The organism is Vibrio sp. TRT 17S01, from assembly GCF_050113695.1.
Taxonomy (GTDB): domain Bacteria; phylum Pseudomonadota; class Gammaproteobacteria; order Enterobacterales; family Vibrionaceae; genus Vibrio.
The window spans coordinates 115,344-166,251 of record NZ_JBNJOG010000011.1; the positions used below are offsets into that span (position 1 = coordinate 115,344).

At 45.0% G+C, this 50,908-nt stretch carries 43 protein-coding genes, 1 tRNA gene, 1 rRNA gene and 1 other RNA gene (1 of these 46 running past the window's edge); 17 read left to right on the top strand and 29 right to left on the bottom strand.

Translation table 11 applies throughout. From position 1 onward, the window contains the following. Both rsmC and ACQEXS_RS16575 read left to right on the top strand, forming a co-directional pair. Positions 1-220, top strand: the 3' end of a protein-coding gene (gene rsmC, locus ACQEXS_RS16570) for a 16S rRNA (guanine(1207)-N(2))-methyltransferase RsmC (RefSeq protein ID WP_427014559.1). The gene continues 803 nt to the left of window position 1, outside the view; 220 of the gene's 1,023 nt are visible here — the last part of the coding sequence; its start codon lies off the left edge, out of view; it ends in the stop codon at positions 218-220. A gap of 193 nt (positions 221-413) precedes the next feature. Further along, complete coding sequence (locus ACQEXS_RS16575) at positions 414-3,800, top strand: response regulator (protein WP_427014560.1); 3,387 nt, start codon at positions 414-416, stop codon at positions 3,798-3,800. A 105-nt stretch (positions 3,801-3,905) separates the two neighbouring features. Here ACQEXS_RS16575 and ACQEXS_RS16580 read toward each other — a convergent pair whose 3' ends face one another. From ACQEXS_RS16580 to erpA, 3 genes are all read right to left on the bottom strand, one after another. Continuing rightward, entirely contained in the window at positions 3,906-7,031 is a 3,126-nt protein-coding gene (locus tag ACQEXS_RS16580) for an efflux RND transporter permease subunit (RefSeq protein WP_427014561.1), read from the bottom strand. Positions 7,032-7,039: 8 nt separating this feature from the next. Further along, entirely contained in the window at positions 7,040-8,122 is a 1,083-nt protein-coding gene (locus ACQEXS_RS16585; protein ID WP_427014562.1) for an efflux RND transporter periplasmic adaptor subunit, read from the bottom strand. Positions 8,123-8,314: 192 nt separating this feature from the next. Then, positions 8,315-8,656: an iron-sulfur cluster insertion protein ErpA gene (gene erpA / locus ACQEXS_RS16590; RefSeq protein ID WP_367988181.1), complete on the bottom strand. Its 342-nt coding sequence runs from the start codon at positions 8,654-8,656 to the stop codon at positions 8,315-8,317. Between the two features lie 275 nt (positions 8,657-8,931). On the opposite strand from erpA, the gene hemL reads away from it, so the two are divergent. Then, positions 8,932-10,224: a glutamate-1-semialdehyde 2,1-aminomutase gene (hemL, locus tag ACQEXS_RS16595; protein ID WP_427014563.1), complete on the top strand. Its 1,293-nt coding sequence runs from the start codon at positions 8,932-8,934 to the stop codon at positions 10,222-10,224. A gap of 22 nt (positions 10,225-10,246) precedes the next feature. Here hemL and acpS read toward each other — a convergent pair whose 3' ends face one another. The 11 genes from acpS to rpoE form a co-directional block, all read right to left on the bottom strand. Beyond that, positions 10,247-10,627, bottom strand: coding sequence for a holo-ACP synthase (gene acpS, locus ACQEXS_RS16600; protein ID WP_367988179.1), 381 nt, complete (start codon positions 10,625-10,627; stop codon positions 10,247-10,249). A 2-nt stretch (positions 10,628-10,629) separates the two neighbouring features. Continuing rightward, positions 10,630-11,361 carry a pyridoxine 5'-phosphate synthase gene (pdxJ, locus tag ACQEXS_RS16605; RefSeq protein WP_427014564.1) on the bottom strand — a complete coding sequence of 244 codons (732 nt, stop codon included), beginning with the start codon at positions 11,359-11,361 and terminating at the stop codon, positions 10,630-10,632. Beyond that, entirely contained in the window at positions 11,358-12,089 is a 732-nt protein-coding gene (recO, locus tag ACQEXS_RS16610) for a DNA repair protein RecO (RefSeq protein WP_367988177.1), read from the bottom strand. The genes pdxJ and recO overlap by 4 nt, the downstream gene beginning before the upstream one ends. Positions 12,090-12,189: 100 nt before the next feature. Further along, positions 12,190-13,152 carry a GTPase Era gene (era, locus tag ACQEXS_RS16615; protein ID WP_427014565.1) on the bottom strand — a complete coding sequence of 321 codons (963 nt, stop codon included), beginning with the start codon at positions 13,150-13,152 and terminating at the stop codon, positions 12,190-12,192. Beyond that, positions 13,145-13,822 (bottom strand): ribonuclease III, encoded by a 678-nt coding sequence (gene rnc / locus ACQEXS_RS16620; RefSeq protein ID WP_367988175.1) that lies wholly within the window; start codon positions 13,820-13,822, stop codon positions 13,145-13,147. Before rnc ends, era begins: the two co-directional genes overlap by 8 nt. A gap of 70 nt (positions 13,823-13,892) precedes the next feature. After that, positions 13,893-14,789, bottom strand: a complete 897-nt coding sequence (gene lepB / locus ACQEXS_RS16625) for a signal peptidase I (protein ID WP_427014566.1) — start codon at positions 14,787-14,789, stop codon at positions 13,893-13,895. A gap of 105 nt (positions 14,790-14,894) precedes the next feature. Beyond that, positions 14,895-16,688: a translation elongation factor 4 gene (gene lepA, locus ACQEXS_RS16630; RefSeq protein WP_367988173.1), complete on the bottom strand. Its 1,794-nt coding sequence runs from the start codon at positions 16,686-16,688 to the stop codon at positions 14,895-14,897. Positions 16,689-16,792: 104 nt separating this feature from the next. Next, entirely contained in the window at positions 16,793-17,263 is a 471-nt protein-coding gene (locus ACQEXS_RS16635; RefSeq protein WP_427014567.1) for a SoxR reducing system RseC family protein, read from the bottom strand. Further along, complete coding sequence (rseB, locus tag ACQEXS_RS16640; protein WP_367988171.1) at positions 17,260-18,225, bottom strand: sigma-E factor regulatory protein RseB; 966 nt, start codon at positions 18,223-18,225, stop codon at positions 17,260-17,262. The genes ACQEXS_RS16635 and rseB overlap by 4 nt, the downstream gene beginning before the upstream one ends. Next, a complete protein-coding gene (locus tag ACQEXS_RS16645; protein WP_427014568.1) occupies positions 18,222-18,842 on the bottom strand; it encodes an RseA family anti-sigma factor in 621 nt (206 codons plus the stop codon). Before ACQEXS_RS16645 ends, rseB begins: the two co-directional genes overlap by 4 nt. 26 nt (positions 18,843-18,868) lie before the next feature. Continuing rightward, positions 18,869-19,447 (bottom strand): RNA polymerase sigma factor RpoE, encoded by a 579-nt coding sequence (rpoE, locus tag ACQEXS_RS16650; RefSeq protein ID WP_367988169.1) that lies wholly within the window; start codon positions 19,445-19,447, stop codon positions 18,869-18,871. Between the two features lie 325 nt (positions 19,448-19,772). Between rpoE and nadB the strand changes: the two genes are divergently transcribed. Continuing rightward, positions 19,773-21,380 carry an L-aspartate oxidase gene (nadB, locus tag ACQEXS_RS16655; protein WP_367988168.1) on the top strand — a complete coding sequence of 536 codons (1,608 nt, stop codon included), beginning with the start codon at positions 19,773-19,775 and terminating at the stop codon, positions 21,378-21,380. A 376-nt stretch (positions 21,381-21,756) separates the two neighbouring features. Here nadB and ACQEXS_RS16660 read toward each other — a convergent pair whose 3' ends face one another. Continuing rightward, positions 21,757-22,017, bottom strand: coding sequence for a succinate dehydrogenase assembly factor 2 (locus ACQEXS_RS16660; protein ID WP_427014569.1), 261 nt, complete (start codon positions 22,015-22,017; stop codon positions 21,757-21,759). 178 nt (positions 22,018-22,195) lie between these two features. Between ACQEXS_RS16660 and ygfZ the strand changes: the two genes are divergently transcribed. From ygfZ to ACQEXS_RS16675, 3 genes are all read left to right on the top strand, one after another. After that, complete coding sequence (gene ygfZ, locus ACQEXS_RS16665; RefSeq protein ID WP_427014570.1) at positions 22,196-23,161, top strand: tRNA-modifying protein YgfZ; 966 nt, start codon at positions 22,196-22,198, stop codon at positions 23,159-23,161. Next, a complete protein-coding gene (locus ACQEXS_RS16670) occupies positions 23,154-23,627 on the top strand; it encodes an aminoacyl-tRNA deacylase (RefSeq protein WP_427014571.1) in 474 nt (157 codons plus the stop codon). The genes ygfZ and ACQEXS_RS16670 overlap by 8 nt, the downstream gene beginning before the upstream one ends. Positions 23,628-24,241: 614 nt before the next feature. Continuing rightward, positions 24,242-24,448, top strand: coding sequence for a DUF1107 domain-containing protein (locus ACQEXS_RS16675; RefSeq protein ID WP_367988164.1), 207 nt, complete (start codon positions 24,242-24,244; stop codon positions 24,446-24,448). A gap of 43 nt (positions 24,449-24,491) precedes the next feature. Here ACQEXS_RS16675 and ACQEXS_RS16680 read toward each other — a convergent pair whose 3' ends face one another. From ACQEXS_RS16680 to ACQEXS_RS16690, 3 genes are read right to left on the bottom strand one after another with little or no spacing between them, the layout of a single operon-like run. Further along, on the bottom strand, positions 24,492-25,721 hold the full coding sequence (locus ACQEXS_RS16680; protein ID WP_427014572.1) for an FAD-dependent 2-octaprenylphenol hydroxylase: 1,230 nt from the start codon (positions 25,719-25,721) through the stop codon (positions 24,492-24,494). 22 nt (positions 25,722-25,743) lie between these two features. Next, positions 25,744-26,922, bottom strand: a complete 1,179-nt coding sequence (gene ubiH / locus ACQEXS_RS16685; RefSeq protein WP_427014573.1) for a 2-octaprenyl-6-methoxyphenyl hydroxylase — start codon at positions 26,920-26,922, stop codon at positions 25,744-25,746. A 9-nt stretch (positions 26,923-26,931) separates the two neighbouring features. Beyond that, positions 26,932-27,510: a YecA family protein gene (locus ACQEXS_RS16690; RefSeq protein ID WP_427014574.1), complete on the bottom strand. Its 579-nt coding sequence runs from the start codon at positions 27,508-27,510 to the stop codon at positions 26,932-26,934. Between the two features lie 235 nt (positions 27,511-27,745). Here ACQEXS_RS16690 and ACQEXS_RS16695 point away from each other — a divergent pair, with 235 nt between their 5' ends. From ACQEXS_RS16695 to serA, 5 genes are all read left to right on the top strand, one after another. Beyond that, positions 27,746-28,054: a cell division protein ZapA gene (locus ACQEXS_RS16695; RefSeq protein WP_367988158.1), complete on the top strand. Its 309-nt coding sequence runs from the start codon at positions 27,746-27,748 to the stop codon at positions 28,052-28,054. Positions 28,055-28,073: 19 nt separating this feature from the next. Further along, positions 28,074-28,257: non-coding RNA, 6S RNA (gene ssrS / locus ACQEXS_RS16700), on the top strand. A gap of 34 nt (positions 28,258-28,291) precedes the next feature. Next, positions 28,292-28,882, top strand: coding sequence for a 5-formyltetrahydrofolate cyclo-ligase (locus tag ACQEXS_RS16705; protein ID WP_427014575.1), 591 nt, complete (start codon positions 28,292-28,294; stop codon positions 28,880-28,882). Between the two features lie 63 nt (positions 28,883-28,945). Further along, positions 28,946-29,602 carry a ribose-5-phosphate isomerase RpiA gene (gene rpiA, locus ACQEXS_RS16710; protein WP_367988157.1) on the top strand — a complete coding sequence of 219 codons (657 nt, stop codon included), beginning with the start codon at positions 28,946-28,948 and terminating at the stop codon, positions 29,600-29,602. Between the two features lie 264 nt (positions 29,603-29,866). Then, positions 29,867-31,096, top strand: coding sequence for a phosphoglycerate dehydrogenase (gene serA, locus ACQEXS_RS16715; RefSeq protein WP_367988156.1), 1,230 nt, complete (start codon positions 29,867-29,869; stop codon positions 31,094-31,096). 69 nt (positions 31,097-31,165) lie between these two features. Here the strand turns inward: serA and ilvN are convergent, their stop codons facing one another. From ilvN to ACQEXS_RS16760, 9 genes are all read right to left on the bottom strand, one after another. Next, positions 31,166-31,660, bottom strand: coding sequence for an acetolactate synthase small subunit (gene ilvN, locus ACQEXS_RS16720; protein WP_367988155.1), 495 nt, complete (start codon positions 31,658-31,660; stop codon positions 31,166-31,168). 1 nt (position 31,661) lies between these two features. Beyond that, on the bottom strand, positions 31,662-33,386 hold the full coding sequence (locus ACQEXS_RS16725; protein WP_427011403.1) for an acetolactate synthase 3 large subunit: 1,725 nt from the start codon (positions 33,384-33,386) through the stop codon (positions 31,662-31,664). Between the two features lie 438 nt (positions 33,387-33,824). Further along, complete coding sequence (locus ACQEXS_RS16730; protein WP_427014576.1) at positions 33,825-35,630, bottom strand: AMP-dependent synthetase/ligase; 1,806 nt, start codon at positions 35,628-35,630, stop codon at positions 33,825-33,827. Positions 35,631-35,799: 169 nt separating this feature from the next. After that, on the bottom strand, positions 35,800-36,759 hold the full coding sequence (leuO, locus tag ACQEXS_RS16735) for a transcriptional regulator LeuO (RefSeq protein WP_427014577.1): 960 nt from the start codon (positions 36,757-36,759) through the stop codon (positions 35,800-35,802). A 390-nt stretch (positions 36,760-37,149) separates the two neighbouring features. Then, positions 37,150-38,196: an MJ1255/VC2487 family glycosyltransferase gene (locus tag ACQEXS_RS16740; protein WP_427014578.1), complete on the bottom strand. Its 1,047-nt coding sequence runs from the start codon at positions 38,194-38,196 to the stop codon at positions 37,150-37,152. Positions 38,197-38,200: 4 nt separating this feature from the next. Beyond that, the gene (locus tag ACQEXS_RS16745) at positions 38,201-38,728 is read right to left on the bottom strand and encodes a phosphatase PAP2 family protein (RefSeq protein ID WP_427014579.1); all 528 of its coding nucleotides are present in this window, start codon (positions 38,726-38,728) and stop codon (positions 38,201-38,203) included. A gap of 130 nt (positions 38,729-38,858) precedes the next feature. Then, positions 38,859-41,966: an efflux RND transporter permease subunit gene (locus ACQEXS_RS16750; RefSeq protein WP_427014580.1), complete on the bottom strand. Its 3,108-nt coding sequence runs from the start codon at positions 41,964-41,966 to the stop codon at positions 38,859-38,861. Beyond that, the gene (locus ACQEXS_RS16755; protein ID WP_427014581.1) at positions 41,963-43,279 is read right to left on the bottom strand and encodes an efflux RND transporter periplasmic adaptor subunit; all 1,317 of its coding nucleotides are present in this window, start codon (positions 43,277-43,279) and stop codon (positions 41,963-41,965) included. The genes ACQEXS_RS16750 and ACQEXS_RS16755 overlap by 4 nt, the downstream gene beginning before the upstream one ends. After that, positions 43,269-43,934, bottom strand: coding sequence for a TetR/AcrR family transcriptional regulator (locus ACQEXS_RS16760; RefSeq protein WP_427014582.1), 666 nt, complete (start codon positions 43,932-43,934; stop codon positions 43,269-43,271). Before ACQEXS_RS16760 ends, ACQEXS_RS16755 begins: the two co-directional genes overlap by 11 nt. A gap of 439 nt (positions 43,935-44,373) precedes the next feature. On the opposite strand from ACQEXS_RS16760, the gene leuA reads away from it, so the two are divergent. The 5 genes from leuA (at position 44,374) to ACQEXS_RS16785 (ending at position 50,192) form a co-directional block, all read left to right on the top strand. Then, positions 44,374-45,921 carry a 2-isopropylmalate synthase gene (gene leuA, locus ACQEXS_RS16765; RefSeq protein ID WP_427014583.1) on the top strand — a complete coding sequence of 516 codons (1,548 nt, stop codon included), beginning with the start codon at positions 44,374-44,376 and terminating at the stop codon, positions 45,919-45,921. A gap of 63 nt (positions 45,922-45,984) precedes the next feature. After that, positions 45,985-47,076 (top strand): 3-isopropylmalate dehydrogenase, encoded by a 1,092-nt coding sequence (gene leuB / locus ACQEXS_RS16770; RefSeq protein WP_427014584.1) that lies wholly within the window; start codon positions 45,985-45,987, stop codon positions 47,074-47,076. A 185-nt stretch (positions 47,077-47,261) separates the two neighbouring features. Next, a complete protein-coding gene (leuC, locus tag ACQEXS_RS16775) occupies positions 47,262-48,662 on the top strand; it encodes a 3-isopropylmalate dehydratase large subunit (protein ID WP_427014585.1) in 1,401 nt (466 codons plus the stop codon). 11 nt (positions 48,663-48,673) lie between these two features. After that, the gene (gene leuD / locus ACQEXS_RS16780; protein ID WP_427014586.1) at positions 48,674-49,276 is read left to right on the top strand and encodes a 3-isopropylmalate dehydratase small subunit; all 603 of its coding nucleotides are present in this window, start codon (positions 48,674-48,676) and stop codon (positions 49,274-49,276) included. Between the two features lie 133 nt (positions 49,277-49,409). Continuing rightward, a complete protein-coding gene (locus ACQEXS_RS16785; protein WP_427014587.1) occupies positions 49,410-50,192 on the top strand; it encodes a DUF547 domain-containing protein in 783 nt (260 codons plus the stop codon). Positions 50,193-50,489: 297 nt separating this feature from the next. Here ACQEXS_RS16785 and rrf read toward each other — a convergent pair. Then, positions 50,490-50,606 (bottom strand): 5S ribosomal RNA (gene rrf, locus ACQEXS_RS16790). A gap of 56 nt (positions 50,607-50,662) precedes the next feature. After that, a tRNA-Thr gene (locus ACQEXS_RS16795) sits at positions 50,663-50,738 on the bottom strand. Between the last annotated feature and the right edge of the window lie 170 nt (positions 50,739-50,908).

The following is a 50,908-nucleotide window of genomic DNA, read 5'->3' on the forward strand; positions in this document are numbered from 1 at the left end:
TATCATCAGTAATCCTCCTTTTCATTCAGGGCTTGATACCAGCTACAGCGCCACCGAGTCACTACTCGCCAATGCACCGAAACATCAAAGTGCTGCTGGCCAGTTATTTATTGTGGCAAATAGCTTCCTCAAATACCCACCTATCATCAATCAAGCGTTTGGTAATTGTGCGACGTTAAATAAGACCAACAAGTTCGCTATCTACCACGCTCAAAAATAGACCTCTTGCCCGATAATGCTTCGATTATTGGGCAAATTTACCAAATCACACAAAAAGTTTGCGCTACTTCACACGCTTTACCGTCTACTTACTTGTCAAAGTAAAAAAACTCGTTAATTTTGTCACTTTAGGATTACTCCATTTTATTTTGACGCGTTTTAACGTCGTTTCTCACGGAAAGTTAGACTGAATCATGTTCAAGTTGTATAGAAAACAAAGATTTAAACGTTTGCAGAACACCCTAATGCTGGCGTTTTTAGTTTTGAGCATAACCCCACTGACTGTCATTGCTCTGTTCTTTTTGCAGTCACACAGTAAAGATCTGCAAGAACAAAGTACCTCCCACCTTGTTTCGGTTCGCGATAGCAAAAAACAACAAGTCGTTGACTATCTATTTTCAAAAGAGTCAGAGGTGATGGGATTTGTGCGCTCTGAGCTTGCAACCGCAAGTGGTGGGCATTTTTATGGCTTAGTCAATGCATTCAGAAACTTAGGACTTACCATTGAAGAAGCTCGTCAATACGCACAAAAACGTTATATTCCCGGCTCTGGCGATAAAATTAAAACGTCAATTTTGCCTCAGTCAACAGAGTACAATGCCTCAGAGCGGTATCGTCTGCTGCACAAACGTTATCATTGGGCCTATTTGGAGCTATTAAAGCGCTCTGATTTTGACGACATCTTGCTAGTTGACCGTGACGGCAACGTGACCTACTCCATTTATAAATACGATAACTACGGTACTAACCTGCTTAATGGTAAATATAAAGATGCCAACTTAGGTAAAACTTTCCAAAAGCTCAAAGATCAAGTTGCAGAGAAACGCAGAAGTAATGAAGACTACACGCCAGTGGTGATTTCAGACTTCTCTCCAGAACAAGGCAAAATGGTTGCTTGGCTTGGTGCCCCAATCATTCAACAAGGCTACCTACACAGTTACGCAATGTTCCGTTTGCCAAATAACGCCATCACTAAGCTGATCGCAGACAGTAGTCAAACATCGCAAATGCGCACCTTGTTGGTCGGAAGTGATCATCGCTCCAGAACATTAGCCCATGAGCAAACGGATATCGACAAAAGTGCAGAGGTGATCAATCTGGCTCTCCAAGGCTCCACCGCCTTTGGCACTTATACCAATACCGTTGGTGAAGATACGATTGCAGCGTACAGTCCAATTTCCTTTAAGGGTGAGAATTGGGCTTTGGTTGTTGAGGTGCCAGAAAAAGAAGCATTTGCCCGTGTGCATCAGCTTGAAACCCTCTTCATCTTCGCAATGTTGGTCGCTATTGTTATCGTTGTGATCGCCTCACATTATCTCTCGAATTTCATTACCTCCCCACTCCTCAAACTCACTTGGGCGGCGGAAAAGGTCTCCGCGGGTGATCTTGAAGCGGATATGATCAACACAGATCGCAAAGATGAAATTGGCCGCCTAGCGGTCAGTTTTGAGCGTATGCAACGCTCTATTCGCGAGAAAATGCAGCTAATTAAAGAGCAAAATGGGGAGCTTGAAAGCAACCTCAAGCTAATCCAGAAACAAAATGAAGAGCTGCAATTAGCAAACAAACTCAAAGACGAATTTCTTGCAACCACATCTCATGAGTTAAGAACACCATTACACGGCATGGTTGGGATCGCTGAAGCTTTAGTCTCTGGAGCAAATGGCCCAATCACGGCAGATCATAAGTATCAACTCGACATCATTATCAGTAGTGGCCAACGTCTCGCAACGCTCGTTGATGATCTGTTGGATTACCATAAAATGCGTTATGGTAACTTGGATATTCAAACAAGTGCCGTTGACCTTGCAAGTGCCACACGCTTGGTATTGGAACTTTCTTCTCACCTTCTTGGCAGCAAACCTATTCGTATTATCAATCAAGTTGCTAGCGAGACCGTTTGGGTTTCTGCCGATCCGCAACGCCTAGAGCAGGTGCTGTACAACCTAGTTGGTAACGCGATTAAATACACCAGCGAAGGAAAAATTGTTATTTCAGCAAACGTTGTTGATGACAAGATCCGCGTACAAGTGGTTGATACTGGCCAAGGTATACCAGCAGAGCAACTCGAACATATTTTTGAACCATTAATCCAAGCGGGTCATGATACCAGCCGTTACCGTCAAGGCGCGGGGCTTGGACTTTCAATCAGCCGACAACTGATTGAACTGATGGACGGCTCTCTTTATGTCAGTAGCCAACCTATGGTTGGAACCACCTTTAGCTTTACCCTTCCTCTGGCGAGCGAAGAACAAATCATTCAAGCAAGCCACAGTGAAGCCTCGCACTTCCGAGCTCCCGATGTTGGTGATATCGAAATCCAAGAAACGAATTGCCTACCTGAGAATCCTGATGGTCCATTACTGCTGGTGGCAGATGATGAACCAGTCAATTTAAGAGTTTTGGACAGTTTCTTGCGCCTTGAAGGATACCGCGTTCGCACTGCGAAAGATGGTCATGAGGCGCTCGATATCATTGAACAAGAGAAACCTGAGCTGCTTCTGTTAGACATCATGATGCCCGGACTCAGCGGCTATCAGGTCTGTACGACCTTACGTGAAAAATACGATCACTCTCAATTACCAGTTATCATGCTCACGGCTCTAAACCAGCCAGATGATCGCATTCGTGGCTTTGAAGCAGGGGCGAATGATTACCTCACCAAACCGTTTAATAAGCGTGAACTTGCCGCTCGTATCACCGCTCACCTGACAGCCAGTAAGGCAGAACTACGACGTATTGAAAATCAACAACTGCAAAACGAGTTGAAACAACGCGCTATCGTAGAAGCCAGCTTGCTTGAAACGCAAGGCAGACTGCTAGAGCAACTCGAGTCCGCCCCTGAAGCGATTGTTTGTATCCGAGACGACAATAAGATTCGATTTGTTAACGAGGCTGCATCGCGCCTATTCCGTCGTAGTCCTGAGCAGCTTAAACGGTCACGAGCGGATGAAATCATTGCGCCTAAGTTCCTCAATGTCGAGCAGGAGCACTACTGCGGCAACATCGATATATACGTTGAAGATGTGCGCCAACATGTCTCTGCCGATATACTCAGACTGCCTGAAGGCGCAGACCTAAAATTAATGTACATCTTTAATGTTGGTGGTGGGGTTAATGTTGCGCGCATCCATAATTTAGAAACCGCTATTGAAGCACTGTCTAGTTTTGCTTTTGAAGGAGACAAAGCGAAATTACAACAACTGAAAGAGCTAGGGGGAGAATTTACCCGCCTTGCCGATAAGGTTTCCGGAGAAAGCCAGTCTAAACACGACATCATGCGTGAAGTCTTGGTTGATGCAATGACCAGCGCTCTCAATTACTGGGAAAGCGTAACTGGGCAAAGTAAATTTGCTTTTGCTGAACAAAGCGGACTATGGCGCGTGTATCTTGATCGAAGTACGCTTCAAACTCGAACGTTAGATAAATACTTACGGGTCGAGACACTTCCTAAAACGCCACGCTGGCGAACCGTTTTAAGTTCATTGGACTACATCCTTGAACACTGTAAAGAGCAAGGTCCTGAGCGCACACATATCGAGTCTTTAAGGGATAAGCTTCAGCATCTTCTGACTAGCTAAAAGATTCACTTCAAACAAAAAAGCCCGCGACATTAAGCGGGCTTTCTATTATGTGAAGTAGTTAGGAAGAAAATTAATATTGATCCAGAAACTCAATAAACCAATTTAAGACTCTGCGATAACTTTGGCTTTCTCATCCTCTGCTTCGAGTTGATGCTGACTCCCTAACATCAACAAACATGGGGTCAGCACTAAGGTCAACAATGTCGCAAAAGCGAGCCCACCCGCTACTGCAGTTGCTAGCTGGGACCACCATTGTGTACTTGGAGCGCCAAATTCAATCTTCTGATTGATCAGGTCAATGTTCACTTCGAGCACCATCGGCAGCAGCCCAAGGATCGTAGTCACCGTAGTTAGTAAAACAGGCCTTAAACGCTGCACGCCAGTACGCAGGATCGCCTCACGCTTATCTAATCCTCTTTTGCACAGCTGGTTATAGGTGTCAATCAAGACAATATTGTTATTCACCACAATACCCGCCAGAGAGATTACCCCAATACCAGACATGATGACGCCAAATGGTTTCTGGAAAATCAATAAACCCGCAAACACGCCGACGGTAGAAAACAACACCGCACTTAAAATCAAAAACGACTGATAAAAGCTATTAAATTGAGTGATCAAAATCAGCGCCATCACCACCAGCGCTACTACAAATGCATTCATCAAAAAGGCCTGTGAGTTTTCCTGCTCTTCATTTTGACCACGGATTTTAAACTCAACTCCCGCAGGTAAATCGAGCTCAGATAGCGCCTGCTCAATACGCGGTAATTCCAACGCTAAGTTATACCCTTCTTGTATGTCTGCCATGATATTGATGACTCGATGGCCATCGACACGCTGAATCATGTCTTGTTTTTGTTCAGGTACAATGCGGGCAAAGTTCGTGATAGGAACCATCCCCGCTGCTGTTTTCACTCGTAGCTCATCAAAGCGACCAATATCACGCTTATCCTCTGGATAACGGACCAAAATATCCACTTCTTCGGTTGCATCATCCGGTAAATAATCACCGATTTTCAACCCATTAGTCACGAATTGAACCGTATTGCCAACCGTTGTTGCATCAGCGGCAAATCGAGAAGCATCATCGCGGCGGATATCAATTTGCCAGTCGATCCCTTCTTTACTACTGCTATCACTGATGTTTTCAAACGCAGGGTTATTGTCTGCCCAATGCCGCACTACCTTCGCAGCCATATCGAGTTGCTCGTGTGATTGCCTCGTTGACATCTCAATCACCAGATCGTGTTCGACAGGAGGCCCAGCATCCGGGAATTTGTACTCAATTTCGACACCAGCGAATTGATCCGTGCTCTGCTTTAACTCATCAATGATCGCTTTCACCTTGCGACGATATTGCCAGTCCACAGGGGTAATTTGGATTTGACCAATTTCATCATTGCCACCCGTGCGGGTATAAACACTTTCAAATTCATCATGACCAAGCATCACTTGTTCAATCTCTCGCATGATCACATCTTTTTCATTGATAGAGAGATCACCATAAGAGCGCACTTTCACAGTAAAAAATGGCGGATCCACTTCAGGGAAAAACTCAGCCCCCAAACCTGCTTTGTAATAAGTGCCTCCGACCCCAGCAGCTAACAAAATCGCGCTGAGCAAAATTTTCCAAGGATGGCGAAGGGCGATATCTAACGTATGGTAATAAAGCTTTGTGATCCCAGTGGCTTGGGAAAAATCACCATTATGAAGTGCGACCATCATAGTCCGGTTGGTCGCATTCACATTTTGCGGCCGCCCAATGAGCCCACCTAATACTGGAACAAATAGCAAAGCCATTAACAGTGAAGCGGATAAGGTTGCGATTAAGGTCAGTGGCAAGTATTTCATAAACTCACCCGTGATATCGGGCCAGAATAGCAACGGGGCAAATGCCGCTAACGTAGTGGCGGTAGAAGCGGTAATAGGCCAAGCCATACGTTTTGCTGCATCACGATAAGCGTCACGCCGAAGCGTGCCCTCTTGCATTCGCCGGTCCGCAAATTCGGTGACAACAATGGCACCGTCCACCAGCATTCCTACCGCCATGATTAACGAAAACAGCACCACTATATTGACCGTTAACCCAAAGACCGAAAGAACCAATAGTCCCGTAAGAAAAGAACCAGGGATCGAGATACCCACCAACGCCGCAGTTCTCAAGCCAAGAATCGCAATAATAACGATCACCACTAAAATAATGGCTGACAGAATATTGTTCTGTAGATCATTGAGCATCATCTTGACATCTTTGGATTGATCCCAAGTGTATTTGATCAACAAGTTATTTGGCCATTCTGGACGCTGTTGCGCTTCCTCTAACACCGCCTTAATCAGTTCAACCGTCTCAATACTGTTTTCACCAGCACGCTTTTTCACATCAAGCACAACGGCTGATTTCCCATCTAAGCGTGCAAAGCTCTCAGGATCTCGAAATGCCCGTCTTACCGTGGCGACATCTCCAAATGTAATCACTTGCTTGCCATCAACCTTCACTGGCAATTCAAGTACGTCTTTCAAAGAATCAAATACCGACGGTACTTTTACCGAGAAACGTCCATACCCCGTGTCCACAAACCCAGCAGCCACAACTCGGTTATTCAACGCAATCAAATTGTAGATATCACCTTGATCCAGCCCGTAGCTTTCCATCAATAATGGATCAACGATGATTTCGACGATGTCTTCCCGATCCCCGGCAATATCAACTTCCAGGATTTGACGATAGCTTTCCAACTTATCGCGTAACTGACGTGCGATCTGCACAATGGTGCGTTCCGGCACGGTACCATACAGTACCACTGACAGTGCAGGCTCTTCAGAAGCTAAAGTCACCTCATTCACTGTTGGTTCATCGCTATCAGCAGGCAACCTTGGCTTAGCAAGATCAACCGCTTCCCGCACATCCGCCATCGCCTTGTCCAGATCCACGCCAACCGAAAACTCCAGCATTACAGAAGCGTGCCCCTCTGCTGCCGTAGCCTTCATCTCTTTCACTCCTTCAATTGAGCGAAGTTCTTGTTCAATAGGTCGAACAAGCAACCGCTCTGCATCAATTGGAGAGATCCCTTGGTGTCCCACAGAAACATAAATAATGGGGATCGTAATATCAGGACTCGATTCTTTAGGTATGGTGATGTAAGTACCAATACCAGCAATCAAAATAAAGATAAGTAGCGTGACCATTGTACGAGTGCGCGATAACGCCGCATCAATGACTGAATACATACGCCCTCCTAGTTGGCTTGCTTAATCGCGATGACGCTATCACCATCACGTACAAAGCCTTGTCCGGTGGTAATGATATCCACTTGCTCACCGAGTCCAGTCAACCACACTCCATCTTGCTCAGCTTTTACCAGTTGAATAGGCACAAAATGCACCTGGTCGCTTTGAAGTGTTTTAACACCAAGGTTACCCGACTCGTCCAGCGCTAGCATCGCAGGGGTAACTTTGACTGCAAGTTTGCTTTGCAAGTTGAGTTCAACTTCTGCACTGATCCCTGCAGGAATGCGTTGTTCTGGGTTATCTATTTCAATTTCGATAGGAAACGTATTGGTCGATACTGATGAAACTCGCGAAATATAACGAAGAGTCCCTTGCACCGTTTTTCCATCAATAAACCTGACTTGAGCGGCTTGTGCCGGTACTAGGTTCTGGATATGTCGCTCACTCACATCCGCCTCAATCACCACTTTGTTCAAATCAATTAACCGCGCGACAGGATCGCCAACACCAACAAAATCTCCCGTTTCGATGAACAGGTGATCCACAATGCCATTAAACGGTGCTTTAATTTGGGTATTACGCAATGCCAGCTTCGCATTGCTAACCATCGCTTTAGCTTCAACCAACGCCGCCTGCGCCGTTGAAAAAGCAACCTCTCCTTGCAAGCCTTTATTTTTCAGCGACTGAGCGGCTTTAAACTCTTTCTCACGAACTTTTAGCATCGCCTGAGCCCGTTCAAGCTGCATCGGCAGATCACCTTTGTCGATCACGGCAATGACTTGACCTTGCTTAACGCTCTGACCTTTATCCACCATTAACTGCTGAATTTTTCCAGCAAACTCTGCCCCTAAACGGGCCAGCTTATCCGGAGCCGTCCGACCATAGAGATCAATTTTCTTAAATGTCGGCTCAGCGACAAAGGTTTGATAAGCCACTTTAGCTAAGGGGATTTCTTGTTCCGCTTCTTTAACTGGCGTTTCTTCCGCCTGTAAGGAGCCAAACCCTAACCAGAGTGATAAGAACGTGATGAGGATGATAGAGATGAGGTATGGCCGCAGCGCCAACTGCTGAAAAATAGACAATCTAGACATAACATTCCTTTGTACACACAAACGAAGACCGTGAGAAATACTGCGTCTATGCTTCCTGATTATTATTTATGCAATCATTGTATAAAGTACGCTTATGCTTGCCATCTAGCAATTCACCTATGTCTCAATTTTAAGGTTTCGTGATATAAAAAAGCCGCGTTCATCACGCGGCTTATCAATCATCAAAAGTGCTTAAACGCTAAAGGATGCACCACAACCACAAGTGGTTGTCGCATTTGGGTTGTTCACAAAAAAGCGGGAGCCCTCTAGACCTTCGGTATAATCCACTTCTCCACCAATCAAGTATTGTAAACTCATTGGGTCAACCACTAAGGTTACGCCGCAATTTTCAATCGTCATGTCACCTTCATTGACGTTTTCATCAAAGGTAAAACCGTATTGAAAACCACTGCAACCACCACCGGTGATATATACACGTAGCTTTAGCTCAGGATTCTCTTCCTCTGCAATCAGCATTTTCACACGACTTGCTGCAGCGTCTGAAAAAGTTAATGGGATATTTACTTCGCTCACTACGACCTCTCTCACTGGTGTCTACCTGTCTGTTGGAGGATGATTTCATCCACCGCAGGGGATCTCTTTCTAAATATACCGACTGATTATCTAATACCTGACCGAAGCGTTCAAGTATTCACCATCTTCTTAAGCAAAATAGACTAACTTTTCTGTTAATTTGCCAATAATCGCGAGGAAAGTGACCAGAATGTGGTGCAAAACGTTTCTCGCAACGGCTGTGACAGGTACAATGCCCGCCAACTTGGTCCGAGCAATCAAAAGAGGATATTTCAATGACCAAATCAGCAGAACTCTATCAAAAAGCGCAGCAGACCATTCCGGGTGGTGTTAATTCTCCAGTGCGTGCTTTCAATGGTGTGGGTGGTTCGCCAATTTTTATTGAACGAGCTGATGGCCCATTGGTTTTCGATGCTGATGGTAAAGCGTACATTGATTATGTTGGCTCTTGGGGTCCAATGATCCTTGGTCACAACCACGCGGTTATTCGTGAAGCGGTGATTGATGCTGCTCAACGTGGATTAAGTTTTGGTGCGCCGACCGAAATGGAAATTGTAATGGCGGAACTGGTTTCTGAATTAGTCCCTTCTATGGAACAAGTTCGTATGGTGAGCTCGGGTACAGAAGCTACCATGAGCGCAATCCGATTAGCTCGTGGTTATACAGGCCGCGACAAAATCATCAAGTTTGAAGGCTGTTACCACGGACACGCCGACAGTCTTTTAGTAAAAGCAGGCTCCGGTGCACTCACACTGGGTCAACCAAGCTCTCCTGGCGTACCAGCCGACTTTGCCAAGTACACGTTAACTGCAACATATAACGATCTTGACTCAGTGCGTGAATTGTTTGCCGCCAATAAAGGGGAAATTGCTTGTATCATCGTTGAGCCTGTAGCGGGCAACATGAACTGTATCCCACCAGTAGAAGGCTTCCACGAAGGTCTGCGTGAAATCTGTGATCAAGAAGGCGCACTTTTGATTTTTGATGAAGTCATGACTGGATTCCGCGTAGCACTTGGCTGCGCTCAAGGTCACTACAACATCAAGCCTGATCTCACTACGCTTGGTAAAGTGATCGGTGGCGGCATGCCTGTAGGCGCATTTGGCGGCCGTAAAGAAGTGATGCAGTATATTGCTCCAACAGGTCCGGTATACCAAGCTGGGACGCTTTCAGGTAACCCTGTTGCAATGGCTGCAGGTTACGCGTGTCTGAATCTGTTGAAAGAAGAAGGCAACGAAAAACGCCTCGCCGCTAAAACCAAACAACTTGCCGATGGCTTCAAAGAACTCGCCGATAAGCACGGCATCCCATTACTAGTAAATCAAGTGGGTGGTATGTTCGGTTTCTTCTTTACTGATCAAGAACGTATTACGTGCTATGAAGACGTGACGAAGTGCGATGTTGAGCGCTTTAAGCGCTTCTTCCACCTGATGCTTGATCACGGTGTATACCTTGCGCCTTCAGCCTTTGAGGCGAGCTTTACCTCTTTAGCTCACGGCAGTAAAGAAATCGACGCGACCTTGGAAGCCGCTGATCGTAGTTTTGCCATCATGGCACAAGAAATCTAAAAAATAAGCGGCTCATAGCCGCTTATTTTTCAAAGATGACCGTCGCTACTGCATAGCGACGTTCATCTGAGATGGATAGATGAATACTGGATATTTGCATTTGCTGTGATAACTCAAGCGCTTTACCTGAAAGTGTCAGAAGTGGCTTACCATGTTCATCATTGGAAATAATAAAGTCATGAAAGCTCACACCATGAGCAATCCCCGTTCCTAAAGCTTTAGATGCCGCCTCTTTGGCTGCAAAGCGTTTAGCCAGATAACGAGACTGCTGTTTGAGCGCTCGAAAGCTCTCCAATTCAGGTTGAGCAAGAATGCGTTCTGCAAACGCCTCTCCAGAGCGATTGAGCGCTTTCTCTACACGTTCAATTTCAGCAATATCCGTCCCTAAACCTACAATCGCCATACTTATTTACGCGCCGCTTCCATGATCGCTTTCATGTCCGTCACGGCTTTTGCTAGGCCATCGAATACAGCACGACCGATAATAGAGTGGCCAATGTTCAGTTCAAAGATCTCTGGAATAGCCGCAATCGCTGCTACATTGTGGTAGGTCAAGCCATGACCTGCGTTTACCGTGATCCCTTGATCCGCTGCATAACTAGCACCAGCAGCGATTTTTTTGAGTTCATCTTGCTGATCTTCTTCTGTTTCGGCATCTGCGTAATGACCTGTGTGAAGCTCAATAAATGGTGCACCACAAGCTTTAGCTGCATCGATTTGCTCACGATCCGCATCAATAAATAGAGAAACTTTAATCCCCGCATCAGTCAGCTTTTGTGTTGCCACTTTCACTTTCTCAAGCTGACCAACAACATCAAGGCCACCTTCTGTTGTTAGTTCCTCACGCTTCTCAGGAACTAAACACACATATTCAGGCTTAGTATTGAGTGCAATCTCAACCATTTCATCCGTCACGGCCATTTCCAAATTCATTCGCGTTTGAAGCGTTTCTCGTAAAATGCGCACATCACGGTCCAGAATATGACGACGATCTTCACGTAAATGAATCGTGATCCCATCAGCACCTGCACGTTCAGCAATTTCAGCCGCATGTACAGGATCAGGATATTTAGTACCACGCGCATTACGCAGCGTCGCAATATGATCGATGTTCACACCTAGATAAATTGAGCTCATTTTCCAATACTCCTTGCGTTGGGAATGCTTGTCTGGGATAGAAAGAGTTCCCGGCTTTTTAGTGGTTTGCCGCCAAGATACGGCTTTAGTGCCATACGTGTAAAGCGTTTTGCCGCTTTTAACTGCTCTTTTGTTGTAAAACGGCGCTCACTGATGGCAATGAGCTCATTACCATAAAAAGTTAAGTTATCTCGACGTACTGAAGCAATAAACCCTTTTTGCTCACGATAACGGTAAGTCATATCAGGCTCGACAGGTTCACCACTACCAGCACAGTGCAGAAAATCTACGCCATACCCCATGGCTGAAAGTAATGCCAATTCGAAACGCCGTAGTGCTGGCTCTGGGTTATCACACTGAGCAAGTTCAGTTAATGCGTGGAGATAATCATGAAATAGCGCAGGCATGGGGACTTCTGCTACCAAGACACGCCCAATTAACTCATTGACGTACATAGCAGAGTACAAGTTGATGCCAAATAAGGGTAAACCAAGGCTTATCGGCTCAGCTTGGCGTAATGTCTTCATTGAACCTTGCCCTGACCACTTAAGTAATAAGGGCGTAAAAGGTTGTAATGCTCCTTTCAGATTCGAACGCTTACTTCGTGCCCCTTTCGACATTAAGGTGAGACGACCATATTCTTCACTAAAAACATCAAGGATCAGGCTCGACTCGCTGTAAGGGCGACGATGCAAGACAAAACAGCGCTGTAATCCTTCTGAAGACATAAACTAAACTCAAAAATCTTGTCAAGGGTGATCAAAAAAGGAGCCTGCTGGCTCCTCTTTCTCATATTGCTCGGAGCGAAACGGGATCGCTTTCGCTAACTTATAGATCGTCAATGTAACCCAGAGAGCGCAATGCACGTTCGTCATCTGCCCAACCCGATTTCACTTTGACCCAAGTCTCTAAGTAAACCTTACGACCGAATAATTCTTCCATATCTAAACGCGCTTCTCGACCAATGGTCTTGATCTTTTCACCGCCTTTACCAATCACCATTTTCTTCTGGCCACTGCGTTCAACCAAAATTAGGGCATTGATATGGAAACCATCCGTTTCCGGGTTGTAGTCGAAGCGTTCAATTTCAACCGTAACTGAATAAGGCAGCTCTTCACCAGTAAAACGCATCAGTTTTTCACGTACGATCTCAGAAGCCATGAACCGCTGAGAACGATCGGTCACATACTCTTCAGGGAAGTGGTGAGTCGCCTTAGGAAGATGGTCACGAACATGTTTGCGTAAAACGTCGATATTTTTGCCATGTTTCGCCGAAATAGGCACGACATCGACAAACTCCATCTTCTTCGACATCTCCATCATGTGCAGCATCACGTCGTTGCGATCTTGCACGTTGTCCACTTTGTTTACACACAAAACAACAGGGAAGTTCGCTTTTTGAAGTTTAGTCAGCACCATCTCGTCATCGTTAGTCCAATGGGTACCATCGACTAAGAAGAAAACAAGGTTTACATCACTCAATGATGAGTTCGCTGCGCGGTTCATCAAGCGGTTGATCGCACGTTTTTCTTCAATATGAAGTCCCGGTGTATCAACGTAAATTGCTTGGTAATCCCCGTCAGTATCCACCCCCATAATACGGTGGCGTGTAGTTTGTGGCTTACGTGAAGTGATCGAGATCTTCTGACCTAAAATCTTGTTCAGTAGCGTTGATTTACCCACATTTGGGCGCCCAACAATGGCGATAAAGCCACAGTGCTGGTTTTCAGGTGAGCCTACCTCACCGTTTGATGCAAAAAATGCATCGATATCAAATTCGTTATCAGCCATTTGTTAACTGCTCTAGTGCCGTTTCAGCAGCCGCTTGCTCTGCCTTGCGGCGGCTGGTGCCTTTACCTATAACAGGCTGTCCAATACCTGCAACCTCACACGATACAGTAAATTCCTGATTGTGTGCTTCACCTTTAATATTAGTCACAGTATAGACCGGTAATGGCTTACGACGTCCTTGCAAGAATTCTTGCAAACGAGTCTTTGGATCTTTTTGTGACACGCCTGGCTTGATAGCCTCTAGGCGAGTTTTGTACCAGTTAAGGATAATGCCGCGAACCACTTCAATGTCGCTATCAAGATAGATAGCACCAATGATCGCTTCCACAGCATCAGCCAGAATGGAATCACGGCGGAAACCGCCACTTTTCAACTCACCTGGACCTAATTTTAAGTGATCTCCTAGCTCAAACTCTCGTCCAAGCTCTGCCAATGTATTGCCGCGAACCAAAGTCGCGCGCATACGGCTCATGTCACCCTCATTGACTTTCGGGAAACGATGATAAAGATCGTCAGCAATGACAAAACTTAAAATTGAATCGCCCAGAAACTCAAGACGTTCATTATGTTTTCCATTCGCACTGCGGTGAGTCAGTGCCAAATTGATAAGCTCAGCATCAGCAAATTGGTAGCCAAGCTTTTTTTCTAGTTTCGATATTGGAGAATTCATACTCTCTCGTTAATTTTTAATTCTCTAAAGAGTTGGAGCTGCAACCTACAACTCCAAGCATCAAGAGAAGTTAGTTAATACCACCAATGCGGTTAAAACGCACACCAGTAGGAATCCAAGACGGTAGCGCGCTGTCTGAATCACGCTCAAATTCAAAGCTGATCCAAATCGCAACGGCTTTACCGACTAGGTTAGCTTCTGGAACAAAACCCCAGTAGCGACTGTCAGCACTGTTATCACGGTTATCACCCATCACAAAATACTGACCTTGTGGTACAACCCATTCGCTATTACCACCACGTGGATAATATTGCTCCACCGGATTACGTACGAGCGGATTGACTAAAATATTGTGCTCCACCGGACCGAGTTTTTCTTCTAGTTGCACCAACGGGATCCCGCGATCATTAAACGCACTTTCTTGAACGTTAGATAGCTTCACAGGCTCACAAACCGACGTCCCAGCTTGTTGAATACACAGCTCTTTATTGCTGTTATAACGGATAAGGTCTCCCGGTAAACCAACCACACGCTTGATGTAGTCGATATTAGGTTGTGGTGGGTATTTGAATACCACAATATCACCACGCTCTGGCTTACCGGTTTCTACCAGTTGTTTGCGCCACACTGGATCTTTCAGGCCGTAAGCATACTTTTCAACCAGAATAAAATCCCCCACCAGAAGGGTTGGCATCATAGAGCCTGAAGGGATTTGAAATGGTTCATAAATAAACGAGCGCAACACTAGGACAAAAGCAATAACAGGGAAAATAGAAACACTATTTTCAACCCACCATGGCTGAGCTTTGACTTTTTCAGCCATTGCCGCGTTTAGGCCATTTGTTTGTGCCTCAACATCAGCAACTTTCGCTGCTCTTTTCTTTGCCCATACCAGCTTCTCTAATGTCCAGACTATCCCCGTTACCAACGTAACGATGACTAGAATAAGTGAGAATGTATTCGCCATTGACTTCCCTTATCTTAAAAACACGAAAGTGAAAGAGCCGAAACCCTTTCACTTACTTTAATATCTACCGTCTTATGACAGACAAGAGTGACAGATAGTTCAACTCTAGTCTTTACCAACGTGAAGAATCGCTAAGAACGCTTCTTGAGGCAGTTCGACGTTACCGATCTGCTTCATACGCTTCTTACCTTCTTTCTGTTTCTTCAGAAGTTTCTTCTTACGGCTCACGTCACCACCGTAACATTTCGCAATTACGTTCTTACGTAGCTGCTTAACGGTTGAACGGGCGATGATGTGGTTACCAATTGCCGCCTGAATCGCAATATCAAACATCTGGCGAGGAATGAACTCTTTCATCTTCTCAACCAGCTGACGACCACGAGTCTGAGATTGATCCTTGTGAGTGATCATTGCCAGCGCATCAACAGTGTCACCGTTTAGAAGCACATCAACACGAACCATATTAGACGCTTCAAAGCGTTGGAAGTTGTAATCCAACGAGGCGTAGCCACGAGATGTCGACTTCAAGCGGTCAAAGAAATCCAATACCACTTCTGCCATTGGAATATCGTACGTCACAGCAACTTGGTTACCGTGGTAAACCATATCTACCTGAACGCCACGCTTCTCAACACACAGAGTAATTACGTTACCTAAGTACTCTGAAGGGACAAGGATATTACAGCGAGCAATAGGCTCACGGATTTCTTCGATATCGTTAACAGCAGGTAGCTTAGCCGGGCTATCGACATATAGAAGATTACCGTTGGTCTCTTCAACTTCGTACACTACGGTTGGCGCTGTTGTGATCAGATCGAGATCATATTCACGCTCTAGACGCTCTTGGATAATTTCCATGTGCAGCATACCAAGGAAGCCACAACGGAAGCCAAAACCAAGTGCAGCTGAGTTTTCTGGCTCATAGAACAGAGACGCATCATTCAGGCTAAGTTTACCTAGCGCGTCACGGAAGTTTTCATAGTCATCAGAGGATACTGGGAATAGACCCGCGTATACCTGAGGTTTTACTTTCTTAAAGCCTGGTAATGGAGAATCACAACCGTGTTTAGCTAGCGTTAGCGTATCGCCCACTGGCGCGCCTAAGATATCTTTGATACCACAGACAACCCAGCCTACTTCACCTGTACGCAAGATATCTGTATCGACCTGCTTAGGTGTGAAGATACCAAGACGGTCCACACCCCATACTTGGCCAGTGCTCATCACTTTGATCTTGTCGTTCTTCTTCAGTTCGCCGTTCTTAATACGAACCAGAGAAACGACACCGAGGTAGTTATCAAACCACGAGTCAATAATCAGTGCTTGTAGTGGTGCTTCAGGATCACCTTCTGGTGCCGGAATAGCAGAAACGATATTCTCAAGTACATCATCAACACCGATACCTGTTTTCGCACTACAACGAGTCGCTTCCATCGCATCAATACCAACGATTTCTTCGATCTCTTCCGCGACACGCTCAGGGTCTGCAGCAGGAAGGTCAATCTTATTGAGGATTGGCACAACCTCTAGATCCATTTCGATCGCAGTGTAACAGTTAGCAAGAGTTTGAGCCTCTACACCCTGACCTGCATCAACAACCAATAGCGCACCTTCACATGCGGCTAGAGAACGTGATACTTCATATGCGAAGTCAACGTGTCCCGGAGTATCGATGAAGTTCAGCTGATAAGTTTCACCATCTTTAGCGGTGTAGTTTAGCGTCACACTCTGTGATTTGATGGTGATACCACGCTCGCGCTCTAGATCCATGGAGTCCAGAACCTGTGCGGCCATTTCACGGTCGCTTAATCCACCACATACTTGGATTAAACGGTCTGATAGGGTCGACTTACCATGGTCGATGTGGGCGATAATCGAAAAATTACGAATGTGCTTCATGATTTGGTGTGACTAAACTCTTATAAATGGGGACAAGAAAAGCCGTCTTGTGACGGCATTTCAATCAAGTTGGCAGATTCTACCCAATTTCTAGCCGCTTCGCACTAGCTAATTGGTTCGCCCAGAACTCTAAGTAACACGACATTTTGTGAGGACTCATGTTCCTGTTTCCTTGCCAGTCGCTTAGCAAGCACGATTCCACCAGCGGTAAACAGGAGAGCATTTAAAATAACGACGCCTTCACCAGCACTTAATAATGGTGCTAGCCACCACTGTCCAATCAAAGTTCCGATAATTAGCGCAAATAACGGTACTAAATACACCAGCGCGGCTGAAAACAGTAAGCTCTTCTCAGGTAAGCCAATCTCAACAACCTGCCCTTCTCGTACCGCTTTGCGAGTTTTTAGCCGCCAGTGTAACTGCTTACTTCCAACCGCTTTTGAAACAATTCCTGTTCCACAGCTTTTCTGAGAAGCGCAACTAGAGCAGCTGGTTTGCTGCTCACAGTTGAGCTCTACTTGATAACCATCAGGGTGAGAGCTCACCGCAGCGACAGTTGCAAGTGCGGTCATCATTGAGCTGGTACCGGCTTAAATGTGACAGATTGTGCAATACGTTTTGCCGTTGCAGGAGGAATATCTCCAATCACAGAGATTTCTGCATTACCCTTCACGTAACTATGAAGCGTTCTGCGGCCTTGGCGGACCAATTGACCTTTCAGTGAATGGTTATCGCTGTTGGAAACGTAGACGGAAAAGTTAAACAAACCATCACTGTACATCTGGCTTTCAACCATTCGCTCTGTGACGGACATGCGATAACGATTGAGCTCTTTGGGTTCAAATCCATCCGGGATCCACCCTACACTCCAAAACGTTTCACGCAGGTTACCTTTTGGCAAAGAGAGAACTTCAGGTAACTTGGCGTCATTTAAGCCACTCAAGATATCGGCAATGCGATCATTCACGCTGTAAGAAATCGTGCGATATTGCTCTAATATCTCACCATCACGATCAACAAGATCTGCGCGTAGCGGTAGTTTGCTCTTTTCATCGACCCACAAGACGTAGGAATATCGCAAGCCATCTTTTGGAACCACGCGTAATACCTGACATGCTGTTCCCGCTTCGCGAGCACGTCCTACCTGAACAAAATCATAGTAACGGCTGAGCTGTTCAACATTCGAGTTCAATAAAGGAATGGTTGGCGCAACCATGTTGCCAGATTCGATGGTGAAAGGTTCTGCACCAGTTTCAATATAGCTGATCTCCTTGCCTCGACGAATCACTTCTCTCATCGGGCCACTGAGATAAACAAGGTGCGCAAGCTGCTGGTCGCTCTCCTTAGGACGAGCGTGGCGATACAGCAACGGTTCGATACTGTTCTTCTTGATTAAGATATAAGACAGTTCGAAATTTAAGTGCTGACTGGCTTCGTTCATTTGATGTAACAAAGCCTCCGCAGGTTTGTCATCTGCAAAGGCTGTGTTTACATTCAAACTGAGCAGTGTCAGCACACTGATCAGAATTTTTCTCATTCAATTACCGCTTCAGGCTGATCAATATGATCATTACTCTCGCTGTTAAGTCTAAGCTGAAGTTCATAATCTTGCAGCATTGCGTTAATACGACGTCGCTGCTCTTGAACATTCACTTCATTAACTTGCTTTTCCACAGAGTCACGCGTCAAGCTCACAGGCTCTGCGCTGCCAGAAAATGGAATAGTCTGCAAAACAGGCAGTTGGTCAGCTTCAGGCTGGGAAGGATCGCTACCGCCATATTGCTGCACACCTAAAATAACAGCCAATGATACACACGCAGCCACAGCAACCTGACCAAATTGAGTTAACCAAGCAGGAAGTTGACGACGAGCTTGCGCAGGTGTCGGTTGAGCTTCTTGAGGAAGCTCCGTAACCTGAGCACTACGGTGTGTTTCTAGAGCACTATGAGTGGGCTCAGCTTCTAATGCTAAAGCAACACTTTCAGCTATATTCCACTCCGGTTTTTCAGGAGCTTCACCTCGCATGACATCACCAATTAAATGGTAATTTTTCCAAGCTTGCAGGCTTTCTTGGTCACGCTCTAAGTCACTAATTAGAGCTTTATCAACCAACTCCCCATCCATGAGTGCTGAAAGTTTTTCTTTGTCAGCCATTATCTCTCACCATTTTAGTTACTGGTTCATCGTTGCAATAGAGGTTGAATCTTTTTCTCAACCGCTTCACGAGCTCGGAAGATACGCGAACGTACCGTTCCTACAGGGCAATCCATAACCGCTGCAATTTCCTCATAGCTTAAGCCATCTAACTCGCGCAACGTCATTGCGGTTTTTAAATCATCTGGTAGTGCCTCAATGGCACTGAAAACTACTTGTTTCAATTCTTTTGACAACGTTAAGTTCTCAGGGTTCGAAATTTCTTTTAACGCACTGCCAGTTTCGTAATATTCAGCTTCTTCAGTATCCACATCTTGTGCTGGAGGTCGTCGACCTTGGGCAACAATGTGGTTTTTCGCAGTATTTACAGCAATTCGATATAACCAAGTATAGAACGCACTCTCACCTCGAAAGCTTGGTATCGCTCTATACGCTTTAATAAAAGCTTCCTGTGCTACATCAGGTACATCACCAGGATTATTGATGTAGCGTGAAATTAGATTGCATACCTTGTTTTGGTAACGCAAAACTAACAGGTTAAACGCTTGCTTATCTCCACTCTGAACTCGCTCAATTAACACCTGATCGGTCAGCTGCTCGTTCATTCGAGCGTATACTCCTATCGTTATTAACCCCTATCCTCTCAGATATGAGCATTAATTATGCAAAATGTAGTATTGACACCACCGCTTACTTGAGCACTATTGTGACCCAAGAATAAAAAGAAAGTTCAAAGTTTCTTTAAACTTTGTCAATTATGTCGGCCAAGCGATGTGCCCGTTTCTTTCGATGCTCAAATTCTGGGGATCAAAGTGACGAAAAGCAATGGTATTTACAAAGAAATGCTTGTGATGCAGTGGTATCATTAAGCAATGATTGTTCGCAAAAGAGTTGGATAACTCTACACTAACTCAGGATTTTAAAAGTTTTATGAACGCAAACCGAGAACATCTTTGTGATGTGTTAGTGATAGGTAGTGGTGCCGCAGGCCTGTCTCTAGCATTGCGTGTAGCCAAACATAGCAAAGTCATCGTACTTAGTAAGGGCCCTCGTAGTGAAGGCGCGACATACTACGCTCAAGGCGGTATTGCCGCCGTATTCGACGAGTCAGACAGCATCGAATCTCATGTTGAAGATACCTTGATTGCCGGTGCTGGCATCTGCGAACAAGAGACCGTCGAGTTTATAGCAGAAAATGCAAAAGAGTGTGTTCAGTGGCTAATCGATGGTGGGGTGCCATTTGATCGTGAAGATGACGACAGCGACGAAGCGCCTCGTTATCACCTAACTCGCGAAGGGGGTCATAGCCACCGCCGCATACTCCATGCTGCAGATGCAACGGGCATGGCAATGCAAACCTCGCTGCAAGATAACGTACACAACCACCCAAATATTACGATTTTAGAACGACATAACGCTTTAGATCTGATCACTGAAGATAAAGTCGGCGGCGATAAAAATAAGCTCATTGGTGCTTATATTTGGAATCGCAATGAAGAACATGTCGAGACAGTTCGTGCTAAGTTCGTGGTCCTAGCCACTGGCGGTGCCTCTAAGGTTTATCAGTACACATCAAACCCTGATGTTTCCTCCGGTGATGGTATAGCAATGGCTTGGCGTGCAGGATGCCGCGTTGCCAACTTAGAGTTTAACCAGTTTCATCCTACCTGCCTGTACCACCCAGAAGCACGAAACTTCCTACTGACTGAAGCGTTACGTGGTGAAGGCGCATACTTGCGACGTCCTGATGGCTCTCGTTTTATGCCTGACTTTGATGAGCGAGCAGAACTCGCGCCACGCGATGTGGTAGCACGCGCAATAGACTTTGAAATGAAACGTCTGGGTGCAGATTGCATGTACCTCGACATCAGCCACAAACCTGCGGATTTCATTGAGAAACACTTCCCAACCATCTACATGCGCTTGCAAGATCTCGGTATCGATATGACCAAAGAGCCGATCCCAGTCGTACCAGCAGCACACTACACCTGCGGTGGTGTCATGGTCGATCAACACGGGCAAACGGATGTCAAACAATTGTACGCGATTGGTGAAGTCAGTTATACGGGCTTACATGGCGCGAACCGTATGGCATCAAACTCCTTACTTGAATGTGTGGTTTATGCTTGGTCTGCGGCCAATGACATTATTAAACACCTTAATGATGTAGAAATGCCGCCTTCATTGCCAGCCTGGGATGAAAGCCAAGTACTGTGTAGCGATGAAGAGGTGGTGATCCAACACAACTGGCATGAACTACGTCTGTTTATGTGGGATTACATGGGGATTGTGCGGACGGATAAACGCCTAGAGCGTGCACTACGTCGTATTCAATTGCTTCAGCAAGAAACACATGAGTACTACAGCAACTTCCGTGTTTCAAACAACCTTCTGGAACTGCGTAACTTATTGCAAGTCGCCGAGCTCATGGTTCGCTGTGCTATGCAGCGTAAAGAAAGCCGCGGCTTACATTATACGTTGGACTATCCAGAGCTGGCGGAAGACAGCGGGCCGACCATTTTAGAGCCAAATAAATAACAAAAGGGGCTATTGCCCCTTTTTTAATATCACAATTAATTGTCGATACTTAGCTTCACTCACACTATCTCGCCACAATAATCCTCGACTGCCATCATCAAACGTCAATCGGATAAACCAATTCACATAAGTAAAATTTACTTTGACGACTCGCTTTGTGTTTTCTGATATTGAAAACTCTTCGTCTTTTACGTCAATAGGGCCAATCAAAGGTAAAGCTAGCCAAGCCAAATGACTAAAAGCGTGCCTTAGGATGAATAACAATACGAAACAGGAAGCAGATAAAGGAAGATTTGATACGACAATAAAATGAATGGCCAACATCAGCATCGTGAAATTGACCATAAGATTTTGAAAAGAATAGGATGCAAAAAGCTTAACGCACCTTTCTGAGATTATGGGCGACAATTTTATCTACCATTGCAGCGTGACTGAGATTTTCACTTCGTCCATGCCCCATAACCCAAGTAAACAAATCCGGGTCATCGCACTCTAACAAAGAAACAAAATCACGTTGCTCGGCTTCAGTGAGCTGTTCAAAACACTCTTCAAAAAAAGGCATAATGACAACGTCAAGTTCCAACATACCACGGCGGCATGCCCACTTAACACGTGCTTTTTCTTCAGCGGTATACATTACAATTCCTCACCTTATCGGTTATTTGCGCCGAGTGTAACAGCCAATTCTAGTGACAACTAGTATCTCAATCACACTCCGGAGCAAGCTAACACTTTTCCCGTAACAAGTTGTGGTTGTTTATCCTTAGCTTTAACCAGTAACATAAGGGGATTAGAAAGCGATAAGGTAACCAAAAATGGATTGGCAAACCCTTTTTTCACCATTAACTATTTCAGAAAAAGATGACATCCCAGCGTTAACCCTAACCCACTTAAAATCGTGGGGAGTGATTGTGATGACGGGGGATGACAAAAAATCTTACTTACAGGGCCAAGTAACCTGTGATGTAGTACAGCTGAAGGAAGAAGCCTCGACCTTTGGCGCTCATTGCGATGCTAAGGGCAAAGTTTGGAGTGTTTTCCGCCTATTTCATCACAATCATGGTTATGCCATGTTTCAGCCAAAATCAGCAATAGCAACAGAGCTAACAGAACTTAAAAAGTACGCCATTTTTTCTAAAGTAGAGATCAATGAAAGCAGCGATATTGCTTTTGGTCTTATCGGCGATAATGCTACCCAGTGGGTTGACGCTCATAGTGATCAACGTGGTGATGTTCGACCGATCCATGGAGGAACTGCTGTTAAAGTTGATCCTCAACGTTGGTTGCTCTTAATCGATAGCGCACAAGTCGCCTCTTTATTGGAAGATGATACGCTGGTAAAACATGATGAATCCCTGTGGCGACGCTTTGATATCCAATCTGCACTTCCGATATTAGAAGCCGAACAACAAAATGAACACATTCCTCAAGCTATCAACCTGCAAGCACTCAATGGAATCAGCTTTAACAAAGGTTGCTACACTGGGCAAGAGACCGTAGCGCGTGCGAAATATCGCGGAATGAATAAACGCGCGATGTTCATCGTAAAAGGTGCCTTAGAGCAAGAATCAGAAAGCCCTATCGAGCTGGAACGAGCAGTCGGCGACAACTGGCGTAGTGCAGGTACATTGTTAAGCCATTATCAGTTCTCCGATAATCACGCCGTTGGTCTTATCGTGCTACCCAATAACCTTGAGGCCGATACACAATTGCGGATAAAAAACCAACCACAGCTTATGTGGTCTATCGAAGCGCTGCCCTACTCACTTGAAGATGAATAAAATGTTGACGACCAAGTTAACACAATATCTTGATGAGAAGCAGGTGGACTACCGCCTGCTGCCCCACCGCTCGCCCGCTATCACTATTGAAGATGCGGCACAACAACGAGGGGTTCGCCCCGCACAGATGGTCAAATCTATTCTGTTGCGAGACATGGGAAATAACTACGCACTTGCCTGTGCACTGGGCGATCAATCGGTTGACCCTAAAAAAGTCCGAGCCTTCTTAGAATGTCGACGCATGACTTGTGTCGATTTATCCCAAGTTTCCGACATTACCGGCTATCAAATTGGAACGGTAACGCCTTTACTGCTCTCAACACCAATGCCTATTATCTTCGACAGTCAAATCCTACTAGAAGAGATCGTTACTATAAGTAGCGGCTCTCCAATGGCAGGTATTGCACTTCATCGGGATGCGCTCATCAAATTATGCAGCCCTCACTTTGCAGCTATATGTCGGTAAGCACAATGTAATCGTTTACTTTATTACAGAGATTGGAGATCTACTTCGCAGTATGCGATGTTATAAGATAAATTATTATTCAATTTATCAGCATAAGTAGTCATGGTTATTTTTTTAGACTATGCTCATGTCGTTGGTTAAAGTTCAAACAATTTGAAGTTGTTTTATTAAACACAGCCACTATGAACAGTAATGCCATAGTCTAGGCGTGTTGAATCTTCTCCAACGAAAAAGTGAATCCACTGATTGTTTCAGGACATCCACTTTTTGTGTAATGCATCTGTGACTATTCGCCCGCCAATGTCTGCGGGCTTTTTTTTGTTTTCAATATATTTACAGCAAATTAGCACGTTGTTAAGAAAATAAACTATTCTTTATATTGTCATAATCTTAAGGCTTAATAGCTGATAGATAAAAAAGAACGCAGTTCCAGCTCGAAAAAAGAAATGAGGTAAAAATCACACTGAACCGGATATTTATACAAAAATATGCTTACGACAGCACAGATATCCTAGAAAGTCAGTTAAAAATGCACAATCCCCTAACACAATCACACAAATTAATGAGGGGCTTTCGTATAATTCGCGGTGCTTGCCAACAATAAGGAAAAATATATGAGACTGTTTAAGCGCTATACTCCAAGTATGATTGCTAAACACGTAAGTAGGCTATTTAAGGGAAGAATTTATATATATGGCGTTGGTCGATTTGAGTTTGATAACGGTAAACTCATTTTGCCAGAAAGAGCAGAGCAACGGCATTTTCAAGCGGTAAAAGAAATTAATCAGGAAATAATGAAACTACGCTGTGCATATGCTTAAGCAAGAATTAAAAAAGGTTGGCGTTTGCCAACCTTTTTGCTTTCTACACTTCGACAGTCGTCACTGGGTATTTTGCCAGATCAGGTAAACGTCCTTTTAATCCCAATGCGCGCTTCATGATCTCATCTTTAGCACCTGGTAATTGACCTGCCAGTGTCATTCCAAGCCCTCGGATGAGTTTTTTCGCAGGATTCCCGCCTTCAAATAGGTCTCGGAAACCTTGCATTGCCGCAATCATTTTGGCCGCTTCGGCTTTGCGCCAACGCTCGTAAGCTCGCAAGTTGCGTTTCGCACCAATGTCTTCTCCTTGCTGCCACAATGCCAATACTTCTTGAGCTAAGCTTGCAGCATCCAACAGACCTAAATTCACTCCCTGTCCAGCAAGTGGATGAATGGTATGTGCAGCATCACCCACGAGAGCAACTCGTTCCGTAACAAAATCGCGTGCATAACGCATTTTTAATGGAAAAGCATAACGATCACCAACGACTTCGCACAGTCCCAGGCGAGCATCAAACTCAGCTGTTAGAACTTTATTAAACTCAGCTTCAGACATCGCCACTAAACGCTCAGCTCGTCCTGGCTCCGTCGACCATACAATCGAACTCATGTTGTCTTGTGACATCGGTAAGAAAGCCAATGGTCCTTGAGGCGTAAACACCTGACGAGCAACCTTAGCGTGATGGTCATGGGTGCGTATGTTCGCCACCAAAGCACTATGGCCATAGTCCCAGTGCGTTAAAGGAATGCCTTGCTGCTGACGAAGCCATGAGTTTGCTCCATCCGCACCAACCACCAGCTTTGCCGTTAACGCCTGACCATTATCAAGTGTTAGCCAAGCTTCACTTTCTCCAACAGCGATCGTGCTGCACTTTGCTGGCATGAATAAGGAAACATTGTCCAAACGTTTAACTTGCTCAAGCAAAGCAAGCTGGATCACCCGGTTCTCAACGATATGGCCTAGATCTGGCTGAGCGAATTCATTCGCATTAAACTCGATTCGAGCAAAACTGTCTTGCTCCCAAACCTCCATTGCAGAGTATGGCGCAGCACGACGAGAAACAATCCCTTCCCACGCATTGAGGTTACGTAAAATATTCTCACTTGAGCGGCTCAATGCTGACACTCTGACATCTGGTAACTCATTCAGTTGCGAATCGGGAGTACTTGCTTCAATGACGGCAATCCTAAGTTCTGAGTCTTTAAATGCGGCCGCTAACGCTAAACCTACCATTCCTCCACCAACAATGGCGATATCAACACTTTGCATCATTCTTTACATCCTACTCTTCTGTTTAGCGAGCAACTAAACCCAATGTTCTTTGTAACAGCGGGGCTTTAAGCACACCACAGTTGTCCATCATTGCTAAACCAAGGTTGCGACCAATCCTCATACTCAAATAGTCATTTGAGAACAGGTGAACCAAGGTTGAAGTCATGGTAATGGTTTTTTCTCTGTCATCTTCACGTCGCTGCTGAAAACGACTTAACACTTGATACGCACCAGGATCGCAACTTGATGCCGTAATTTCCTCAGCCAGTGAGGCGACATCTCGAATACCTAAGTTAAACCCTTGACCCGCAATCGGATGGAGTGTTTGTGCAGCATTGCCAACGGTGGCAAAACGGTGAGAGATGATCTGCTGACGATAACGAAGCACCAAAGGATAGCTCGCGCGCTGCCCAACTTTGGTCATTCGCCCTAAACGCCAGCCAAATGCCTGTTGAAGCGCCTCAAGGAAAGCGGTGTCCTCTAATGCCATCACCCTCTTTGCCTCAGCAGGAGGAAGGCACCAAACCAATGACATGCGTTCATCACTCATTGGCAGCAAAGCAACAGGACCGTGCTCAGTAAAGCGTTCAAAGGCACGCCCTGAATGAGCTTCAGCAGTACAAATATTGGCGATGACCGCTACTTGCCCAAAATCATGTTCACTCAAGGTTAAGCCGATTTGTTCACAGCATGGGGATACCGCACCGTCAGCAGCAACAAGTAACTTACCCTGTATCACCTCACCGCTTTCCAGCGTCACCTTTGTGCTTTGTGGCGTACGTTCAACTTCGGCAACTGCCTCAGGACACAACAATGTGATCTTATTGTGTTGTGATAAGCGCTGAGCATAAATCCGCCCAATATCTGCAAGCTCAACCACGTAACCAAGGGCAGACACATTTAATTCTTGGTTTGATACTTCGGTCATGCCCGCATGACCACGATCTGAGACATGAATATGTTCAATAGGCGTTGCAGCCGAAGCAATCGCGTTCCAAAGATCAAATTGTTTGAGTAATTCAACCGTACCGTATGACAACGCAATCGAACGAGAATCAAACCCCGGATGTGCTTGGTGATCATTCTCAAATTGCTCGACAACCGCCACCGACAGCTTTCCTTTACTATAATGATCCAATGCAAACGCGAGGGTCATACCCGCCATCGCGCCACCGGCAATAATGACATCAAATTGCTTCATAGCAGACTCTTAGTGAATAGTTGGAGCAGCTTCTTTCGCTTCTGGCTTTTGACCAAACTCCGCATGAATAGTCAGTACACAAACCTTAACATGCTCTATCACCTGCTCCATGAGTTGAGCTTGTTCTTGCAGATCGTCATCTTCATCAATCCCTAACTTAGCGATTTCTTCAAGATCAGTAAGCGCCTCTTTCACATCTTTAGACACCTTTTTTAGCTCAACACCAATAAGGCCAAGGCCAGAAATAAAGTGGTTTACCCAATCCGCAACGCCATCAGCGATATCAAAGAGACTAGCGCTTGCTTCTTCATCCGGCAGTAATAGAGATAGCTCCATTGCCGTACCGGTCAGCTCTTCTTTGGTCAATGCCAACGCTTGTTTTGCTTGTTGCAGCGCCTTATCCGGCCATCCCATACCATCATTGGTATAATCAAAAATAATCGGCTGCCAACTTTCATCATTTAGGCTAAGCCCACCACTTAGCATCCCCGTTAACAAGCCATGCATTTCCGAGGGATTCACTGCCAGTCCAGCAGATTGAAGTTCAGTTGCTGCAGTTAAATAATCAGGGAGAGAGTTTTTGCTCATAGGAAGGCCTAAATTTGGGTAAATAAAGTCAATCGTACCACTTCGTCAGGTCATGGAAAACGCCGTACAATGCAATTGTGGATAGCTTTTACACAATTTGTCCAATTACTGTGTCATTCTGCGCTGAATTGACAATGCTGACAGGGAAAAGCTTGAATCTTATTATCGCTTTTCCTATAGTTTCCTCCTCGATGGTGCCATGAGTCATCATCTGAATTAAGCGTGTAGAGTCAATATGAGCAATCAAGCGGTAGAAGTTGAAATCTTAGGTAAACTTACTCGAGTGAACTGTCCTCCTGGGCAGGAAGAGTCGTTGCTATTAGCGGCGCAAGATCTCGACAACCGTCTGAAAGACATGACATCAAAAACGAAAGTGACCAACGAAGTTCACCTACTCACGATCGCTGCGCTAAACTTTTGTTATGAGCTAAGAGCAAAAAACTCAAATGCTGAACAAGAGCAAAATCAAATAACTGAGCGTATGGAACAGCTCACTGCATCACTTGAAGATGTACTTAGTAAAGTTAAGCCCGGACAGCCATAACCTTTACTGCAACAAGCATTTTACCCTGGAGTGTTCGTGAGGGGATTACGTCCCTGAGCCGATAAGCAATACCTAAGGGTTAGTACTTGGTAGCTATTGAGCAAGCTCGGCAAGTACCGAGAAGCCTACGGTTATCATTGCTGATCCGCCTTGAACCAGCTGGTTCAAGGGTCAACATTCTCCAACGGCACTCTGGGGTATCTCTACACTAAGGTACCTTCACAAATGGGTATCATTATGCATCTATCCAGACAAGATTTTCGAAAACAGATCCGAGAAAAACGCAATCAGCTACCAAGCGATGTGCAATTTCAGGCGGGATTAGATTTAGTTCGGCAATTTAACAAGCTTCCCGAATACCAAACACTCCATCATGTCGCGTTATACCTTTCCTCCGATGGCGAAGTCGATACCAAACCATTAATTGAAAAAATGTGGCTAGATGGCATCCAAACCTACCTCCCTGTATTGCATCCTTTTTCTATAGGCCACTTACTCTTTCTTCATTACACTCCTGAGACGCCTCTCACCTTCAATAAATACGGCATTCTAGAACCCATTTTAAATCAAACCTTGATTCAGCCTGTCGCTGAACTCGATATGATCTGCACGCCTCTGGTGGGGTTTGACTCGCAAGGACATCGCCTTGGCATGGGCGGTGGCTACTATGACCGAACGTTAGAAACTTGGTTTAAAAGTGGCGTTGGGCCTAAACCTGTTGGGCTGGCTCATAATTGCCAACATGTTGAGCGCCTTCCTATTGAGAAATGGGATGTACCTCTGCCCAAAATAGTGACACCAAGCCAGATCTGGCAATGGGAATCTTAAGCTCGACTCGCTATAATCTCGCCGATATTTGTTACTTCACCTTCATCAAATCAGGAGATGAGCATGACTCAAGATGAAATGAAAAAAGCAGCTGGTTGGGCGGCGCTGAAATACGTTGAGAAAGGTAGCATTGTGGGTGTCGGTACCGGTTCAACAGTCAATCACTTCATCGATGCACTTGGTTCAATCAAAGAAGACATTAAGGGTGCAGTATCAAGCTCTGAAGCATCGACAGAAAAACTAAAAGCGCTGGGCATTGAAGTGTTTGATTGTAACGATGTGATCAAACTTGATGTGTACGTCGATGGCGCAGACGAAATCAATGCGACTCGCGATATGATCAAAGGTGGCGGTGCCGCATTAACGCGTGAAAAGATTGTTGCAGCACTGTCTGACAAGTTTATTTGCATTGTAGATGATACCAAAGCCGTCGATATCCTAGGTGAGTTCCCATTACCAGTAGAAGTGATCCCAATGGCTCGTTCTTACGTGGCTCGTGAGTTGGTGAAGCTTGGCGGTGATCCGGCTTACCGTGAGGGTGTGATCACTGACAACGGCAATGTGATTCTGGATGTCCATCACCTTAAAATTACCAACCCGAAAGAGCTGGAAGATAAGATCAACGGTATCGCAGGCGTTGTTACTGTTGGCTTGTTCGCTCACAGAGGTGCAGATGTGGTGATCACAGGAACTCCAGAAGGCGCTAAAATCGAAGAATAAATAATTAGAAGTTAGTAAATTTCTGTTATTTCATTACAAGCGGCACCTATATGTGCCGTTTTTTCTGCTCTTTATATTAAAAAGTATGCCTTATTCCGTAATTTTCTTACCCAAACTGTATTTTTTTTGTTAAGTTAGTTGGAAGAAGACGCACAGGGAAAACGTTTGCGTCCCTATAAAACAATGGCAAAAGTCACTTTTGATTCACCATATTTATGATGTGCGCCAATTTAGCCCCACCTTCCCATTTTAAGGACGAGAATAATGGCCAAAGTTTCACTGGAAAAAGATAAGATCAAGATTCTACTTCTAGAAGGTCTTCACCCATCTTCTGTGGAAGTGCTTCAATCGGCAGGTTATACCAACATCGAATACCATAAAGGCTCCCTTCCGGAAGAAGAATTGCTTGAAGCGGTAAAAGATGTCCACTTCATTGGTATTCGCTCCCGAACTAACCTTTCACAAGAAGTAATCGATGCAGCAGAAAAGCTGGTTGCTATTGGTTGCTTCTGTATTGGTACTAACCAAGTCGATCTTAATGCCGCTGCAAAACGTGGTATTCCAGTGTTTAACGCCCCATTCTCCAACACTCGTAGTGTTGCTGAGCTTGTGCTAGGCCAAATCCTATTGTTGCTTCGTGGCATCCCAGAAAAGAACGCACTGGCTCATCGTGGTATTTGGAAGAAAAGTGCCGACAACTCCTATGAAGCACGTGGTAAACGCCTTGGTATCATTGGGTATGGCCACATTGGCACCCAGCTTGGCATCATTGCCGAAAACTTAGGGATGCGAGTTTATTTCTACGATATTGAAAATAAACTCTCTCTCGGTAACGCCACTCAAATCCCAACCATGAGTGAGCTACTCAATAAATGTGATGTTATTTCTCTGCACGTGCCTGAAACGCCAGAGACAAAAAATATGATGGGTGCAGAAGAGTTTGCTCGTATGAAGCCGGGCGCAATTTTCATTAATGCCGCCCGCGGCACTGTGGTTGATATCGAAGCGTTATGCCACACCATGGAGTCAGGGCATCTGTCTGGTGCTGCAATTGACGTATTCCCTGTTGAGCCGAAAACAAATGCAGACCCATTTGAATCGCCACTACAGCAATTCGATAATGTAATCCTAACGCCTCACGTTGGTGGCTCAACACAAGAAGCCCAAGAAAATATCGGTGTAGAGGTCGCAGGAAAGCTAGCGAAATACTCAGATAATGGTTCAACGCTTTCAAGTGTCAACTTCCCTGAAGTATCACTACCAGAGCATCGTGATTGCTCGCGCTTGCTCCACATTCACCAAAACCGTCCCGGTATTTTGACGCAAATTAACACCATCTTTGCTGAAGAAGGGATCAACATTGCAGGTCAGTATCTACAAACCGCATCAGACATTGGTTATGTGGTCATTGACGTCGAGTCTGAACGCTCAGAAGAAGCTCTGGCAAAACTGAAAAGCATTGAAGGAACGCTTCGCGCACGTATCCTGCACTAAGTAAATACATAACGAATCAAAAAAGCCACCGTCATTGCGGTGGCTTTTTTATTCAGTGATTAAGCAACGTTAAGGCTTCAATGCTCGTTCACCACGAGCAATACCGACAACGCCACTTCTTGCCACTTCAATAACATCCGTCACTTCTGAAATAGCCTGAATAAAGGCATCCAATTTTTCACTGGTTCCTGCTAACTGTACGGTGTATTGCGAGGCCGTCACATCAACGATCTGGCCACGGAAAATATCAGCAGTGCGCTTTACCTCAGCTCGAGCAAAACCACTGGCTTTCACCTTCACCATCATCAGTTCGCGCTCAATATGATCAAACTCCGTCACTTCTTGTACTTTCAGTACATCAATGAGCTTATGAAGTTGCTTTTGGATCTGCTCAAGTTCCATTTCATCAGACACTGTGGTCACGTTGATCCGTGATAAGGTTTCATCATCAGTCGGAGAAACTGTCAGAGATTCAATGTTGTAGCCACGCTGAGAAAACAGGCCAACAACACGAGACAGTGCACCAGGCTGGTTTTCTAGTAGTAGTGAAATAATGTGTCTCATATTACGTGCGCTCCGTTTTGCTCAACCACATTTTATCCATACCCTCACCTTTGATCTGCATTGGGTACACATGTTCAGTTTCATCAACATTGATATCTACAAACACCAGACGATCTTTCATATCCAGTGCTTTTTGCAGCCCCTGTTCGAGCTGATCAACGCTTTCAATACGGATACCAACATGACCATACGCCTCAGCGATCGCAGCAAAGTCAGGTACAGAGCTCATATAAGAATTTGAATGGCGGCCTTGGTAAACAATGTCTTGCCACTGCTTAACCATGCCTAAGAATCGATTGTTTAGGTTAATAATCTTAACCGGAATGTCATATTGCATCGCAGTGGACAGCTCTTGAATATTCATCTGAATACTGCCATCCCCTGTTACAACGACTACCTCTTCATCGGGAAGTGCGTATTTCACTCCCATTCCCGCAGGTAAACCAAAGCCCATCGTGCCAAGGCCACCAGAGTTAATCCAGCGACGAGGCTTATTAAATGGGTAGTAGAGAGCCGCAAACATCTGGTGCTGCCCCACATCCGAAGCCACATAAGCATTACCCTTGGTGATCTTGTGCAGTGCTTCAATCACTTGTTGTGGCTTAATACGCTCAGACGATTTGTCATAAGCGAGGCAATTTCTATCTTGCCAAACTTTGATGTCATCCCACCAGCAATTGACGGCTTGCTGATCATTCGTGCCACCTTGTTCTTCAAGCAGAGTCAGCATGGTTGCTAACACTTTTTCCGCCGAACCCACAATTGGCAGATCCACTTTCACGTTCTTTGAAATTGAGGAAGGATCAATATCAATATGCATAACCTTGGCATTCGGGCAGTACTTCTCTAGGTTGTTGGTCGTGCGATCGTCAAAACGCACACCAATACCAAAGATCAAATCCGCTTCATGCATGGCCATGTTGGCTTCGTATTTACCATGCATACCAAGCATGCCTAATGAATTTTTGTGCGTTCCGGGAAAGGCACCTAAGCCCATCAAAGTGCTCACTACAGGTAAGTTTAAGCTTTCTGATAGCTGCAATACTTGCTCATGAGCTTCAGAGATCACAGCACCACCACCTACATACAGTACTGGTTTTTTCGCCGCCAACAGCGCTTTAAGTGCTTTTTTGATCTGCCCTTTGTGGCCATTCGTCGTTGGCTTGTACGAGCGCATATTAATGCTTTCAGGGTATTGATAAGGGAGCTTGATCTGCGGGTTCATAACATCTTTAGGCAGATCAATAACAACTGGTCCTGGGCGACCCGTTGTCGAGATATAAAAGGCTTTTTTAACGATTTCAGGGATGTCTTCAGCTTTCTTGACTAAAAAGCTGTGTTTTACGATAGGGCGAGAGACCCCAACGATATCACATTCTTGGAATGCATCATTACCAATCAGGTTTGTTGGCACGTTACCTGAAATTACAATCATCGGGATTGAATCCATATACGCAGTCGCAATCCCCGTTACGGTATTGGTTGCGCCAGGTCCAGAACACACAAGAACTACCCCTGGTTTACCCGTAGCACGAGCGTAACCATCAGCCATGTGTGTCGCCGCTTGCTCATGGCGAACAAGCACGTGCTTAATTTGTTCGGTTTTTTCATGTAAAGCGTCGTAGATATCTAAAACAGACCCCCCTGGATAACCAAAGATCTGTTCAACGCCTTCTTCGATCAGAGATTGCACTACCATCTCTGCGCCGGATAACATTGCTGCCATATTTTCTCCTTACCGGTTTCTTCATTACGTAAGGTCAACGCAATGGGCCGGTTTTACATAGTCGAGGTCTTATTTGTAGCCTAATTCGAAATACTTCCAGTTTTCGGCTATGTCTTGCCTTTGTCATAACAAAGTACAAGTGAACAAAACAAATGTAACGTGTTATTAGCATTGGGTCTATTGAGTGGTGTGTCACTTTTTAAACAAAATGCTATTTTTTAGAACAAAACCAGATGTAATGAGCAACACAGAACATTAAAGCGGAGTAAATACTCAGAAGTCGGACGAAAAAAAGCCAATAATTTTACTTAACTTATTTATAACTAAGCCAAACTTTTGCGTTTCCTAAAGAAACGCCGGATACAAAAAAGCCCTCAGGAGTCAAAAACTCAGCTGAGGGCTTTTTAATCAATATGAAATTTAGTGATTGATAAAGTGCTACTTCGTACTTTTATCTTTGTACATTTCTTCAATTTCATCTTGATAACGGTCGTTAATCACCTTACGACGCAGTTTTTGCGTCGGTGTTAGCTCACCATCATCCATTGAAAAAGCTTTCGGTAGCAATTTAAACGTCTTCACTTGTTCAAATTTCGCGAGTTCTTTTTGTAGCTCATTCACACGCTGCTCGAACATTTCCACAACCTGATGATGTTTAATCAGCTCTAATCGATCGTGATACTTAATGTTCAGCTCTTTCGCGTACTCTTCTAGGCTATCGAAACAAGGCACAATCAGCGCAGAAACAAATTTTCGTGTATCCGCAATAATTGCAATCTGCTCAATGAAATGGTCTTTACCAATCGTCCCTTCGATCATTTGTGGAGCAATGTACTTACCACCTGAGGTTTTCATCAGCTCTTTGATACGATCGGTAATGAATAGGTTGCCATTTTCATCAATATGACCCGCATCTCCTGTTTTTAAGAAGCCGTGCTCATCAAAGGTTTTGGCCGTTTCTTGCGGCATTTTGTAATAACCACGCATCACCATCGGGCCACGGACTAAAATCTCGTTATTTTCACCAATTTTAACTTGTGCGCCGGGCATAGCCATACCGATTGAGTCAGGGTCAAAACATTGATCATCCCAACACGAGATTGTCGCTGTGGTTTCCGTCATCCCATAGCCCAGTTTCACGTTAATTCCGATAGCATGGAAAAAACGGCCAATGGTTTCATCTAGTTTCGCTCCACCGCATGGCATGAATTTGATATTGCCACCAAGCAGCGCACGTAGTTTAGACAACACCAGTTTATCGGCAAGGTTATAGGCTTTGGTCAGCATAAGTGACGGCTTACGGCCTTCTTGATGACAAACCGACATCTTCGCGCCCATGTTTACTGCCCAAGTGAATAACACCTTACGAATAAACGGAGCTTTAGAGACCTTTTCATGAATGGCAGAGAAGATCTTCTCATAGAAACGAGGAACGGCACACATTACCGTTGGACGGATCTCACTGAGGGCTTCTCTGACTTGCATTGTGTCTTTCAGGTAACAGTTAGTGCCACCTTTGTAGAGAACATAGAAAGTCCACGCACGCTCAAACACATGTGATAGTGGTAAGAAACACAAAGAAACATCTTCAGGAGTCAGACTCAAACGCTGATCATGACCTTTAAGCTGAGCGTCGATGTTCGCGTAATCAAGCATCACACCCTTAGGCTGCCCTGTTGTACCTGAGGTATAAATGAGGGTAAATAGATCATCAATATTGGCTTGCTCAAGGCGAGTTTCCAATTCAGCGCGATCAGCGGCTTTTCCTTGTTCAATGAAACATTGCCAGTTCATCGCATGAGGGTGCGCTTTAAGATCAATCTCATCACCCATTGCCACGATCAGCTCAAGCTGTTCACATTCATCAAAAATACTTACCGCAGCGTCAAATTGCGGCTGTTCACCAACAAACAGGACTTTCGCATCTGCATTTTGCAAAATATAAGAGGATTGTGCAGCCGTATTGGTGGGATAAATCGGAACTGTCACGCCACGCAGTTGCATTGTGGCTAAGTCAGCAATGCTCCATTCGGGCATGTTATTTGAGAAGATTGCTATCTTATCTTGGACCTTAAGGCCCTGTGCAAGTAATGCTAATGAAATAGCATCAACCTGCTCACCAAACTGCTTCCAACTGATCCCTTGCCATACTGCACCGATTTTATGTTTCAGTGCGATGCGGTCTCCGCCTTTTGCAATTTGTTCACGAATTCGTTTTACGATATGGAAATCTAAGCTTGCCATCTATATGTCTTACCTTTGGCTTACACCTGTAAGCTTTTTTGAGCGCACAAGTGTACATTTCAGCCACCAAAAGGCAACTGACAAGCATCAAACTTGTGGATATAAATAGTAAAAAACCTTGAATAGCACAGGACTATCCAAGGTTTTTAATTTCCGTAGCAGATGAAAGTTATTTCATTGCAACAACTTCACCGCAGATCATCATTAGCTGGTCGCGAAGCCAGATGTGACCTTTATCTTTCTCACTCGATTCATGCCAGCTTAGGTAGCCATTGATTTTGGCATTTTCGAACGGGAATTCTAGCACTTGCAGTTGGTCTTTGTTCGCTGCGTTTTCAACCATCCAACGTGGAGCCATCGTCACCAATTCAGATTGGCCAACGACGTACAATACGTTGCTCAAGCTTGTACCTTCATAATATGCCGCAACATCTAACTCACGGTATGCTTGCTCAGAGAAGCTACGCTGACCATGAACTTTAGACAGTTTCGCATGACGCTCTGATTTTAGCTGTTCGCCAGTGACAGAACCTTGAATGCGAGGGTGTGATTTTGAAACCACAACAACTAGATCGTCTTGGAAGATTTCAGTGCTAGAGAAGCCCTGTTCATCAAAACGAGAATAGTCGATTACGAAGTCGATCTCTTGGTAGCGCATGCGCTCAGCTAAAAGGCGATCGAATTCAGCATCTAGATGAAGTTTTACGTTTGGCGCCTGATCATGCACACTCGACATGATTTTAGGAGCAAAACGCATGTCGCACGGACTGCAAATTGCCAATTTAAACAGACGAGTTGACGTCTCAGGAGAAAAGATAGAACTTGGCAGTTCATTGCGAATTAATTGCAGAGCCTGACGGATCGGGCCGAACAATTGACGTGCGCGCTGAGTTGGTTGAATACCACGGCCTTGACGCATGAACAATTCATCATTGAACATCACTTTAAGACGAGCCACAGCATTACTAACTGCTGGCTGAGACATACCAAGGTTGTGGGCAGCACGAGTAATATTTTGCTCTTGCATTACGGCATCAAATACCGTTAACAGGTTTAGATCTACTCCTCGTAATGTGCTCTCCATTCGGTAACTCGATATAGCACTCATAGACTCTTTCTTATCAATCATTAATCAAGCCTCTTGTATTCGTAAATAATAGATATTTATTCAGGATAAGGTTGGGAATAGATAACCAAATATTTTTGTATTTATGGTTTAGATGATTTCTTGGCGATCCCTACTATCCACGAATCAATTAGCGATTAGCAATAAGATTCACAATTAATCAGTATTTTTTACCTAATAATTAAGATTAATCTTACAAATCAATGAAATAATCGACTTATAAAAAAATATAAATTGGATTTTTTGATGCTCAACATACCTTTATTGATATTAGTAATGGATCTTCATTGATAGAAACCTAATATTCATCATTCAAATTAATGACCAGCGTTATGAAAAAGCCTCACTTATGGTACACGGTGTATTTTTGACTATGAGAATGCATGTAGTTGACTAAATATTCGCTGTATATTTCAGCCAATCTACTTGAGACCACAAATCATTTGAGAGTTTTTCGTTACAATCCCAGTTTCCTTCTAACAACCATTCAACAATTGCTTTGGCGACATTCGGATAACGAATGGTCTCTCCGCGGCTATCATCGAGCCATTCTCGGACTTTTGCCGCATCCAAATGCTCCATTCCAACTGCGAGCCCAAGCTCTTCCAGTGTGGCGACATTGCTTAATTGTTCAAACTGACCAGCCAATGGTTTTAGCAATAGTTTTTTACCATGCATCAGCGCTTCTGAAGGCAGTTCAAATCCACCATTCGCCATCACCCCACGACATCGTTTTAAATAATATTGAAAAGACTGCTGACACAATGGGTGAAACTCAATGTTTTCCACTTTGCAGTACGTTTTCACATGTGGGTGAAAACAGATGAAGTGTTGGCTTGAAAAACGCCATAACAATTCACTGATATCACTCATCGCTTCAAAGGGGAGATAAACTAAAACGAAGGGCTCTTCCTCAACAAGCTCCACTTCACTGTGAACAATCGGCGGTAGAATCGGTTGTTCAAAATGATACCAATGCAGGGCGAGATGATAGTCAGCTGGAGCAAAGTGATCCAAAAGCTGTTTATCGAGCCAGCTTGCCCCTCTAAGTGGCACCGGATAACGAAATGCATTTTGGTGGCTAATGCTGATGCAAGGTACAGACTGTAACTTTGCGGCCCAAGCGGATACGGGTTCAAAATCGTTCAATACCAAATCATAGTCAGACAGTTCTAACCGTGCTACATCTTGATAAAAGCGCCAAATATTATTACGCATGGCCGTTTGAAAGTAGTTCACTTTGCCTTTATAAGAACAAAAGGTCAGGCCTTTTCGCGTTTGGTAGTCACCAAATGCCTGCATAGAAAAGTATTGGCTTTCTTCTCGACCAGAAAACAGAAAATCAACCTCAACGCTTTGCTCTGCAAGTGCTCTTGCCATTGCTCTTGCTCGCGCCGTGTGACCATTTCCTGTGCCTTGTACACCATAGAGTATTTTCATCGTATTACACTCCTAGCCCTATCAGTGCTAAATAGGCACACGTCATCCCCAATACCGCACCTAAAGCAACATCGGTAACAAAATGAACGCCGAGCAAAACGCGCGAGCTTGCAATCAACAGTGCCCAAAAGTAAGCATAGCCAGTGCATGCGGGATAAAAGTGGCTCAGTAACACAGCCATTAAAAACGCGGCAGCGGTATGACCCGAAGGCAGGCTATATTGATCGGAAGGAGTGATGTAAGCGAACAAATTGAGGGAGAGTTCTTGAGGACGCCGCCGTTTGAAACCATTTTTCAGAGCCCAATAAATAGGGAGTTCCATTGCAAATGCAGTAAGCCCAGCTAAAGCAAATGTCGTCCCGTGTGTTGTATCGTATCCCCAAGCAATAAGAGCAATCACAACATATAAATGCCCGTCTCCCGTATGTGAAATGGCTTTGCTCACTCTTGCCATCGAAGGACTGAATCTGTTTTGCAAACAAAACAATGAGATCGTGACGTCTAACTTGATTATCGAATCTATCGAACGCATAACCGACTCCTTTTCTAGCGGTCTCACGTCCAAACTAAAGTCCTACAGTGACAAGGTAGTGACGGTTTGTTTGTAAAATAATGACATCCATTGAGATAAAAAAAGGCCACCGAAGTGGCCTTTAATGACTTTACGCATCAAGCGCTTCGTGCTTTTTCACTAAACCAAAGTCAGCTAAAATGGCGTAGGCAGCCGGAATCATAAATAACACCAGTAAGGTGGAAGCAAAAATACCAAACACAATGGAGATCACTAGCGGCTGAATCACTTGAGCTTGCAAACTGGTTTCTGTCAAAAGCGGTAGTAAACCTGCAGCTGTCGTCATCGAGGTCAAAAATACCGCACGAAACCGCTCTCGACTGGCTTTCACCACGGAGTCATGAACACTATCCCCTTCATCAACATGGTGCCGTATGTACTGCACTAACAAAATGGAATCATTGACCACAATCCCCGCTAAAGAGACAAATCCCATCATGCTTGGCATACTCAACGAGTGACCAAGCAATACGTGGCCCCAAACGACACCAATAAAAGCCAGAGGGATCGCCAGCATAACAACAAAGGGTTCGAGATAACTGCGGAACTGATAGCTAAGAATGGCAAACACACCAAACAAACCGAGTAAAAATCCTTTCCCCATCGATGCCCCTGTTTCTGCAGCATCTTTTGCTTCACCTTCAAAATCAAATCGCAAACCCGGGTATTTCTTCATTAGCTCGGGCGCTTCCTGTTTTTGGAACTGGGCGATCACCGCCGAGGAACTCACCTTAGTGTTGTCGGTATCGCCAAATACACTGATGGTCCGCAGACCATTTATCCGTTGAATTCGAACATAGTTTCGCTGGAATTCTAATGTAGCCAAGGTGGCTAATGGGATTTGTGTTCCATCAGGTAAAATAACTGGGAAATTCGCAAGCTGTTGCAAATCACCGGCCTGCGTTTTATCCAATCGTACTTCGATAGAGATGTTCTCCACCCCAATTTGGATTTCATCCGCCGTTTGCCCGAAATAAGCAGCCCGTAACTGGTTCGCGATAAGTTGCCCATTAATGCCGTAAGTTTCTGCACCAGGGCGGAGCCTGACCAAAATTTCTTCTTTGCCCATGCGCATGTCATCTAAAACGCCGTGCACACCATCAAACTCGTTGAGGTAATTTTGAATATCAATTGAAGCCGCTTTCAACTGACTGAGATCGTCATGTGAAGCACGTATTTCTATAGAGCGTCCCCCCGGCCCCATTGTTGGTTGTTTAAAGACTAAAGAGATAGGTTGAGCTAGCTCTCCCACATCATTTCGCCATGCCTCAATAAAATCATCAATGACCGTATTTCGCTGCTCAGCACCGAGTAAATCTAAGCGAACCGTGGCGATATGAGGACCTGATTCGTTGGCATCCGCGTTAGCATTAAACTGTGTGGTAATGTGCTCAACCAGCGTGTGCCCCTGTTCAATATTGTCACTCCATTGTTGATTGAGTTTTTTCGCCGAAGCGACCACTTTATCAACCACTAACTCAGTTTGAGCAAGCGATGAGCCGGGCGGTAAAATGATCCGCGCTTCTGCAATATCACCATCCAAATCTGGAAACGGTTGGAATTTAAGTAAGCCACCAGCAATCGCCGCGACCGAAATCAATAGTGCAGCAAACACAGCCCCTAAAAAGGCATAGCGATAGCTCACCACTTTTTCGACTAACGACACCAATGTGGTATTGCGAAAGTTTTCAAAGCGCGCCAACAAAATCCGCTTAAACTTCAGATCATCACGCTCACGTTTTTGCTGATGCAATGAGTGAGCAAGGTGATTAGGTAAAATCAAAAATGCTTCAACAAGGCTCAAAGTCAGCACCAGAATCAGTACCTGTGGCACGGCTTTGAGTACAGCCCCCATCTCACCTTGTAAGAAAAGTAGACTGCCAAAAATACAAATAGTGGTAAGGAAAGAAGAAAATACCCCCGGTAACACCTTCTTCACCCCATTGATCACGGCTTCATCTACTTTTTGGCCGCGTTCAAGGTGAGCCGCTATCGATTCTGCAATCACAATCGCATCATCCATCATGATGCCAATGGCCATCAATAATCCGACCAGAGACATAATGTTGATAGACAAGCCCAATTGGGCCATCAAGAACAAACCACCTAAAAATGCAACAGGTAGGCCAGCCGCCACCCAAAATGAATAACGAAAACTAAAGAAAAGCCACATTGTTGCAAACACCAACACGATCCCTTGCCAGCCATTACGAACCATCATTGTTAGGCGATCCCATAATACCGAGGAAAGATCATTGGTCATTTCCAATGCCACACCATCGGGGGCGATTTGCTGCTGATCTGCAACAAACTGGCTGACTCGATCTTTAATTCTTAAGGCATCGTCCTCTTTATTCTTGCTGATCTTCAATAATGCAGATGGCTTGCCATCAAATAACACTTTCTGTTCATCCAGTTCGAAACGATCAGTAATTATCGCAATATCACGAAGCCGGATTAGGGCCCCGTTTGGTGAAGAACCTACCACCATATTAGCCAGTGTATCTGGTGCAATTTTTCGCTCATCAAAACGGATAAGAAAGTTCTTGTCAGGCGTTTCAATATTACCGCTTGGCAGCTTAATATTTTGTTGCCCGATCTGTGCTGCAATGTCGTTTACACTTAAGCCAAGTTGGCGCATAGCGGTGTTATCTAGTTCGACCAAGTATTGGTGATCAGAAAAACCACTTACATCCACTAATGACACGCCATAATCAAGCTTGAGGGTTCGTTTAAGTTGCTCGGCATAAGCCTTTAACTCCGGCCAAGTTGTATCGGCAGTGATTGCGACATCGACGACGGGTTCATTCCAATCAAGCTCTTGCACCACGGGTGATTCGATCTCTTTTGGGAAATCATTAATCGCGTTGATCTGGGTTTGAACATCAACCAGCATCCGGCCAATATCTGCTTTTTCGTTGAGCTTTAAGATCAAACGAGCAGAACCCTCTATCGCTTCACAGCGGGTTTCAACGATGTTTGCCAGCCCATCGACAGCATCTTCCATCCGCACACACAGGCTCTCTTCCACTTCTTGCGGCGCAGCGCCCGGATAAACAATGCCAGCCATAATGTAAGGCGGATCGTACTCAGGAAAAGTCTCTCGCTTAATGGTCGATAACGAGCTGAATCCGAGGATCAACAACGCCAGCATTAACAGATTGGCTGCGGTAGGATGACGTGTAAAAAATCGGATCATAATTTACGCTCCTCAAACTGAGGGGCGTTCTCACGTAATTTCATGCCCTCAATTGCCGGTAGTAAATCGTTAAGAATCAGTTTTTCTCCCTGCTCTAGATCACCTTCGATCACAACATGATGATTCCGGCGATACAGCACCGTAACCGACACAATTTTTAGTTGCTGATTGTCATCCATCAAATAAATACGATCACCATGTAAAGCACGTTCAGGGATCACCCAACTTGGATTTTGTTGACCTTCAATCTCTGCTTTGACAAACATACCATTGACCAATGGCGGGACGGTATCTGGATTCAGATCCCTATAGTCTTGCTCGATCTCTAAGATCACGCCGGCAGTTGCCCGATTAGGATCCACCGTTTCACTGATCCGAGCGACCTTCGCTGGCCAGTTTGCTTTTAAGTTTCCACTGCTCAATTCTATTTGAGCCCGAATAAATGTCATATCAGGCTGAGGGATCCCGGCCTCATCACGCTGAAACTCCCCTAAACTGGAGGCCAACGTCTGCATATCATGAATTGAGAGTTGCGCTTCCACTTCCATTGTCTTCATTCCATGTGCCACAACCATGGTTTGCTGTTGATTAATGACCTGATCCAATTCAGTGTCAACTTCAGAAATACGCAGGTCCATAGGTAAAACAATACTGGTCTTTGCTAACAAGCGCTGTGCTTCTTGCACCTTGGAAGCATTCACTTTTATCTTTGCTTCAGCCACCCGCTTTTCGTCCGGTATCAATGCCAATTGATTCTCTATGTCTTGCACTAGCTTTTGTTGAGATAAGGTACTCTGCTGCTGTTGATCGACTTCAGATTGGGAGGCAAGGCCGCGTTTACGTAAGTTCTGTTTGCGCTCGAGCTCTTTCTTAGCAATTTTCTGCCGATTTTTCTCAATCCCCAATGTTTGTCGCAGGTTGCGCTCTTCTTGTTGTAGCTTCGCCAATGACGTCTCACTCGATTTTAAATCCGCTTGTGTCTGTGCCAGCTTGAGTTCGTAATCAAGCGGGTCAATACGAAGGACTTCCGTTCCCTTACTCAATACTTGTCCTTTTTCTAGCCTTGGGTGGCGATAAACCACCTTACCTGATACTTCAGCAATGGCTTTCCATTCCACTTTGGGCTTTATTTTTCCAAATCCAATCGCCAACGGCGCCATGGCTTTGAGTTCAAGTGGTATCGTTTCAACCAATCGAGCACGTTCACCAGCTGGCTTAGTCGGAATATCCGGGCGAAGGTTAATGGCTAAGATCAAAACCAAAACCCCAATAGCTAAAACAGGAAAAAAAAGTAGCTTGCGGTTAACCTTCATCACTCACTCCTTGTACTGGCATAGGAAACATAAATCCACTCGTCATCAATTTAATGTTGTGTTCAAACAAGCGGTTGAGGAATTCTTCATTGAGTTCAATTCCGTGAATCGCAAGCAATGCTGGCGGAGCCATAAAAGGAAACACCATCAAGCTAATGTATGAAATCCGACAAAGTTTTGGGTCCATATCTGGCTTTAAAACGCCACTATCCACCAGCTTATCGAAGATGATGTCTTGCATTGGCTTGCTAATATCAATAAAAACCTTCTCCATCAGCTTACGCTGCGTGTCGGAAGGTGGCATGTGCATCACCTGAGCAATCAGCCGAGGAAATTGAGGCACCTTGACCATTTCTCGGTAGTAAGTTCGCATTAAATCAATAAAATTCTGATGCGAGCTATCTTGAAGCAATGCTTGCATGGTGATCTGCATCGGCGACAGCGTCTCCCTCAACATGGTTTCAAACAGCCCTTCTTTGTTACCAAAGTAGTAGCGGATCAAGGCACTGTTTACGCCTGCTTTTTGTGCGACAAGCCGGGTAGAGACTTTGTCATACGCCATTACGGTAAACAGCTCTCGTGCATGAAAAATCAGCTTACCTCGAGCATCTGTTTTTTCACTTGGCCTGCCCGCTTTACGCCCAGAGTCAACCATGCCTTCCCCTTCAAAAATTCATCAGATGATTAATTATAGATTGTTGTTTTTATATACGATATGACATTAATTCATCACTAATTCATCAATTGATGAATTAACCTCTACCAGCCAGAACTCATCCGATATGAATAAAAAAGCAACTTTAGGGTTGACGTGCTTACGTGAGTACGGTACTAATCTATTAACTTAATTTTGTGGTTTATGTAACGCTCTTAGGAAGTAGTTAACAATGACAACTCATTTTTCTATCCTGCTTAGCCTCCTCCTTATCGTGACCAGTTCGCGCGGGTAGGTTGTGGAAGAAAAAAGAACCACACAGAATGACAAGAACCCGCACTCAGATGCGGGTTTTTTTATATCTGAATACTAAGAATGTACCGGAAGTAAACGATTAACTTGTGCAAGAATGCACAACATGGAAACAAAGGAAGCAAACATGAACGATCAAGTCATTATATTCGACACCACATTGCGTGATGGCGAACAGGCGTTGTCAGCAAGCTTGACGGTTAAGGAAAAACTGCAAATTGCCTATGCGCTTGAAAGGCTGGGCGTTGATGTTATCGAGGCGGGTTTCCCTGTCTCTTCTCCGGGTGATTTCGAATCCGTACAAACCATCGCTAAACACATCAAAAATAGCCGCGTTTGTGCCCTTTCTCGTGCTGTGGCAAAAGACATTGATGCCGCAGCAGAAGCATTAAAAGTAGCCGATGCCTTCCGAATCCATACCTTCATTTCTACTTCTACCATTCATGTGCAAGACAAGCTGCGTCGTAGCTATGATGATGTCGTTGAAATGGGCGTAAAAGCTGTTAAACACGCACGTAACTACACTGACGATGTTGAATTTTCTTGTGAAGACGCTGGTCGCACACCAATTGATAATCTATGTCGTATGGTTGAATCAGCAATCAATGCTGGCGCAAGTACCATCAACATTCCAGATACGGTTGGCTATACCGTACCAAGTGAATTCGGCGCCATTATTGAGACCCTATTTAACCGTGTACCAAATATCGACAAAGCTATCATCTCGGTTCACTGTCATGATGATTTGGGTATGTCTGTAGCCAACTCTATTGCAGCTGTTCAAGCCGGTGCGCGACAAGTTGAAGGGACCATCAACGGTATCGGTGAGCGTGCGGGTAACTGTTCTTTAGAAGAGATCGCAATGATCTTGAAAACACGCCAAGAACTCATGGGTGTTCATACGGGCCTAAAACACGATGAAATCCATCGCACTAGTAAGTTGGTCAGCCAACTGTGTAACATGCCGATCCAGAGCAACAAGGCGATCGTTGGTGCAAACGCATTCAGCCATTCTTCAGGCATCCACCAAGATGGCATGCTAAAGAATAAAAACACTTACGAGATCATGACGCCAGAGTCGATTGGTCTTAAGAACCAAGCGCTAAACCTAACCAGCCGCAGTGGCCGCGCAGCAGTGAAGAGTCACATGGATTCTATGGGCTACAAAGAAGAAGAGTACAACTTAGATGCATTGTACGAGGATTTCTTGAAACTGGCGGATCGAAAAGGCCAAGTATTTGATTACGATCTAGAAGCATTGATGCACTTTTCTAACTTGCGCGAAGAAGATGATTTCTACAAATTGAACTACTTAAGCGTGCAATCTGGTAGTGTCATGGCAACAACCAGCATTAAGCTACAGTGTGGCGATGAAGAAAAATGCGAAGCGGCCGTCGGTAACGGTCCTGTCGATGCACTTTACCAATGTATCTACCGCGTAACAGGTTATGATATTGTGCTAGATAAATTCGATCTCACCGCTAAAGGTGAAGGTGAGGATGGATTAGGTCAAGCTGATATCATTGCCAATTACAAAGGGCGCAAATATCATGGTACTGGCGTTTCTACCGACATCGTTGAAGCATCGGGCCAAGCCCTATTGCACGTCATCAACAGCATTCATCGTGCCGATAAAATTGCAGAAATAAAGCAGAAGCAAATCGCAACCGTATAAGACAGACTCCAGGGACGAGAGTCGTCCCTGGCGTTCTAAGTAATTAGAAAATAAAGGATTAACATGACAGACAAATCATACAAAATTGCCGTTTTACCAGGCGACGGCATCGGCCCAGAAGTAATGGCGCAAGCACATAAAGTGTTGGATGCAATCGAAAAGAAGCACGGCATTGCGTTTGAGCGTGACGAGCACGATGTAGGTGGTATCGCGATCGATAATCACGGTTGCCCACTTCCAGAAAGCACAGTAAAAGCGTGTGAAGAGTCTGATGCAGTCCTATTCGGCTCAGTTGGCGGTCCTAAGTGGGAACACTTGCCACCAAATGACCAACCTGAACGTGGTGCCCTACTGCCACTACGCAAGCACTTCCAACTGTTCTGTAATCTACGCCCAGCACAAATTCACTCAGGTCTTGAAGCTTTCTCACCACTACGCGCAGACATCTCAGGTCGCGGCTTTAACATCGTGGTTGTCCGTGAACTAACAGGCGGTATCTACTTCGGCCAACCAAAAGGTCGTGAAGGTGAAGGTCCAACAGAGAAAGCGTTCGACACTGAGGTGTACCACCGCTACGAGATTGAACGTATCGCAAAAATTGCCTTTGAGTCTGCTCGTCTACGTCGCAAGAAAGTGTGCTCAATCGACAAAGCGAACGTTCTACAAAGCTCAATCCTATGGCGTGAAGTGGTCGAAGAAATCGCAAAAGACTACCCAGATGTTGAGTTATCACACATGTACATTGATAACGCAACCATGCAGCTTATCAAAGACCCAGCACAGTTCGACGTAATGCTATGTTCAAACATCTTCGGCGACATCATTTCTGATGAGTGCGCGATGATCACTGGCTCTATGGGTATGTTGCCATCAGCAAGCCTAAACGAAAGCAAATTCGGTCTGTACGAACCAGCAGGCGGCAGTGCACCAGATATCGCAGGTAAGAACATCGCTAACCCAGTTGCTCAAATCCTATCTGCCGCACTGATGCTACGTTACAGCCTAGGTGAAGAAACGGCGGCACAAGACATCGAAACGGCCGTTTCAAAAGCACTATCTGCAGGTGAGCTAACGGGTGACCTTGCCGGTGACAACCCAGCACTTTCGACGTCTGAGATGGGCGATAAGATCGCTGAGTATATTTTAAACTCTTAATACAGAACAGATTCATAATAAATACAAAATCCTCAGTCAACCAATGGCTTTCCTCTAAGTCATTGGTGCAATAACAAGGCAGCAAGCTTATTTATATTAAGGCGTTTAGTTCGCTAAATAACTGGATAAATGGGTGTAGCTAACGCAGTTATTGCGGCAAAGGCGACGAGGAAAGGAAGCAAACAATGGGCAAAACATTATACGAAAAAGTCTACGACGCACACGTTGCCGTCGCAGCAGAAGGGGAAAACCCAATCTTGTACATCGACCGTCACTTGGTACATGAAGTGACTTCTCCGCAGGCATTTGACGGCTTGCGTGAAAAAGGTCGTAAAGTGCGTCAGGTCAGCAAAACTTTTGCCACCATGGACCACAACGTTTCTACGACAACCAAAGACATCAACGCATCCGGTGAGATGGCGCGTATCCAGATGGAAACGCTATCGAAAAACTGCGAAGAGTTTGGTGTTACACTTTACGACATCAACCATAAATACCAAGGCATTGTCCACGTCATGGGCCCTGAGCTGGGTATTACCCTACCGGGCATGACGATTGTTTGTGGTGACTCACACACGGCTACACACGGTGCATTCGGCTCCCTAGCCTTTGGTATTGGTACTTCTGAAGTTGAGCACGTATTGGCAACTCAAACGCTAAAACAAGCACGCGCTAAAACAATGAAGATCGAAGTGAAAGGCAAAGTAGCGCCAGGCATCACCGCGAAAGACATCGTGCTAGCGATCATCGGTGAAACCACAGCTGCTGGCGGTACGGGTTACGTGGTTGAATTCTGCGGTGAAGCGATCACCGACCTTTCAATGGAAGGCCGCATGACCGTATGTAACATGGCAATTGAGCTAGGTGCTAAAGCCGGTTTGATTGCACCAGATGAAACCACATTCGAATACATTAAAGGCCGAAAATTCTCACCTCAAGGTGCCGACTTTGATGCAGCAGTAGAATACTGGAAGACATTAAAAACGGACGATGATGCTCAGTTTGATGCGGTCGTGACGCTAAATGCTGCCGACATTAAACCACAAGTCACTTGGGGTACTAACCCAGGCCAAGTTATCGCAGTAGACCAACCGATCCCAGCTCCAGAAAGCTTTACCGACCCAGTAGAGAAAGCCTCTGCTGAAAAAGCATTGGCTTACATGGGCCTAGAAGCAGGCAAAGCACTTTCAGATTACAACGTCGATAAAGTCTTCGTTGGTTCTTGTACTAACTCACGTATCGAAGACATGCGCGCAGCCGCTGAAATAGCGAAAGGTCGCAAAGTCGCGTCTCACGTTCAAGCGCTAATCGTTCCTGGCTCTGAGCAAGTAAAAGCGCAAGCGGAAGCAGAAGGCTTGGACGTTATCTTTAAAGAAGCGGGCTTTGAGTGGCGCCTACCTGGTTGTTCAATGTGTCTAGCAATGAACAACGACCGTTTGGGTCCACATGAACGTTGTGCGTCTACTTCAAACCGTAACTTTGAAGGCCGCCAAGGTCGTGATGGCCGTACCCACCTAGTGAGCCCTGCGATGGCAGCGGCAGCAGCAATTGCTGGTCACTTTGTAGATATTCGTGAACTAGACTAAGGAGCAAACAAATGTCAGGCTTTAAACAACACACAGGCTTAGTTGTTCCTCTAGATGCAGCGAACGTAGATACTGATGCCATCATTCCAAAGCAGTTCCTACAAAAGGTCTCCCGCCTAGGGTTTGGTAAGCACCTATTCCATGACTGGCGCTTCCTAGACGATGCTGGCGAACAACCGAACCCAGAGTTCGTGATGAACGCCCCTCGCTACCAAGGCGCTTCTATCTTGCTAGCGCGTGAAAACTTCGGTTGTGGTTCTTCTCGTGAGCACGCACCATGGGCACTAGCGGATTACGGCATCAAAGCGATGATCGCACCAAGCTTTGCCGATATTTTTTACGGTAACTCGATCAACAACCAAATGGTGCCAGTTCGTTTGACTGAGCAAGAAGTGGATGAAATCTTCCAGTTTGTTGAGGCGAACGAAGGTGCAGAAATCGAAGTCGACCTAGAAGCCAATGTGGTTCGTGCCAACGGCAAAAAATATAGTTTTGAAATCGATTCGTTCCGTCGTCACTGCCTGCTAAACGGTTTGGACAATATCGGTCTTACCCTTCAACACGAAAACAAGATTGCCGAGTACGAGGCGAATATCCCGAGCTTCTTAAGCTAATTCAAATCGTAATTGAAACAGGTAAAAGGTTGGCATTGGCCAGCCTTTTTTCTTTATATTCATTGTGTCAGGAAAGAAATCCCATCGTAGACAGGTCTACACTATCAACAAGTTTTAATTCAAAGGTCTCTCTATGAAGCGTCTGCTATTGCTATTGTGTGCCCTCGTTTCTTTCTCTGCTTTTTCCGCACCAAAATCGGATTTGTGGCCGTATTGGAAGCAGTCCAATCAAGCTAACCAAGCCCAGATTTCTCATCAAGTATGGCAACAACTGCTAGACAATTACTTGGTTGTACAAGGTGAAAATACTTTGTTTCGCTACAGCAAAGTCACAACTTCCGACAAGGCGAAGCTAAAGCAGTACATCCAAAGATTGGCGAAACTTGACCCTCGACAATACAGCCAAGCAGAACAATACGCCTATTGGGTGAACCTTTACAACGCCATCACGGTGGATCTGATTTTGGATAACTATCCCGTCAAATCGATAACCAAACTGGGCGGCTTATTTAGCTTTGGACCTTGGGGAGATGATGTGGTCGTGATCAACGGCAAGGACCTGACTTTAAACGATATTGAGCATCGAATTTTGCGTCCAATCTGGAATGATCCAAGAACCCATTACGCGGTGAATTGTGCCAGCTTAGGTTGCCCAAATTTACAGACTCAAGCATTTACTGCCGACAACACTCAAGCCTTACTCGAAAGTGCTGCAAAAACATTTATCAACAGCAGTAAAGGCGTATCCATCCAAGGTAACACGGCACAGCTGTCTTCTATTTATGATTGGTTTGCCGAAGATTTTGGTAATAAACAGAAGCTAATCGAACACCTAAGCCAATATCGTCCAGAATTAAACAAGTTAACTGGTAATTTTAACTATGAATATGATTGGTCTCTTAATGAAGTAGAGTAAACAAATCAACTAGATATGAACAATAATATTAGCTTTGCAAAAGAGTGAATATGTTGAAATAGCAAAGCCTAATCTTTCAACGGAAAAAAGACCTGCACTTCAATAAAGCTAGTCCGATGAAAGAAAACTTGTCGTGCTAAACAAAAATGGTTGTTTCTTACTAGGAGGCAAAGCGACGGAGGATACCCAATTCAGACCTTTATTCAGTTAGACACGCACAAGCAGACTTATTATGTGAGGTTCAAAGTGGATACAAACAAAAAGACCTCAGCATCTCTGCTGAGGTCTGGAATAAGAACCTGGCGATGACCTACTCTCACATGGGGAAGCCCCACACTACCATCGGCGCTAATTCGTTTCACTTCTGAGTTCGGAATGGAAGTCAGGTGGGTCCAAATCGCTATGGTCGCCAAGTAAAATTCTTTACGTTTTGCTTTATGCTCTATGCGAAAACACAAAACAAACCGTAATGGTGCTGATACCCAGACTCGAACTGGGGACCTCATCCTTACCAAGGATGCGCTCTACCACCTGAGCTATATCAGCATCAAGATGTCCCTTCAGGACTAAAAAAGCCCGTTTTTTCAAACGGGCTCTTTTAACTATTGTCTTCACCTTTTTGAAAGGTAAAAACTAAAATTAAAGCCTGGCGATGTCCTACTCTCACATGGGGAAGCCCCACACTACCATCGGCGCTAATTCGTTTCACTTCTGAG

Excerpts from the sequence above, each read along its gene's own strand:
- ACQEXS_RS16575 (WP_427014560.1), top strand. The coding sequence starts at position 414 with ATGTTCAAGTTGTATAGAAAACAAAGATTTAAACGTTTGCAGAACACC.
- ACQEXS_RS16580 (WP_427014561.1), bottom strand. The coding sequence starts at position 7,031 with ATGTATTCAGTCATTGATGCGGCGTTATCGCGCACTCGTACAATGGTC.
- ACQEXS_RS16585 (WP_427014562.1), bottom strand. The coding sequence starts at position 8,122 with ATGTCTAGATTGTCTATTTTTCAGCAGTTGGCGCTGCGGCCATACCTC.
- hemL (WP_427014563.1), top strand. The coding sequence starts at position 8,932 with ATGACCAAATCAGCAGAACTCTATCAAAAAGCGCAGCAGACCATTCCG.
- acpS (WP_367988179.1), bottom strand. The coding sequence starts at position 10,627 with ATGGCGATTGTAGGTTTAGGGACGGATATTGCTGAAATTGAACGTGTA.
- pdxJ (WP_427014564.1), bottom strand. The coding sequence starts at position 11,361 with ATGAGCTCAATTTATCTAGGTGTGAACATCGATCATATTGCGACGCTG.
- recO (WP_367988177.1), bottom strand. The coding sequence starts at position 12,089 with ATGTCTTCAGAAGGATTACAGCGCTGTTTTGTCTTGCATCGTCGCCCT.
- era (WP_427014565.1), bottom strand. The coding sequence starts at position 13,152 with ATGGCTGATAACGAATTTGATATCGATGCATTTTTTGCATCAAACGGT.
- rnc (WP_367988175.1), bottom strand. The coding sequence starts at position 13,822 with ATGAATTCTCCAATATCGAAACTAGAAAAAAAGCTTGGCTACCAATTT.
- lepB (WP_427014566.1), bottom strand. The coding sequence starts at position 14,789 with ATGGCGAATACATTCTCACTTATTCTAGTCATCGTTACGTTGGTAACG.
- lepA (WP_367988173.1), bottom strand. The coding sequence starts at position 16,688 with ATGAAGCACATTCGTAATTTTTCGATTATCGCCCACATCGACCATGGT.
- ACQEXS_RS16635 (WP_427014567.1), bottom strand. The coding sequence starts at position 17,263 with ATGATGACCGCACTTGCAACTGTCGCTGCGGTGAGCTCTCACCCTGAT.
- rseB (WP_367988171.1), bottom strand. The coding sequence starts at position 18,225 with ATGAGAAAAATTCTGATCAGTGTGCTGACACTGCTCAGTTTGAATGTA.
- ACQEXS_RS16645 (WP_427014568.1), bottom strand. The coding sequence starts at position 18,842 with ATGGCTGACAAAGAAAAACTTTCAGCACTCATGGATGGGGAGTTGGTT.
- rpoE (WP_367988169.1), bottom strand. The coding sequence starts at position 19,447 with ATGAACGAGCAGCTGACCGATCAGGTGTTAATTGAGCGAGTTCAGAGT.
- nadB (WP_367988168.1), top strand. The coding sequence starts at position 19,773 with ATGAACGCAAACCGAGAACATCTTTGTGATGTGTTAGTGATAGGTAGT.
- ACQEXS_RS16660 (WP_427014569.1), bottom strand. The coding sequence starts at position 22,017 with ATGTATACCGCTGAAGAAAAAGCACGTGTTAAGTGGGCATGCCGCCGT.
- ygfZ (WP_427014570.1), top strand. The coding sequence starts at position 22,196 with ATGGATTGGCAAACCCTTTTTTCACCATTAACTATTTCAGAAAAAGAT.
- ACQEXS_RS16670 (WP_427014571.1), top strand. The coding sequence starts at position 23,154 with ATGAATAAAATGTTGACGACCAAGTTAACACAATATCTTGATGAGAAG.
- ACQEXS_RS16675 (WP_367988164.1), top strand. The coding sequence starts at position 24,242 with ATGAGACTGTTTAAGCGCTATACTCCAAGTATGATTGCTAAACACGTA.
- ACQEXS_RS16680 (WP_427014572.1), bottom strand. The coding sequence starts at position 25,721 with ATGATGCAAAGTGTTGATATCGCCATTGTTGGTGGAGGAATGGTAGGT.
- ubiH (WP_427014573.1), bottom strand. The coding sequence starts at position 26,922 with ATGAAGCAATTTGATGTCATTATTGCCGGTGGCGCGATGGCGGGTATG.
- ACQEXS_RS16690 (WP_427014574.1), bottom strand. The coding sequence starts at position 27,510 with ATGAGCAAAAACTCTCTCCCTGATTATTTAACTGCAGCAACTGAACTT.
- ACQEXS_RS16695 (WP_367988158.1), top strand. The coding sequence starts at position 27,746 with ATGAGCAATCAAGCGGTAGAAGTTGAAATCTTAGGTAAACTTACTCGA.
- ACQEXS_RS16705 (WP_427014575.1), top strand. The coding sequence starts at position 28,292 with ATGCATCTATCCAGACAAGATTTTCGAAAACAGATCCGAGAAAAACGC.
- rpiA (WP_367988157.1), top strand. The coding sequence starts at position 28,946 with ATGACTCAAGATGAAATGAAAAAAGCAGCTGGTTGGGCGGCGCTGAAA.
- serA (WP_367988156.1), top strand. The coding sequence starts at position 29,867 with ATGGCCAAAGTTTCACTGGAAAAAGATAAGATCAAGATTCTACTTCTA.
- ilvN (WP_367988155.1), bottom strand. The coding sequence starts at position 31,660 with ATGAGACACATTATTTCACTACTACTAGAAAACCAGCCTGGTGCACTG.
- ACQEXS_RS16725 (WP_427011403.1), bottom strand. The coding sequence starts at position 33,386 with ATGGCAGCAATGTTATCCGGCGCAGAGATGGTAGTGCAATCTCTGATC.
- ACQEXS_RS16730 (WP_427014576.1), bottom strand. The coding sequence starts at position 35,630 with ATGGCAAGCTTAGATTTCCATATCGTAAAACGAATTCGTGAACAAATT.
- leuO (WP_427014577.1), bottom strand. The coding sequence starts at position 36,759 with ATGATTGATAAGAAAGAGTCTATGAGTGCTATATCGAGTTACCGAATG.
- ACQEXS_RS16740 (WP_427014578.1), bottom strand. The coding sequence starts at position 38,196 with ATGAAAATACTCTATGGTGTACAAGGCACAGGAAATGGTCACACGGCG.
- ACQEXS_RS16745 (WP_427014579.1), bottom strand. The coding sequence starts at position 38,728 with ATGCGTTCGATAGATTCGATAATCAAGTTAGACGTCACGATCTCATTG.
- ACQEXS_RS16750 (WP_427014580.1), bottom strand. The coding sequence starts at position 41,966 with ATGATCCGATTTTTTACACGTCATCCTACCGCAGCCAATCTGTTAATG.
- ACQEXS_RS16755 (WP_427014581.1), bottom strand. The coding sequence starts at position 43,279 with ATGAAGGTTAACCGCAAGCTACTTTTTTTTCCTGTTTTAGCTATTGGG.
- ACQEXS_RS16760 (WP_427014582.1), bottom strand. The coding sequence starts at position 43,934 with ATGGTTGACTCTGGGCGTAAAGCGGGCAGGCCAAGTGAAAAAACAGAT.
- leuA (WP_427014583.1), top strand. The coding sequence starts at position 44,374 with ATGAACGATCAAGTCATTATATTCGACACCACATTGCGTGATGGCGAA.
- leuB (WP_427014584.1), top strand. The coding sequence starts at position 45,985 with ATGACAGACAAATCATACAAAATTGCCGTTTTACCAGGCGACGGCATC.
- leuC (WP_427014585.1), top strand. The coding sequence starts at position 47,262 with ATGGGCAAAACATTATACGAAAAAGTCTACGACGCACACGTTGCCGTC.
- leuD (WP_427014586.1), top strand. The coding sequence starts at position 48,674 with ATGTCAGGCTTTAAACAACACACAGGCTTAGTTGTTCCTCTAGATGCA.
- ACQEXS_RS16785 (WP_427014587.1), top strand. The coding sequence starts at position 49,410 with ATGAAGCGTCTGCTATTGCTATTGTGTGCCCTCGTTTCTTTCTCTGCT.